Here is a 57671-nt window from a genome sequence, read left to right as displayed (position 1 = left end):
GGTGCTCGGCCAGATCGCCGCGACCACGCCGGAGGATACGGGCAACTGGCTGCGGCTCGCCAAGGTGATCTTCCAGATCTCGCCGAAAAGCTCGAGCGAGCAGACGTTTCTGCTGGAGCGGGCCTCGACCGCCGCCTACATCGCCTACCAGCGCGCCGGCAATCCGGGCGAGGAGGCGGATGCGCTCGCCGTGCTCGGCAAGTCGCTGGCCGAACGCAAGCTGTGGCGGCCGGCGCTCGATGCGCTGCGGCTGTCGCTCGACATGCGCGAGGTCGCCGACGTCCGCGGCCAATACGAGAAGATGCGCGACGAGCACGGCTTCCGGCTGCTCGACTATACCGTGGACTCGGATTCGGCGAGTCCGCGCGCCTGCTTCCAGTTCTCGGAAGAGCTGGCCAAGCGCACCGATTTCGCGCCTTATCTCGCGCTGGCGGGCCAGGACAAGCCGGCGCTGTCGGCCGAAGGCAAGCAGCTCTGCGTCGACGGGCTGAAGCACGGCGAGCGCTACAACATCAATCTGCGCGCCGGCCTGCCGTCCACCGTCAAGGAAGGCCTGCCGAAATCGGCCGAGTTCAACGTCTATGTCCGCGACCGCAAGCCGTTCGTGCGCTTCACCAGCCGTGCCTATGTGCTGCCGCGGACCGGCCAGCGCGGCATTCCCGTGGTCAGCGTCAACACGCCCGCGGTCAGCGTCAACGTCTTCCGGATCGGCGACCGCAACCTGATCAACACGGTGGTCGACAGCGATTTCCAGAAGACGCTGTCGAAATACCAGCTCGCCGATCTCGGCGGCGAGCGCGGCGTCAAGGTCTGGACCGGCGAGCTCGCGACCGCGATGACGCTGAACCAGGATGTCACGACCGCATTTCCGGTCGACCAGGCGCTCGGCGAGCTTCAGCCCGGCGTCTATGTGATGACCGCCGCGGCCAAGGGGCCGGGCTCGGAAGACGACTACCAGCTCGCCACCCAATGGTTCATCGTCTCAGACCTCGGGGTCACCGCCTATTCCGGCAATGACGGCATCCACGTCTTCATCAATTCGCTAGCTTCGACCGACCCGGTCGGCAAGGCCGAGGTGCGGCTGGTTGCCCGCAACAACGAGATTTTGGCGACCCGCAAGACGGACGACAGCGGCCATGTGCTGTTCGAGGCGGGGCTCGCGCGCGGCGAGGGCGGCCTGTCGCCGGCGATGCTTACGGTCACCGGCGAGAAGGCCGACTATGCTTTCCTGAGCCTGAAGACCTCGGCTTTCGACCTGTCCGACCGCGGCGTTTCGGGCCGGGCGGTGCCTGCGGGCGCCGACGCTTTCGTCTATGCCGAGCGCGGCGTCTATCGCTCCAGCGAGACCGTCTATCTCACCGCGCTCTTGCGCGACGGGCAGGGCAACGCCGTTGCCGGCGGGCCGCTGACGCTGGTGATCGAGCGCCCCGACGGCGTCGAATTCCGCCGCGCCGTGCTCGCCGACCAGGGCGCCGGCGGCCGTACGCTGTCCGTGCCGCTCAATTCGGCCGTCCCGACCGGGACCTGGCGGGTGCGCGCGTTCACCGATCCGAAGGGCTCATCGGTCGGCGAGACCACCTTCATGGTCGAGGACTACGTTCCGGACAGGATCGAATTCGACTTGTCCGCCAAGGACAAACTGATCAAAGCTAACGCTCCGGTGGAGCTCAAGGCGGACGGCCATTTCCTCTATGGCGCGCCGGCTTCGGGCCTCCAGCTCGAAGGCGACATGCTGGTCGCGCCCGCGAGCGAACGCCCGGGCTTTGCCGGCTACCAGTTCGGCGTCGCCGACGAGGAGACAACTTCGAACGAGCGCACACCGCTGGAGAACCTGCCGGAAGCCGACGCCAATGGCGTTGCCACCTTCCCGGTGACGCTGGACAAGCAGCCCGCCTCGACGCGCCCGCAGGAGGCGCAGATCTTCGTTCGCATGGTCGAGACCGGCGGCCGCGCCGTCGAGCGCAAGATCGTGCTGCCGGTCGCGCCCGCCAACGCCATGATCGGCATCAAGCCGCTGTTCGGTGACAAGAACGTCGCCGAGGGCGACAAGGCGGAGTTCGACGTCGTGTTCGTCTCGCCCGAGGGTGAGAGACTGCGCCGCGATGGCCTGCGCTACGAGCTCCTGAAGATGGAGTCGCGCTACCAGTGGTATCGCCAGAACAATTACTGGGAGTACGAGCCGGTCAAATCGACTTCGCGTGTTTCCGACGGCGACGTGACGGTCGCGGCCGACAAGCCGTCGCGGATCTCGCTCAGCCCGCAGCCCGGCCGCTACCGGCTCGATGTGAAGTCGAACGACGCCGACGGTCCGGTGACCTCGGTGCAGTTCGACGTCGGCTGGTATTCCGACGGCAGCGCCGATACGCCGGACCTGCTGGAGACCTCGATCGACAAGCCGCAATACGTCTCCGGCGACACCATGACGGTGTCCGTGAACGTCCGCAGCGCCGGCAAGCTCACCGTCAACGTGCTCGGCGACCGCCTGCTGACGACGCAGACCATCGACGTCAAGGAAGGTACGGCGCAGGTGAGGCTGCCGGTCGGGAAGGACTGGGGCACCGGCGCCTATGTGGTGGCGACGCTGCGCCGCCCGCTCGATGCGGCTGCGCAACGCATGCCGGGCCGGGCGATCGGCCTGAAATGGTTCGGCATCGACAAGCAGACCCGCACGCTCCAGGTGAAGCTGACGCCGCCGGCACTGGTCCGGCCGAATGCGATGTTGAAGATCCCGGTCAAGCTCGACGGGCTCAATCCGGGCGAGGACGCCAAGGTCGTCATATCAGCGGTCGATGTCGGCATCCTCAACCTGACCAATTACAAGCCGCCGGCGCCGGACGATTATTATCTCGGCCAGCGCCGCCTGAGCGCGGAGATCCGCGATCTCTATGGGCAACTGATCGACGGCATGTCGGGCACGCGCGGACAGATCAAGTCAGGTGGCGATGCCGGTGCCGGCGAATTGCAGGGCTCTCCGCCCGCGCAAAAGCCGCTCGCGCTCTACTCGGGCATCGTCACGGTCGCCGCCGACGGCACCGCCGAAGTGAGCTTCGATATCCCCGAGTTCGCCGGCACCGCGCGCGTGATGGCGGTGGCCTGGACTGCGACAAAGCTCGGCCGCGCCAACACGGATGTCGTGATCCGCGATCCCGTGGTGCTGACCACAACCTTGCCGCGCTTCCTGCTCAATGGCGACCACGGCACGGTCAACCTCGAGATCGACAATGTCGAGGGCCAGGCCGGCGACTACGTCATCAACGTGAAGACCGGCGGTCCGGTGAAGATGACCGGCAATCCCGCAACCACGGTCAAGCTCGCCGCCAAGCAGCGCAACGCGTTTACGCTCGCAATCGACGCGACGGCGGCGGGGCAGGCGACGCTCGACGTCGACATCAAGGGACCGAACGGCCTTGCGCTGGCGCGTCACTATGCGCTCGACGTCAAGGCGGCGACGCAGGTGCTGGCGCGGCGTTCGATCCGGACGCTGGCGAAGGGTGAAAGCCTGACGCTAACCTCGGATATGTTCTCCGATCTCGTCCCGGGCACCGGCAGCGTCTCGGTTTCGGCCAGCCTGTCGACGGCGCTCGACGCCGCAACGATCCTAAAGGCGCTCGACCGCTACCCTTATGGCTGCTCCGAACAGATCACGAGCCGTGCCTTGCCGTTGCTCTATGTCAACGAGCTCGCTGCCGGCGCGCATCTGGCCATGGACACCGAGGTCGACCAGCGCATCCGCGATGCGATCGAGCGGCTGCTGGCGCGCCAGGGCTCCAACGGCTCCTTCGGCCTGTGGTCGGCCGGAGGCGACGACGCCTGGCTCGACGCCTACGTGACGGACTTCCTCACCCGCGCCCGCGAAAAGGGCTTTGCGGTGCCGGACGTGCTGTTCAAGAACGCGCTCGACCGCATCCGCAATTCGGTCGTGAACGGCAACGAGCCCGACAAGGACGGCGGGCGCGATCTCGCCTACGGCCTCTACGTGCTCGCACGCAATGGCGTGGCGCCGATCGGCGATCTCCGCTATCTCGCCGACACCAAGCTCTCCAACCTCGCGACGCCGATCGCGAAGTCGCAGCTTGCGGCGGCACTGGCGTTGGTCGGCGACCGCAACCGCGCGGAGCGGGTCTACGGTGCCGCGCTCGACGGCCTCGCGCCGAAGCCGGTGCTGGAGTTCGGCCGCACCGACTACGGCTCGCAGCTGCGCGATGCCGCAGCGCTGGTCTCGCTCGCCAGCGAAGGCAACGCGCCGAAGGCGACGCTGACGCAGGCGGTGTCGCGGGTCGAAGTCGCGCGAGGGCTGACGCCCTACACCTCGACGCAGGAGAATGCGTGGCTGGTACTGGCGGCGCGCGCGCTCGCCAAGGAGAACCTGTCGATGGACGTCGACGGCCAGCCGGTCAAGACCGCGCTGTACCGCAGCTACAAGGCCGTGACGCTGGAGGGCAAGCCACTGAAGATCACCAACACCGGCGATGCGCCGGTGCAGGCGGTGGTCTCGGTGTCGGGCTCGCCGGTCACGCCGGAGCCGGCTGCATCGAACGGCTTCAAGATCGAGCGCAATTATTTCACGCTCGACGGCAAGCCCGCCGACATCAGCAAGGTCAAGCAGAACCAGCGTTTCGCCGTGGTGCTGAAGATCACCGAGGCGAAGCCCGAGTACGGCCACATCATGGTGTCCGACTATCTGCCCGCGGGCCTCGAGATCGACAATCCGAAGCTGGTGTCGTCGGGCGACAGCGGCACGCTGGACTGGATCGAGGACGGCGAGGAGCCCGAAAATACCGAGTTCCGTGACGACCGCTTCACGGCGGCGGTCGATCGTGCCTCGGACTCCAAGTCGGTCTTCACCGTCGCCTACGTCGTGCGCGCGGTCTCGCCCGGCAAATACGTGCTGCCGCAGGCCTATGTCGAGGACATGTACAATCCCTCGCGCTACGGCCGGACCGGGACGGGTAACGTCGAGGTGCGGGCGGCAAAGTGAGTGTTTGGAATGACTGACGCTCCGTACGGGCCACAAATTCCGTCGTCATGCCCGGGCAAAAGCGCGAAGCGCGTCTTCGCGCAGATGTCCCGGGCATCCACGGACCTTGTTGCCTCGACGAAGAACGTGGATGGCCGGGACAACCCCGGCCATGACGGAGCCAGGGGCAGGGGCTTTCGCGTCCTCTCCGCCTTCGCACTCACGCTCATCCTCGCCACCTGTGGCTTCGTCGCCTGGGTCTACTCGCTCGGCCCGCTGCCGCTCGACGAGGCGCGCCAGGTCTCCACCACGGTCGTCGATCGCAACGGAAAACTGCTGCGCGCTTATGCCATGGCCGACGGCCGCTGGCGGCTGCCGGTCGATGCCAAGGCCAACGTCGATCCGACCTATCTCAAGCTGCTGCTCGCCTATGAGGACCAGCGCTTCTACGCGCATAACGGTCTCGACCCGCTCGCTCTCGGGCGCGCCGCACTACAGCTCACCACGCGCGGCCACATCGTCTCGGGCGGTTCGACCATCAGCATGCAGCTTGCGCGCCTGATGGAGCCGCGGCGACAACGCTCGCTCTATGCCAAGCTGCGCCAGATCGTACGCGCGATCGAGATCGAGCGCAGCATGAGCAAGGACGAGATCCTGGACCTCTATCTCGCCCTGGCCCCCTACGGCGGCAATCTCGAAGGCATCCGCTCAGCCTCGATCGCCTATCTCGGCAAGGAGCCGAAGCGGCTCTCGCTGGCCGAGGCCGCGCTGCTGGTGGCGCTGCCGCAATCGCCGGAGACGCGCCGGCTCGATCGTTATCCCGAGGCCGCACGCAAGGCGCGCGACCGCGTGCTGGACCGCATGGTCGAGGAGCATGTGGTCAGCCTTGAGGACGCGAAGCAGGCCAAGGCCGTGCCCGTGCCAAAACTGCGCAAGCCGATGCCGATCCTCGCGCCGCATGCCTCCGACACGGCGCTGTCGACGGTCAAGGATACGCCGGTCATCAAGCTGACGCTCGATGCCAATCTGCAGAAGGTGCTGGAGCCGCTGGCGCGCGACCGCGCCATTGCGCTCGGGCCCAACATCTCGGTCGGCATCATCGTGGTCGACAATGAGAGCGGCGACGTGCTCGCCCGCGTCGGTTCGGCCGATTATTTCGACGAGAGCCGGGCGGGGCAAGTCGACATGACCCGCGCCGTCCGCTCGCCGGGCTCGACGCTAAAACCCTTCATCTACGGGCTCGCCTTCGAGGACGGCTTCGTCCACCCCGACAGCTTGATCGACGACCGGCCCGTCCGCTTCGGCTCCTACGCGCCGGAAAATTTCGACATGACGTTCCAGGGCACGGTGCCGGTGAAGAAGGCGCTGCAATTGTCGCTGAACGTGCCGGCGATCGTGCTGCTCGACCGCGTCGGCGCGAGCCGGCTGTCGTCGCGGCTGCGGCAGGCCGGCGTGAATCTGGTCCTGCCCAAGGACGAGGCACCGGGGCTCGCGATGGGACTCGGCGGCGTCGGTGTGACACTGCAGGACCTCACCCAGCTCTATACGGGTTTCGCCCGGCTCGGCACCACCATGCCGTTGCGCGACCTCATGACCGGCCGAGATGATCGAGAACCGCTGCGGCTGCTGGATCAGGTCGCGGCCTGGCAGGTCGGCAACGTGCTTCTGGGAACGCCGCCGCCCGAAAACGCCGTCCACAACCGCATCGCGTTCAAGACCGGCACCTCCTACGGCTATCGCGACGCCTGGTCGGTCGGTTTCGACGGCCGCATGACCATCGGCATCTGGGTCGGCCGGCCCGACGGCGCGCCGGTTCCCGGCCTGATCGGCCGCGTGGCCGCAGCCCCAATCCTGTTCGACGCCTTCGCCCGCACCGGCAAGACGCTGGTTCCGTTGCCGAAGCCGCCAAAGGGAACCCTGGTCGCCAGCAACGCCAAGTTGCCATTGCCGCTGAAGCGGTTCCGCCCGGTCGGGGACCTGATGCGGACCGGCAGCGAGCAGGCGCTGCACATCCAGTTCCCGCTGAACGGCTCGCGGATCGATGTCGACCGCTCCGGCGGCGAGGGGAGTGCGGCCATGCCGGTGAAAGTCGCCGGCGGCGTCCTTCCCATGACCGTCATGGTTAACGGAGCGTCACTCGGCGAGATCGACGGGCGCCGCCAGCGCCTGATCGATCCGCCCGGTCCGGGCTTTGCGCGGCTGACCGTGATCGACGCCACTGGCGCCGCGGACACAGTTGTCGTTCGAATTCAATGACCCCGCCTTAACCGGTTGTCGGAATGACGGTTTCAGCGTAAGCGGAACCAATGGCCGAGACCTATCCCAGCCCCCGTTTTGGAGCCCCCCGCGAGCCGAAAGCGCCCGTAAATCCGGGCAGCCGGCTCGTGTCCATGCTCGACGTCGCCACGGCCAGCCACGCCCGCGCGGTCGGCTTCCTGCTGCTCTGCGCGCTGCTGCTATTCCTCCCGGGCTTCTTCACCATCCCGCCTGTTGACCGCGACGAGGCGCGGTTTGCGCAAGCGACCAAGCAGATGGTCGAGAGCGGCGATTATGTCGACATCCGATTCCAGGAAGACGTCCGCTACAAGAAGCCGGTCGGCATCTACTGGTTGCAATCGGCCGCGGTTGAAGCCGCGTCCGCGCTCAAGCTGCCGAAGGCCGAATTGCGGATCTGGGTGTACAGGCTGCCGTCGCTGATCGGCGCCATCGGCGCCGTGCTGATGACCTATTGGGCCGCGCTCGGCTTCGTCACGCGGCGCGCGGCGGTGCTTGCCGCGCTCCTGATGTGTGCCTCCGTGCTGCTCGGCGTCGAGGCACGGCTGGCGAAAACCGATGCGGTGCTGCTGTTCTGCGTGACCGCCGCGATGGGCGCGATGTCGCGCGCCTATCTGTCGTGGCAGCGCGCAGAGGATGAGACCCATCCGCCCTGGAGCTGGCCCGCGATCTTCTGGACCGCGCTCGCGGTCGGTATCCTGATCAAGGGTCCGCTGATCCTGATGCTCGCAGGCCTGACCATCGTCGCGCTCGCGATCCAGGACCGTGATGCCTCGTGGCTATGGAAGCTGCGTCCGCTCTGGGGCCTGATGTGGATGCTGGTGCTGGTGCTGCCCTGGTTCGTCGCGATCTTCTGGCGCGCCGGCGATGCCTTCTTCGCCGATTCCGTCGGCGGCGACATGCTGAGCAAAATCGGCGCCCAGGAATCCCATGGCGCGCCGCCTGGACTGTATCTGGCGCTGTTCTGGATCACATTCTGGCCGGGCGCGCCGCTTGCGGCGATGGCGGCGCCGGCGGTGTGGCGGGCCCGGCGCGAGCCCGGCGCGCAGTTCCTGCTGGCCTGGCTGATTCCATCCTGGATCGTGTTCGAGGCGGTGCTGACCAAGCTGCCGCATTACGTGCTGCCGCTGTATCCGGCGATCGCGATCCTCACCGTCGGTGCGCTGGAGCGCAACGTCCTGTCGCGCTCGTGGCTCGCGCGCGGCTCGGCCTGGTGGTTCGCGATTCCCGCTGCCGCCTCGATCATCGCCGTGGTCGGCGCGGTCATGCTGACGCGGCAACCGGCCTTCGTGGCCTGGCCGTTCATCGCGGCCTCGCTCATCTTCGGCCTGTTCGCGTGGTGGCTGTTCGACACCAATCGCGCCGAGCGCTCGCTGCTCAACGCACTGGTCGCAGCGCTGATGCTGGCGGTCGTGGTCTACGGCATCGTGCTGCCGTCGCTGACCCCGCTGTTTCCGAGCATCGAGATCGCGCGCGCGCTTCGCAACGTCACCTGCGTCGGGCCGAAGGCGGCCGCTGCCGGCTATCACGAGCCGAGCCTCGTGTTCCTGACGGGCACGCAGACGCTGCTGACCGACGGCTCGGGCGCGGCGGATTTCCTGCGGCAGGGGAGCTGTCGCTTCGCTCTGATCGAGCAGCGCTCGGAGCGCAGCTTCGTGCAGCGCGCCGAGGCGATCGGGCTGCGCTACAAGGTAGGTGCGCGCATCGACGGCTATAATTTCTCGCAAGGGCGCGCGATCTCGATCTCGATCTTCCGCTCGGAAGGCACTGAGTAGGATGCCGGCACCAGCCGACATCGCGCCGCGCCCGGGCTATCCCGCGCAATTGCTCGCGGTTTCGGGCCGTGCCCTGGCGCAGCTCGTTCGTACGCCTTCGCATTCGCGCCGCGCCGAAGCCGCGCGAAATCTGGCGCGGCATTCGCTGTGGCTCAGCGCCGCCGGTGCGGCCTTGATCATCGTGCTGATGCTCGCGTTCGATCAGACCGAGATCCAGCTGATGCCGGCGCGCGGCACGCCGAGCCTGTGGCCGATCCGCATCCTCACCGATTTCGGCAAGGACGAGTATGTGCTCTCCGTGCTCGGGGGGACGCTGGTGGTCCTGGCGCTCGTTGCAGCGGGATTGCACGACACCCGTCGCGGATTGCTGCTCGGCCTTGGCACGCGGCTGCAGTTCTTGTTTCTGTCTGTCGCCCTGTCCGTGTTCGTTGCCGAGATCCTCAAATATCTCATCGGTCGCGGACGTCCGTTCGTGGGCGGCAAGGCCGATCCGTTCAACTTCATCCCGTTCGAGGGAACAGGGGCTTATGCCAGCCTGCCGTCGGGTCATGCGGTGACGGCGTTCGCGCTGGCGTTTGCGGTCTCGGCGCTGTGGCCGCGCCTGCGCGTGTTCATGTTCACTTACGCAATCGTGATCCTGCTGACCCGGCTGGTGCTGCTCGCGCATCATCCGAGCGACGTCGTCGCCGGCGCTCTGGTCGGCATGGTCGGCGCCATGGCGGTGCGCTACTGGTTCGCGGCCCGGAGGCTCGGCTTTGCCATCCGCGCCGACGGCACCATTGTGCCTCTTGCAGGGGCGGTCTCGGGCCGCCTCAAAAGGGTTGCCCACGGGGCATCCGCCCCATAAAAGCGACTGCCTGCCGGGGTCGCCGGTTCCTCAGGTCGCAGGCCAATTCCAACCACGAGCTTTCGATTTGTCGTCGTCCCAGCCTTCGGTTTCCATCGTCGTTCCCGTGCGCAACGAAGCCGACAACATCGCGCCGCTGATCGAGGAGATCGGCGCGGCGCTGGACGGCCGCTGGGCCTATGAAATCATCTACGTCAATGACGGCTCGACGGACGCGACCGGCGAACGGCTCGGCGCGATGATGCAACAGCGGGACAATCTCCGGCAGCTTCGCCATGCCAGATCAGGCGGCCAGTCGGCAGCAGTGCGCAGTGGCGTGCGCGCAGCACGTGGCGCGATCGTGGCGACGCTCGACGGCGACGGGCAGAACAATCCCGGCTTCCTGCCGGATCTGATCACGGCGGTCGAGAAGGGGGCGGGGCGCGTCGGTCTCGCGGCCGGTCAGCGTGTCGGACGCAAGGACACCGGCTTCAAGAAATTCCAGTCGCGGGTGGCGAACGGCGTCCGCAATGCGATCCTGAAGGATGGAACGCGCGATACCGGTTGCGGCCTGAAGGCGTTCCGGCGCGACGTGTTCCTGATGATGCCCTATTTTGATGGTCTGCATCGCTTCCTGCCGGCGCTGGTGCGCCGCGAGGGCTACGACATCGCCTATGTCGACGTGATCGACCGGCCGCGCCATTCCGGCGTGTCAAACTATGGTTTCTTCGACCGGCTGTGGATCGGCATCATGGATCTCGTCGGCGTATGGTGGCTGATCCGCCGCAAGAAGCCGACACCAGACGTGACTGAGGTGAAGGCATGATCATCCAATACGGTCAGGCGTTGAATAACTATCTCTACGACGTCTTCGTCGCCAAGTTCGATTTCTGGCTGGCGTTCGGCCTCGTCGCGCAGCTGTTCTTCACCGCGCGCTTCCTGGTGCAGTGGATCGCGAGCGAGCGGGCCGGCAACAGCGTGGTGCCGATGGCGTTCTGGTTCTGCTCGATGGGCGGCGGCCTGATGACGCTGGTCTACGGCGTCGTGAAGCGCGAGCCCGTCATCATCCTCGGACAGGCGCTCGCGACCATCATCTACATCCGCAACATCATGTTGATCATCAAGAACCGCAGCCGCGCCTCGAAGACGCTGGATCGCTGAGACGCGCCGCTAGCGCGGCAACGCCGACGCCGCGCCGGAGGCGGGCAGGGCGGTATCCGCCTCGCTCCTGCGATAAGGCTCACCGGCGGCATCGAGCACCGGATAGGCGACCGAGCAGATATGCGAGTGGATGCGGCGCAGGTCGCGCAGCACATCGAGATGCAGCGAGGTGGTCTCGATGGTCTCGGGGCGGCCCTCGCGCAGGCGGTCGAGATGACGCTCGACGGCGGCGAGCTCGGTGTTCTTTAGCGTTGTCTTCTCCACCAGCAGCTTGCGCGCTTCGTTGGCATCGCCCGACATGAAGACGCCGAAGGCGATCCGCAGCGAGTCCATCGTGCGCTTGTGGAAGGCGGCGAGCTCCTCGGCGCCCTCGGCCGAGAACTGGAAGCGCCGCTTGATCTTCTTGGTCGCGAGCTCGCTCAGGCTCTTGTCGATGATGTCGCCGATATGCTCGAGGTTGATGGCGAAGGAGATGATCTCCATCGCGCGCCGCCCCTCGCTCTCGTCGAGGCTGCCCCGCATCAGCTTCGTCACGTAGAGCTTGACGGCTTCGTCAAGGCTGTCGACGACATTGTCCATCTTCGTGACCTGGTCGACCAGCGCGCGGTCGCCGGTCATCATCGCCGCCATCACCTTGCGCAGCATGACCTCGACCAGATCGCCCATGCGCAAGGTCTCGCGCGCGGCGTCGGCGAGCGCCAGCGACGGCGTCTCCAGCGCGCTCTCGTCGAGATAGCGCGGCCGGGCCGGATCGTCTTCCCGGACGCGATCGGGCAGCAGCCGGGTCAGGAGCCGGGACATGATGTCGAGCAGGCCGATGAAGATGACGGCGGTGCCCACGTTGAAGGCGATGTGGAAGGCCGCCGTCATCCTGGCGAGATCGGGCTGCCAGGCGTGCATGTGCTCGGCGATCCCATTCAGGAACGGCAGCACCAACGCGATCCCGATCACGCGGTTGGCGAGATTGCCGAGCGGCAGGCGGTAGCTCGCGGGATCGTCGCGCCGGGCGCCCTCGAACACGGGATTGATGGCGCTGCCGAGATTGGCCCCCAACACCAGCGCGAGGGCCGCATAAGGCGTGATGAACTGCGAATAGGCCAGCGACATGATCAGCAGCACGCTGGCGACGCTCGAATGCACCGCCCAGGTGACGAGCGCGGCGATGACGATGCAGAGCACGGGATCGCCCGTGATCGCGGACATCATGACACGAACACCCGGCGCGTTCTCGGCCGGAGCCAGCGTGTCGAGCAGGATGTGCAGCGACAGCAGCATCAAGCCGAGGCCTATGAAGACGCGCCCGATATCCTTGATCCGCGACCGTGGGCCGGAGCGGAAGGCGACGAGCCCGAGCACGAACAGGACAGGCGCAACGGCTGCGATGTTGAACGACAGCACCTGCACGATCAGCGTCGTGCCGACGTTGGCTCCCAGCATGATGGCGAGCGCGGCAGTGAGGCTGACGAGGCCCTCTGCCGCGAATGAGCTGGTGATCAGCGCCGTCGCCGTGCTGCTCTGGAGCAGCGCGGTGAGGCCGAGCCCGGCGGCGAACGCGTTGAATCGGTTGCCGAGCGCCTTGCCGAGCAGCCGCCGCAGGTCCGGGCCGAAGGCGCGCAGAATCCCGCTGTGGACCATGTGCAGGCCCCACAGCAACAGCGCCACGCCGCCCATCAGATCGAGCAGAACCAACGTTCCCATGCTCCGCGTCCGGATTGGAGTCGATTGGTGAGGCTAGCGCCAAACGTCAGCGGTTCAACCCCTTTGTTCGCACATCCGCGCTAACGTTTGCGGCGGCTGCGCGTTCCCGCGGCGCGCGTTTTGCGCGTCCGCCGGCGCGATTGCCGCGTCCCGAGGCGCGATGCCTTGTGAGCAGGCTCACATTGCCGCCTTGAGGGCAGCGAAGCCGCGATCGAGATCGGACTTGAGATCGTCGACGCTTTCGAGGCCGATGTGAAGACGCAGGGTCGGGCCGCCCGGCGACCACTTGGTCGCGGTGCGATAGGCGTCGCAATCGAAGGGAATCACGAGGCTCTCGAAGCCGCCCCAGGAGAAGCCCATGCCGAACAGCTTGAGCGTGTCGAGCATGGTGTCGACGGCCTTCTGCGGCGCCGGCTTCAACACGATGCTGAACAGGCCCGACGCGCCGGTGAAATCGCGCTTCCAGATCGCATGGCCGGGATCGGTTTCGAGCGCCGGATGCAGCACGCGCGCGACCTCGGGTCGGGCCGCGAGCCAGCGCGCCACGTCGAGCCCCGAGCGATGATGCTGCGCCAATCGTACCGACAGCGTGCGCAGGCCGCGCAGCGCGAGGAAGACGTCATCGGGGCCGGCGCAGACGCCGAGCAGGCGGATGCCTTCGGCGATCTGCGGCCACGCCTTGGCGTTGGCCGAGATGGTGCCGAACATGATGTCGGAATGGCCGCCGATATATTTGGTGGCGGCCTGCATGCTGATGTCGACGCCCTGGTCGAGCGAGCGATGATAGAGCGGCGTCGCCCAGGTGTTGTCGTCGATGACGAGCGCATCGCGCGCATGCGCGACCTCGGCGATGGCGCGGACATCAGGCATCTCGAACGACTGCGAGCCCGGCGCCTCCACCAGCACCGCGCGGGTGTTCGGCTTGAACAGCTTGTCGATGCCCGCGCCGATCAGCGGATCGAAGTAGGTGGTCTCGATGCCAAGGCGCGCGAGCATGCCGTTGCAGAAATTGCGCGAGGGCCGATAGACGTTGTCGCAGACGAGCAGATGGTCGCCGGTCTTCAGCACCGAGAGCAGGGTGGTGGAGATCGCCGACAGGCCTGACGGCACGATGCCGACGCCGGCGCATTGCGGCCCCTCCAGTGCCATCAGCGTCTCCTGGAACGCCCTGGTGGTGGGGGTGCCGTGGCGGCCGTACTGGAACTCGCCGCGATGGGCGTGCAGGTCCTCGGCGGTCGGATAGAGCACGGTCGAACCGTGAAACACCGGCGGATTGACGAACCCCTTCTGCGCCTTGGTGTCGCGGCCGGAGGTCACCAGCCGGGTCTCGGCGTGCTGTTGGGAGGGGTGCGAGGAATCCATGCGTCTGCTTTCAAAACCGCGTTTCCACCGGGCGCGCCGCGCCCGCGGGCCGGCCGAAGGCCGCTGCCGTTAATAACAGAACACAGAAGAGTCCCGTCAACCCCTTGACCCGGCTCGCCAGTCGTTCTGAGATGCGTGGGTGCTATTCAGTCGCCGCATGTTGAGGGGCTGCCGCGACCTTCGATCCATCGTCTGACCGGACCTTGCGTCACAGCCATAATGGCGGGCGCCTGCGGCGGGGATTAAGGTATGGCCTCCCGGGATGGGCGAGTGTTCGGCAAGGTTTTCCAGCATGACTCTTGCAAGGCTAGTCCTGATGCGGCTAGCCCTCGCGGAGACGATCCCAAAGACGACATTCCTGACCTTGAGACGACTTTGAAAGGCCTTCAGCCCATGAAACGCGTAACCCTGGCTCTCACTCTCGCTCTCGCCGCCGGCCTCTCCGCCCAGGCCGCCGATGCGCAAACGCTCAAGACCGTCAAGGACCGGGGCATGCTGTCCTGCGGCGTCAGCCAGGGTCTGCCCGGCTTCTCCTCGCCCGACGACAAGGGCAACTGGACCGGGCTTGACGTCGACCTCTGCCGCGCGATCGCCGGGGCGATCTTCAACGATGCGACCAAGGTCAAGTACGTGCCGTTGTCCGCCAAGGACCGTTTCACGGCGCTGCAATCCGGCGAAATCGACGTGCTCTCGCGCAACACCACCTGGACCATCTCGCGCGACACCTCGCTCGGCGCCAACTTCACCGGCGTCACCTATTATGACGGGCAGGGCTTCATGGTGAAGAAGTCGCTCAAGGTGAATTCGGCGCTCGAGCTTAACAGCGCCTCGGTCTGCGTCCAGACCGGCACCACCACCGAGCAGAACCTCGCCGACTACTTCAAGGCCAACAACATGAAGTACGAGGTGATCGCGTTCGGCACCAACGATGAAACCGTCAAGGCCTATGAAGCCGGGCGCTGCGACGTCTTCACCACCGACCAGTCGGGCCTGTACGCCAACCGCCTCAAGCTTGCCAATCCCAACGACCATATGGTGCTCCCCGAAATCATCTCGAAGGAGCCGCTCGGGCCGATGGTGCGCCACGGCGACGACCAGTGGTTCGACATCGTGAAATGGACGCTGTTCGCCCTGGTTACCACCGAAGAGCTCGGCGTGACCTCGAAGAACGTCGACGAGAAGGCGAAACTGGAAAATCCGGAGCTGAAGCGCGTGCTCGGCAGCGACGGCAATTTCGGCGAACAGCTCGGCCTGACCAAGGACTGGGTGGTGCGGATCGTGAAGGCCGTCGGCAATTACGGCGAGGTGTTCGACCGCAACGTCGGCGCCGGTTCGCCGCTCGCCATCAACCGAGGCCTCAACAATCTCTGGAACAAGGGCGGTCTCCAGTACGCGCCGCCGATCCGCTGATCCCGCCTGATCCGCGGCGATGAGCACCGAGGCTCGAAAACCGCCGGCCCAGATCGCGCTGAAGATCAGGCGCGTTCTGGGCGGCAAGGCGGGCTGGAACGGCGTCGCCGTCCAGTTTGCCTTCGCGGCGATCCTGGGCTGGATTGGCTATGAGATCGTCTCCAACGCCCGGGCCAACCTCGAAAACCAGCACATTGCCGCCGGCTTCGGCTTCCTCCGGAACAATGCCGGCTTCGACGTCAACCAGACCCTGATCTCCTACACCGGCTCGGACACATTCCTGCGCGTGTTCGTGGTCGGGCTTTTGAACACGCTCGTGGTCTCGGTGGTGGGCATCTTCTTCGCCACCGTGATCGGCTTCATCGTCGCGCTGTGCCGGCTGTCGCCCAACTGGCTGTTGTCGCGCGTCGGCGAGATCTATGTCGAGATCATCCGCAATTTGCCGCTGCTGTTCCAGATCCTGTTCTGGTACCTGGCGGTGCTCGCGGCCTTGCCAAATCCGCGGCAGAGCATCTCGCTGCTCGGCTTGGCCTTCATCAGCAATCGCGGCCTCGTCATTCCGCGCCCGATCGGCGAGAGCGGCTTCGAGGCGTTCCTCGCGGTGCTGGCGTTCGGCATCGTGGCGTCGCTGGCCTTGCGCATCTACGCACGGCGAGCGTTGTTTCAGCGGGGGCAGATGATCCGGATCTGGCCCTATGTGCTGGGCCTGCTGTTCGGCCTGCCGCTTGCCACCATGCTGGTATCCGGTGTGCCCTTCACCTTCGAGGTGCCGCAGCTCAAGGGCTTCAATTTCGCCGGCGGCTCGCGGATCATCCCGGAATTCGTGGCGCTGACGCTGGCGCTGTCGACCTACACCGCCGCCTTCATCGCCGAGATCGTGCGCGCCGGCATCCTGTCCGTGCACAGGGGGCAGATGGAGGCGGGATCCTCCCTCGGCCTTAGCCGCGGCACCACGCTCCGCCTGATCGTCGTGCCGCAGGCGATGCGCGTCATCGTGCCGCCGCTGACCAACCAGTACCTCAATCTCACCAAGAATTCCTCGCTCGCGGTCGCGATCGGCTATCCTGACCTGGTGTCGGTGTTCGCCGGCACGTCGCTGAGCCAGACCGGGCAGGCGATCGAGATCATTGCCATGACGATGGGCGTCTACCTCCTGATCTCGCTGCTCACGAGCGCCATCATGAGCGTGTACGGTTGGCGCGTCAGCCGGAGCCTCGGCGCATGAGCGACATCACCTCGTCCGCCTACGTCCGCCGGGACCTGCTCACCGAGCGTCCCGCGCCGGTGAAGACCACGGGCTTCATTGGCCTCGTGCGCACCCGCCTGTTCAATTCGCCGACCAACATCCTGCTCACGATCGTCGGCGCCTTGCTGCTCTGGTTCACCATCGTTCCCTCCGTCAGGTTCCTGATGGTTGATGCGGTCTGGACCGGCAAGGATCGCACGGCGTGCCTGACCGAGAATGCCGGCTTTACGGTCGGCGCCTGCTGGCCCTACATCCAGGCCAAGCTGCCGCAACTGATCTACGGCTTCTATCCCGAGGCCGAGCGTTGGCGGGTCAATCTCTCGCTGATCCTGGCGGCGGCTCTGCTGCTGCCGCTGCTGATTCCGCGCCTGCCGGCGAAAGGACTGAACGCAAGTCTCTTCTTCTTCGCTTTTCCCGTGGTGGCGTTCTTTCTGCTGCACGGCGGCGGCATCACCGGGTTCGGCCTGAGCTGGACGGCCGGCCTGTTGCAATTGTTCGATGACAGCATCATCGGCGCCGGGCAGGCTCTGCTCAGTCTCGGCAAGACCTCGGCCATCGCACCGCTCTTCTGGGTTGCCGGCAATCTCATCGTGCTGGTCGGCAGCGCGATCTACTGGCTGATCTTTCCGCTGACCTGGCTGCGTGACCAGTTCCAGGGAACGGGCCAGTCGGTCTGGGCCGATTTCGCCATCACGGCGGCGATCGTCTCCCTGATCGCCTTCGTTCTCGGTGGCGGCGTTCGCACCGGCGGCCGGGCTCTGACATCCAGCATCGCCACCTTCATGGCCATCGCGGTCGTGATCAAGCTGATGGGGCTCGATCACGGCGGCCTGCCGGTCGTGACCACCAATTTGTGGGGCGGGCTTCTGGTAACGCTGGTGGTCTCCGTGACCGGCATCGTCACCTCGCTGCCGATCGGCATCGCGCTGGCGCTCGGCCGCCGCTCGACCATTCCGCTGATCCGGATCTTCTCGATCGCCTTCATCGAGTTCTGGCGCGGCGTGCCGCTGATCACCGTGCTGTTTTTCGCGACCTACATGCTGCCTTTGTTCCTGCCGGGCAATTTCACGGTCGACGGTCTGGTGCGCGCGCTGATCGGCATTTCGCTGTTCACCGGTGCCTATCAGGCCGAGAACGTCCGCGGCGGGTTGGCCGCGATCCCGCGCGGGCAGGGCGAAGCGGCAGCCGCTCTGGGCCTGTCCTGGTGGAAGACGACCTCGCTGATCGTGCTGCCGCAGGCGCTGCGCCACGTCATTCCGAACCTCGTCAACAGCTTCATCTCGCTGTTCAAGGACACGTCGCTGGTCTCGATCGTGGCGCTGTTCGACCTGCTGGGCTCGCTCCGGGCGTCGTTCTCGGATCCGAAATGGTCGACGCCGTCGACCGCGTTCACCGGCTTTGCCTTCGCCGGGATCATCTACTTCATCTTCTGCTTTGGAATGTCGCGCTACTCGCTCTTCGTCGAGCACCGCCTCAACGCCCACCGTCGCAACTGATCGAGGTCATCATGTCCGACCCCATCGTCAAGATTTCCGGCCTCAACAAATGGTACGGCGAGTTCCACGTACTGCGCGACATCGACCTCGCGGTCGAAAAGGGCGAGCGCATCGTGATCTGTGGCCCCTCGGGCTCGGGCAAGTCGACGTTGATCCGCTGCATCAACGCGCTCGAGGAATTCCAGGAGGGCGAGATCGTCGTCGACGGCATCGAGCTCGGGCCGAACCTCAAGCACGTCGATGCGGTCCGCCGCGAGGTCGGCATGGTGTTCCAGAGCTTCAACCTGTTCCCGCATCTGACCGTCCTGGAGAACTGCACGCTGGCGCCGATCTGGGTGCGCAACATCCCGAAGAGGGACGCCGAGGTCAACGCGATGAAATTCCTGGAGCGGGTCAAGATCCCGCACCAGGCCAACAAGTTTCCCGGACAGATGTCCGGCGGCCAGCAGCAGCGCGTCGCGATCGCACGCGCGCTGACGATGAACCCCAAGGTGATGCTGTTCGACGAGCCGACCTCGGCGCTCGACCCCGAAATGGTCAAGGAAGTGCTCGACACCATGGTCGACCTCGCCGAGGAGGGCATGACCATGCTGGTTGTCACCCACGAAATGGGCTTCGCCCGCGAGGTCGCCAACCGCGTCGTGTTCATGGATGCGGGCCAGATCATCGAGGCCAATACGCCGAACGAGTTCTTCGCCGCTCCCCAGCACGCGCGGACGAAGCTGTTTTTGAGCCAGATCTTGCGGTGAAGCGGGCTGCCGAGGGTGGGCAAAGGCGCGTCGCGCCGTGCCCACCATCCCTCGGCGATCGCGGCAGGCGTGGTGGGCACGCTTCGCTTTGCCCACCCTACGGCTGCGGCACTGCGGCTTGCTCAACTTGAGCCGGACTTCGTAATCCGGGCGGCCGCGACCCTCCCGGCCTAGACGAACGGCGGCTTGATGTTGCTGCGCTTCTCCAGCCATTCCGGCACCGGCAGGTTCTTGGCGCGCATGAAGTCGGCATTGAACAGCTTCGACTGATAGCGGCTGCCGGAATCGCAGAGCACGGTGACGATCGTCTTGCCGGGCCCGAGCTGTTTCGCAAGTCGTATTGCGCCGGCGATGTTGATGCCGGTGGAACCGCCGAGGCACAGGCCTTCGTGCTGGAGCAGCTCGTAAATCACCGTGACGGCTTCCGCATCGGGAACAAGATAGGCGTCATCCACCTTCGCGCTCTCGACGATTGCGGTCGCACGGTTGAGGCCGATACCTTCCGTGATCGAGCCGCCCGGCGTCGCTTTGGCGTCGCCGCTCCGGAAATACTCGAACATGCCGGCGCCATGCGGATCGGCGCAGGCGATCCGGACGTCCTTGTTCTTCTCTTTCAGATAGCGGCTGACGCCGGCGAGCGTGCCGCCGCTGCCGACCGAGCAGACGAAGCCGTCGACCTTGCCGCCGGTCTGCTCCCAGATCTCGGGACCCGTCGACTCGTAGTGCGCCTTCGCATTGTCGAGGTTATTCCACTGGTCGGCGAACAGCACGCCATTGGGCTCGGTCTTGCGCAGTTCGTCGGCGAGCCGGCGGCCGACATGCTGATAATTGTTGGGATTGGCATAGGGCAGGGCTGGCACCTCGATCAGCTCGGCGCCGCACAGCTTCAGAAAATCCTTCTTCTCCTGGCTCTGCGTCTCCGGGATCACGATCAGCGTGCGGTAGCCGCGCGCGCTCGCCACGACCGCGAGGCCGATTCCGGTGTTGCCGGCCGTCGCCTCCACCACGAGACCGCCCGGCTTGAGCTCGCCGCGCTTCTCGGCCTCCAGGATCATCCATTTGCCGGCGCGGTCCTTCACCGACTGGCCCGGATTCATGAACTCGGCCTTGCCCAGAATGGTGCATCCGGTCAGTTCGGAGGCGCGCTTGAGCTTGATGAGCGGGGTGTTGCCGATGGCTTCGACAACGTCATTTTTGATGGTCATGTCAGGCAATTACCGGCTGGTTCACAAGGTGGGCGCGACCCTAAAGTAGGGTGGCGGGGCTTACAAGCGACCCTTGCAAGCGACCTTGCAAGCGATCTTGCAAGCCGCCCCCGCAAACCCTTATTGCTGCTTTGCGAAGATGACTTGCCGGACGTCGATATTCCCGGACAGGAATCCGGCCTCGCAATAGGACAGGTAATACTCCCACAGCCGCCGGAACCGGTCGTCGAAGCCGAGCGGCACGAGGCCCGGCCAGGCCGTCTGGAAGTTATTCCGCCAGGTGGCCAGCGTCTTGGCATAATCTTGCCCGAAGATGCGCTCGCGGATGACGGGCAAGCCGAACCTGTCGCCGAGCGACTTGAGCACGGCGGGCGAGGGCAGCATGCCGCCGGGAAAGACGTAGTGCTGGATGAAGTCCACCTCGCGCCGGTAGCCCTGGAACAGCCTGTCCTGAATTGTGATCGCCTGGATGCCGGCAAGGCCGCCGGGCAGCAGCCGGTCCCGCAGCTGGGCGAAATATTTTGGCCAGAACTGCTCGCCGACGGCTTCGATCATCTCGATCGAGGCGATGCGGTCGTAGCGGTCGCGTTCGTCGCGATAATCCTGAAGACGGATCTCGACCTTCTCGGCAAGGCCCGCCTCGTGAATGCGCTTCTGCGCAAAATCGCGCTGCTCGGTCGAGATCGTGAGGCCCACCACGCGCGTGCCGAAGGTCTTTGCGGCGAACTCGGCGAAGCCGCCCCAGCCGCAGCCGATCTCGAGCAGCGTCTGGCCCGGCTTCAGGTCGAGCGCCTCGGCGAGCCGGCGGTATTTGTTGGTCTGGGCTGTCGTGAGATCGGAGGTGCTCTCCTCGAACAGCGCCGAGGAATAGGTCATGCCGGGATCGAGCCAGGCCGAATAGAACGCATTGCCGATGTCGTAATGGGCGTGGATGTTGCGCCGCGCCTGACGGCGGGTGTTGCGGTTGAACCAGTGCTGCAGCAGCTGGACGAACCGCATCAGCGGCTTGTCGTTCAGCATGGCCTGGATCAGATCGTGATTGACGCAGAACAGGTAGAGGAATTGCGTCAGGTCCGGCGTATCCCAGTCGCCGGCGAGATAGGCCTCCGCGATGCCGATGTCGCCGCCGTTAACGAGGCGCGAAGCGAAGCCGTAATTGTGCAGCCGCATCGCGGCATTCGGGCCCGGCTCCTGGCCGCCGAGGCGGATCACGCGTCCGTCGGGCAGGGTGACGTCGAGCGTTCCTCGCCGCAGCCGCGCGCCAAAACTGAGCGCGAGGCGAACGATGCGCGGCAGATCGGCGAGCACTGTGTCTATGGTGTCTGACGTCACCGAGATGGTATGCGACATCGGCGGATCCATCACCTGAACGGATACTGTCCGACCGCGAGCCAGGCGCCCCCATACGCCTCATATCGCTGGACCCGAGGGCGCCCCGCAAACGGTCAGCGTCGAATCATGCGCATGATATAGGTGCGCGTTGCGCCGGTCGCCAAGGTGCTGGCGGGGTACCTCCGGCAGTTCATCGCCGCCTGCATAGTGCAATTGCAGACCATCACCCGATCACAGCGCGCCGTGCGCTCACCCAAGGCCCGGGAAGCTGCGGTGCGCTGCGGCGCAGGTTTCGGTGGAGCGACTGCCGGGAGCGGGTGGCCCTGGCGTCGGCGTGGCGGCAATTGTCACATGAAATCTTGGTAAGCTTGAATGCGCCTCGGAGCGAGGTTGGAATACAAAAAAGCCCTGTGACACAGGCGCATTTTGTATTTGCGTGAGTTCGACATCGACGCATTCGGGGCCGTATTTCGCAGGTGCGGGACTGTCCCCCTGTTCCGCACCCCGCTAGTATCAACTTCAGGTTCCGCAGAAAGCATCACGGCTGTGAACGAGTTACACAAACGCCCCCGGCCGTCCCGCCACGAATCGGTTAATCCGGCTCTGCGGTGGCGGATCAATCTGCCCGGCGGGGGGTGGATGTGACACAGGATGGTCCTGCGGTCGCCATGGGGCGATCTCCCGGCCTTACGTTCCGGACGTCGCGTGCGGCGCGATGGGCTGCCGTGGTGTGCCTTGCCGCCAGTTCAGGCGCCTGCGTGCTGACGCAGGATTTGCCCGATCCCGCACTCGATGTTCCCGCGCAATACAAATACGCGGGCAAGCCGGATGCGCCGCCGTCGCTGGATTGGTGGCGCGGCTTTCGCTCCACGGAGCTGACGCAACTGATGGAGGAGGCGCAAACCGTCAATCTCGACATCGCCGCCGCCGTCGCGCGCATCGTCCAGGCCGACGCCCAGGCGCGGCAGGCAGGCGCTGCCCTGCTGCCGAGCCTGTCGGGCGGCGGATCGGAAACCTATTCACGCACCTCGGGTTCGAGCGCCTCGGGCCTGTCCATCGGCGGCCGCGAGGTCGTCAACTATTCGGCGTCGCTGAGCGCGAGCTACCAGCTCGACTTCTGGGGCCAGAACCGCGATGCGCTGCAAACGGCGGAAGAGACGGCGAATGCCAACCGTTTCGATCGTGACGTCGTCGCCCTGACGACGCTCGCCGGCGTCGCCAACGCCTATTTCCAGGTGCTGGCCTCGCAGGATCGCCTGCGTACCGCCCAGAGCAACATCGCCAGCGCGCAGCGCATCCTCGATGCGATCCGCGAGCGCCGCAAGGCCGGCACCGGCACCGACCTCGACGTCGCCCAGCAGGAGAGCGTGCTCGCCAACCAGAAGGCGCTGGTGCCGCCGCTGCGCCAGACGCTCGACCAGAACGTCAACGCACTCGCCGTGCTGGTATCGCGGCCGCCGGAGAGCGTCCGCGTGCTCGGCGGCTCGCTGAACAAGATCGCCATCCCGCGCGTCACGCCCGGCCTGCCGTCGGAGCTTTTGACGCAGCGGCCCGACATCCGCCGCCAGGAGGCACAGCTCGCCTCGGCGACCGCGAACATCGGCAATGCCCGCGCGCAGTTCTTTCCGACCATCCAGCTCACCGGCAATGGCGGCTATCAGAGCTCGGCGCTGGTCTCGCTGTTCCAGCCGCATGCGGCCTTCTTCCAGCTCGTCGGTAGCGCCACGCAGCCGATCTTCGACGGCGGCAAGATCCTCGGCAATTTCGAATTCGCCAAGGCGCGGCAGGACGAGTTGCTTCAGACCTACCGCAAGACCATCATCCAGTCGTTTGCGGACGTCGACAATGCGCTGTATTCGATCAAGCAGACCACGATCAAGCTGCAATTGCAGCGCGATGTCGTGACCTCGTCGAAGCGCGCCTTCGATCTGGCCGAGCAGCAATTGCGCGCCGGCACGGCCGACATCGTGACTGTGCTGAACGTCCAGCAGACACTATTTCAGGCCGAAGATGCGTTGTGGCAGGCCCAACTCGCACGGCTTCTCGCCATCGTCAGCCTGTATCAGGCGCTCGGCGGCGGCTGGGAGCCGCGAATGGAGAAACCGGTCAATGCTCTTTAAGCCGGATACGAAGGAAGGCGCGAAAGAAGGGACGGCGAAGAAATCGCGCGGCCGCGGCTTCGTCATGACCCTGATCACGCTCGCCATCCTTGGCGGGCTCGGCTATTTCGGCTGGACCGTCTGGCACCAGCAGCCGCAGCAGGCGAATGGCCGCAACCAGCGGCCCGATCTGCCGGTGCCGGTGCTGGCGGCGACGCCCCGCATCCAGGACGTCCCGGTCTATCTCGACGGCGTGGGCGCGATCCGCGCGCTCAACACGGTGACCGTGCGCTCGCAGGTCGACGGCAAGCTGATCGCCGTGAAATTCACCGAGGGCCAGGACGTCAAGAAGGGCGACGTGCTCGGCGAGATCGACCCCGCACTCTACCAGGCGACGTATGACCAGGCCGTCGCCAAGAAGGCGCAGGACGAGGCGCAGCTCGCCAACCAGCGCATCGACCTTACGCGCTACGAGCAGTTGGCTGCCTCCAACGCGGGCTCCAAACAACAGGCCGACACCCAGCGCGCCGCGGTCGCGCAGACCGAGGCGCTGGTCAAAGCCGACCAGGCTGCGATCGACAATGCGGCGGCGACGTTGAGCTACACCAAGATCGTGGCGCCGCTCTCCGGCCGCGCCGGCCTGCGCCAGGTCGACCAGGGCAACATCATCCACGCCGCCGACGCCACGGGCCTCCTGGTGATCACGCAATTGCAGCCGATCGCGGTGTGGTTCAGCCTGCCGCAGCAGCAGATCATGCGCGTCAACGCAGCGGCGTCGAAGGGCACGCTCGCGGTCGACGTGTTCGGCAATGACGGCATCACCGTGATCGACACCGGCAAGCTGACCGGCATCGACAACCAGGTCGACCAGACCACCGGCACGCTCAAGCTCAAGGCGGAATTCCCCAACGCCAATTACCAGCTCTGGCCGGGCCAGTTCGTCAATGTCCGCCTCAAGGTCGAGACCTTGATGCAGGCGCTGGTGGTGCCGACATCGGCGGTGCAGCGCGGACCGATCGGCACCTTCAGCTACGTCATCGGCGAGGACAATGTCGTCTCCGCCAAGCCGGTGACCGTGACCCAGCAGAACGAGCATGACGCCGTCATTGCCAGCGGCCTGTCGCCGACCGACAAGGTCGTCACGACGGGCTTTGCCAATCTGTCCGACGGGTCCAAGGTGGTCGTCGGCCGCGATGACCAGACACCGTCGGCCGATCTCGCCCCGCGCAAGCGCACGCGCGGCCCGGATGGCCAGAAGAAGGATGGGCAGGCCAAGGACGGGCAAAAGGACGGACTTGGCAAGGACGGACCTGGCAAGGACGGACCTGGCAAGGACGGCGAGCACCGCGCCAAGCGGAGCAGCAGCGAAGGCGACCAGAAGGGGCAGACCGGACCGGCGCCGGGGCCGGGGGCATCGGGACCTGGAGCCAAGCAGCCATGATCCCGACAACAGCCGCCTGAGCGGCAGGCAGATCCCATGGGCGTCTCCGAACCCTTCATCCGCCGCCCGATCGCGACCTCGCTGCTCGGTATTGCCCTGCTGATCGGGGGCGCGCTCGGCTATTTCTCCCTGCCGGTCTCGGCGCTGCCGCAGGTCGATTTCCCGACCGTGCAGGTGACGACGCAGCTTCCGGGCGCAAGTCCCGACGTGATCGCCTCGCTGATCACCGCGCCGCTGGAGCGCCAGCTCGGCCAGATCCCGTCGCTGTCGGCGATGAACTCGACGAGCTCGTTCGGCGTCAGCCAGATCTCGCTTCAGTTCGACCTCAACCGCGACATCGACGGCGCCACCCAGGACGTGCAGGCCGCGATCAACGCGGCGGCCGGCGTGCTGCCCAAGACGCTGCCCTATCCGCCGACCTACGCCAAGGTGAACCCGGCGGACGCGCCGGTGATGACACTGGCGCTTCGCTCCGACACGATCTCGCTGCGGGCGATGAGCGACATCGCCGACACGCTGCTGGCGCAGCGGCTGAGCCAGATTTCCGGCGTCGGGCGCGTTTCGGTGCTCGGCGGGCTGAAGCCGGCCGTGCGCATTCAGGCCGACCTTGCGCGGCTTGCGGCCTACGGCATCGCGATGGAGGATCTGCGCACTGCGATCGCCAACGCCAACGTTTCGGGGCCCAAAGGCTCGCTCGACGGCGCGCAGCAATCCTACATCATCGCCGCCAACGACCAGATCGCCGCCGCCGACGCCTACAAGCCTGTCATCATCGCCTACCGCAACGGCTCGCCGGTCACGATTGCCGATGTCGCGCAGATCGTGGATGGCCTCGAGAACGACCGCACCGGCGGCTGGTATCAGGGCACGCCGGCGGTCATCATCGACATCCAGCGCCAGCCCGGCGCCAACGTCATCGATGTCGTCAGCCAGATCCGGGCGGAAATCCCAAAGGTCCAGCGCGCCATTCCGGCCGGCGTGAACCTCACCATCGTCTCCGACCGTACCGTCACCATCCGCGCCTCGGTCCGCGACGTGCAGTTCACCCTGATCCTCAGCGTCGTCTTGGTGACGCTGGTGGTGCTGTTGTTCCTGCGCTCGCTCAGGGCCACGCTGATCGCCGGCGTGGCGCTGCCGCTGTCGCTGATCACCAGCTTCGGCATCATGTATTTCGCCGGCTTCAGCCTCGACAATCTGTCGCTGATGGCGCTCACGATCGGCACCGGTTTCGTCGTCGACGACGCCATCGTCATGATCGAGAACATCGTCCGCCACATGGAGAACGGCGATAGCGCGATGGAGGCCTCGCTGAAAGGGGCCAGCGAAATCGGCTTCACCGTGATCTCGCTGACGGTGTCGCTGATCGCGGTGTTCATCCCGCTTTTGTTCATGTCCGGCCTCGTCGGGCGCATGTTCCGCGAATTCGCGCTGACGCTGACGATCGCGGTCGTGACCTCGGCCGTTGTCTCGCTGACGCTGACGCCGATGATGTGCTCCCGGCTGCTCAAGCACGCCCATGAGGAACTGGCTGTGCCGGGATTGGCCGCGATCAGCCGCTTCATCGATGGCACCGTCGAGTTCTATCACCGGACGCTGCTCTGGGTGCTGGAACGCCAGCGCGCCACGCTACTCGTGACGTTCGCCACGCTGGTCGCGACCCTCGTCCTCTACGTCGTCGCGCCAAAGGGCTTTCTGCCGCTTCAGGACACCGCCTCGATCACGGCGGTGACGGAGGCGGGACCCGACGTGTCGTTCACCGAGATGCAGAAGCGGCAGGCCGAGGCGGCCGATGCCATCAAGGCCGATCCTGATGTGGTCGGCGTGGTCTCGGTGATCGGGGCGGGCTCGGTCAACCCGACCACCAATGTCGGGCGCCTGGTCATGACCTTGAAGCCGCGCGGCGAGCGGCGCGACGACGTCAGCGCGGTTGTGACCCGGCTGAAGGAACGGGTGTCGGCCATCCCCGGCATGACCGTCTATTTCCAGCCGGTGCAGGACGTGCAGATTTCGACCCAGTCGAGTCGTTCGCAGTACCAGTACACGCTGACCGGGACCGACGCGACGCTGGTGTCGGAGTGGGCGCGCAAGCTCGTTGCCGAGATGCGGCGCGATCCGCTGTTCCGCGACGTCTCCTCGGAGGCGCAGGAGGGCGGCCTGCGGGCGCAGCTCGACGTGGACCGGACCCGGGCCGGACAGCTCGGCGTGAGCCTGCAAGGCATCACCGACACGCTCAACGACGCGTTCGCGCAGCGGCAGATCTCGACCATCTACGGCCAGGCCAACCAGTACCGCGTGGTGTTGGAAGCGCTGCCGATGTACCAGCGCGATCCTTCGATCCTGTCGAAGCTGTATCTGCCGGGCGCGGCGAGCAGCATCGTGGGCGGGCCCAATGCCCAGGTGCCGCTCTCCGCCGTGGCGACGCTGAAGCGCACCACGGCGCCGCTCGCGATCTCGCACCAGGCGCAATTCCCGTCGATCTCACTCAGCTTCAACCTCGCCCCGGGCGCCGCGCTCGGTGATGCCGTCGAGGCGGTGAAGACGATCGAGACCCGGATCGAGATGCCCAACAGCATCGTCGGCGTCTATGCCGGCGATGCCGCCGAATTCGCCAAGGCGCTCGCCGGCCAGCCCTGGCTGCTGCTCGCCGCCGTGATCACGATCTACATCGTGCTGGGCGTGCTCTATGAGAGCTACATCCACCCGATCACCATCCTGTCGACGCTGCCTTCGGCCGGCGTCGGCGCGATCCTGGCGCTGATGCTGTGCGGGCAGGACCTCTCGGTGATCGGCCTGATCGGCATCATTCTCTTGATGGGCATCGTCAAGAAGAACGCGATCATGATGATCGACTTCGCGCTCGAGGCTGAGCGCGGGCAGGGGATGTCGCCGAACGAGGCGATCGTGCAGGCCTGTCTCTTGCGCTTCCGTCCGATCATGATGACGACGCTGGCGGCGCTGTTCGGCGCGCTGCCGCTCGCGATCGAGAGCGGCACCGGCGCCGAGCTGCGCTTTCCGCTCGGCATCTCCATCATCGGCGGCCTGCTGCTGAGCCAGCTGCTCACGCTCTACACCACGCCCGTGATCTATCTGGCGCTCGACCGCATCAACCGCCGCCTCGAGCAGGCGCTGCCGCCGGCTGAATCCGGCGGCCCGCCGGTCGCGGGCGCAACCGAGGGGATGCAGTGATGGCATCGATCTCGGAGCCCTTCATCCGCCGTCCGGTCGCGACCACGCTGCTGTCGATCGGATTGTTCCTGCTGGGTGTCGTTGCCTACGAGTTCCTTCCCGTCGCCTCGGTCCCGAACGTCGACTTCCCCGCCATCTTCGTGTCGGCCAGCCGGCCGGGCGCCGACCCGTCCGTCATGGCGGCGACGGTGGCCTCGCCATTGGAGCGTCGGCTCGGCGAGATCGCGGGCATCAACCAGATCACCTCGACGTCGTCGCTCGGCACGACCAGCATCCAGCTCCAGTTCGACATCGGCCGTAACATCGACAAGGCCGCGCGCGACGTGCAGGCGGCGATCAATGCCGCGCTGATCGACCTGCCGAGCGACCTGCCGACGTTGCCGCGCTTCCGCAAGGCGAATACGGCCGGCGCGCCCGTTTTCGTGCTGGCGCTGACCTCGAAGACGCTGTCGGCCAGCGCGATCTACGACGTCGCCGATACCGTGCTCGCGCAGCGGATCTCGCAGGTGCCGGGTGTCGGCGACGTGACGGTGAGCGGCGCCGACCAGCCGGCGGTGCGCGTGCAGCTCAACCCCGTCGCACTGTCCAACGCCGGCATCGCCACCGACGACGTCAGGACCGCGATCATCAACGCCAACCCGCTTGGTCCCGTCGGCATCTTCAACGGCGAGCGCCAGAGCGAGACGCTGTCGCTGAACAAGCAGATGCGGACGGCGAAAGAGTTCCGCGACATCATCATCAAGAGCTCGAACGGCAATTTCGTCAGGCTGTCCGACGTCGCCGACATCGAGGACTCCGTCCGCAACGCCCGCTCGATCGCCTGGTTCAACAAGCAGCCGGCGGTGCTGATCCAGATCACCAAGCAGGGCGACGCCAACGTCATCGACACCGTCGACCGGGTGAAGGCGCTGATCCCGGCGCTGAAGCAATGGATCCCGGCGGGTGTCGATATTTCCACGCTGGTCGACCGTACCAGCACGATCCGCGCCAGCGTGCTCGACATGCAGTGGACGCTGCTGGCAACCGCTGTCCTCGTGATGGTCGTGGTGTTCGTGTTCCTGCGGCGGCTGACGCCGACGATTGCGGCCGGCATCTCCGTGCCGCTGGCGCTGGCCGGGACCTGTGCAGGGATGTGGGTCGCGGGCTTCTCGATCGACAATCTGTCGCTGATGGCGCTGGCGATCTCGGTCGGCTTCGTGGTCGACGACGCCATCGTCATGATCGAAAACATGTACCGCAATCTCGAACATGGCATGCGGCCGCTCCAGGCGGCCCTGGTCGGGGCACGGCAGATCGGATTCACCGTGGTCTCGATCAGCCTGTCGCTGATCGCGGCTTTCACGCCGCTGATCTTCATGGACGGCATCGTCGGTCGGCTCCTGCGCGAGTTCTCGCTGACACTGACCTTTGCGATCCTGGTCTCGACGCTGGTGTCGCTGACGGTCACCCCGATGATCTGCGCTCACTACATCCGACAGACCACATCCGGCACCGCGACGCTGTTCGACCGGCTGATCGAAGGTTCGCTGTCGCGCGTGGTCACGTTTTACGCCCGCAGCTTGCGTACCGTGCTGCAATATCCGCTGCTGACGCTGCTGGTGTTCTTCGCCACCATCGGCCTCACCGTGACGCTCTACATCAAGGTTCCCAAGGGCTATTTCCCGACCGACGATTCCGGTTTCGTCATCGGCGCGACGCGCGCCTCGGCCGACATCTCGTTCCAGTCCATGCTCGGCCTGCAGCAGCGGCTCGCCGACATCGTGATGCAGGATCCGGCCGTCGCCGGGATCGGCTCGACCGTCGGCAGCGGAGGCGGGGGGCCGGGGGCTGCGACCTCGAACCGCGGCACCATGTTCATCAGCCTGAAGCCGCCGGAGGAGCGCGACCACGTCTCGACGCAGGTCGTGATCGACCGTCTCAGGCGCGCCCTGTACCCGGTGCCCGGCATCCGCCTGTTCATGTTCGCCGCCCAGGACGTCCGCGCCGGCGGACGGCAGAGCGATTCCGACTACCAGTACACGCTGACCAGCACCGATCTCAGCCTGCTCCAGAAGTGGGCGCCGATCGTGGCCAAGCGCATGGAGAGCATCGAGGGCATCACGGATATTTCCAGCGACCGCGATCCCGGCGGGCTTCAGCTCACGCTCTCGATCGACCGCCAGAAGGCCTCGGCGCTCGGCGTCAGGGTCCAGGATATCGACAACGCGCTCAACAACGCATTTTCGCAGCGGCAGATCGGGATCATCTACACCCAGCGCAACCAGTATATGACCGTGCTGGAGATCGACCCGAAATTCCAGGTCGACCCATCCAACCTCGATCGTATCTATGTCGCCGGTGCCAATGACGCGCAGGTGCCGCTATCGACGGTGGTGCATGCGACGCGCGGGCTCGCTGCGCTGGCGGTCTATCATTCGCAGGCGTTTCCCTCGACCACGGTGTCGTTCAACCTGTTGCCGGACGTGCCGCTTCAGACAGCCATCCAGAACGTGCAGCGCGCGGTCGAGGAGCTGCACATGCCCGATGGCATTCGCGGCAGTTTTGACGGCAATGCCGGTGATTTCGCCAGGACCAGCGGCCGCCAGCCGCTGCTGATCCTCGGCGCGCTGGTGGCGATGTATATCGTGCTCGGCGTGCTCTATGAGAGCCTCGCCCATCCGCTGACGATCATCTCGACGCTGCCGTCCGCGGGGCTCGGCGCGCTGCTCGCCTTGCAGCTGACCAACACGCCGCTGACGGTGATCGCCTTCGTCGGCATCATCCTGTTGATCGGCATCGTCAAGAAGAACGGCATCATGATGGTGGACTTCGCGCTCGATGCCGAGCGCCAGCGCGGCCTGTCCTCGGCGGAGGCGATCTTCGAGGCCTGCCAGGCCCGCTTCCGCCCCATCCTGATGACGACCATGGCGGCGCTGTTCGCCGGCATTCCGCTGGTCGTCGCGACCGGTCCGGGCACGGAGCTGCGCCGTCCGCTCGGCATCACCATCATCGGCGGCCTGTTCGTCTCGCAGATCCTGACGCTCTACACGACGCCCGTGATCTACCTGCTGATCGACCGCCTGCGCCGCCGTTCCGAGCCGCGTCCGCTCGCCGCGCCCGCGGAATAGGTTGTTGAACCGCCGCTTCAAGCGTATAGCGGCGGCCATGTCGACCCCCACAGCCGCCGCGCCGGCCGATCCGATCCCCGAATGCCCGCACTGCCAGAAGCCGATGCCGCTGTGCATCTGCGACAGTGTCACGCCGATCAAGACCCGGCTCTCGCTCCTGATCCTCCAGCATCCGCAGGAGCAGGACAGGGCGCTCGGCACCGCCCGGCTGCTTGCGAAGCACTTTACCGATGCCACGGTGCGGGTCGGCCTGTCCTGGCCGAGCCTGTCCAAGGCGCTGGCGCGGCCGGTCGAGAACGCCTCGCACTGGGCCGTGCTCTATCTCGGCTCGGCCCGCGCGGCCGATCTCGAAGCCGAGGGCGAGATCCTGGCGCTCAACCGCAAAGGCGAGGTCGCGGACAATCAGCGCGCGATCCTCGGCAAGCTCGAAGGCGTGGTGCTGCTCGACGGCACATGGAGCCAGGCCAAGGCGCTGTGGTGGCGCAATCCCTGGATGCTCAAATGCCAGCGCGTCATCCTCAACCCGGCGCATCCCTCGCGCTACGGCCGCCTGCGCAAGGAGCCGCGCAAGGACGGGCTGTCGACCATCGAGGCGGCCGCGACCATCCTGGCCAGCCTCGAGAAGCGTCCCGACATCGCGGAGACGCTGAACGCCAGTTTTGAACGGATGTTGACGCGCTACCGCGAGGTGCAGGCCGAAATGCCGGAACTGGCGCCAAAGCCGCCGGTCAAGGACCGCCGGCGCGGTGTCCGGCGCAGCAAGCGCGGCTGACTCGCGCTTAAATCCTCCGGTCGCGCTCGGCATGCTCTGCGCGCGCTTTGGTGATATCGGCACGGCGATCGTCAGCGGCCTGCAATTCATCTTCTTCCTGACGCCAATCATCTGGACCGAGGACGCCCTGCGCGGCACCGCGTTCTACTGGCTGATCCGCGCCAATCCGTTCGCGACGCTGCTCGACCTCGTGCGCAGGTCGCTGCTGTCGCAGCCGACCGATCCGGAGCAATGGCTGCTCGGGGCGATCTATGCGATCGTCGTCGCCGTCATCGCCTTCGGCTACTACGCAAAATTCCGCCACCGCGTGGCGTATTGGCTGTGAGGTGCGCATGAGCCTTGCCGCCCACATCGTGCTTCGCAACGTTTCGGTCAACTTTCCGGTGCTGTCATTCCGCGACCGTTCGCTGCGCAGCCGGTCAGCGTGGTGACGCTGCGCCGGACGTCGGCGGTGCCGCACATTGTCTCCGCGCTCAACGACGTCAGTCTCGACATCCGCGCCGGCGACCGCGTCGCCATCATCGACGCCGGCAAGACCACGCTGCTGCGGGTGCTCGCCGGCATCTGTCATCCGACCGCGGGCAGCCTGGACGTGCTCGGCCGCTGCCTGTCGCTGTTCGACCTGTCGGCCGGCTTCGACGAGGAAGCCACGGGTTACGAGAACATCGTGCGGCGCGGTCTCGTGATCGGCGCGCGGCGCTCCGAGATCGATGCGCGGCGGGCGGAGATCGCCGAGTTCACCGAGCTCGGTGACCGGCTCGACCTGCCGCTGCGGACCTATTCCAGCGGCATGATGCTGCGCCTGATCTTCGCGGTCGCAACCGCCGTGGAAGGCGAGATCGTGCTGCTCGACGAATGGATCGGCGTCGGCGACCAGCAATTCCGCCGGAAGGTGCGGCAACGGCTCGACGGGATCGTGGCCCGTGCCGGCATCCTGGTGCTGGCCTCGCACGACATCGAGCTGATCCAGAGCACCTGCAACCGCGCGATCCTGCTGGAGGAGGGGCGGATGACCGCGGTCGGCCCGACCGATGCGATTCTTGCGATATATCTCGCCGGCCCCGGCGGGACCAAAGCGTAAACGCCCGGTCGGGGTTGCCTAAGCCATTGATCCCCTATATTGCTCCGCCCTTACGGGGCCACGTGGCGGAGTGGTTACGCAACGGTCTGCAAAACCGTGTACACCAGTTCAATTCTGGTCGTGGCCTCCATAACAACCTCCTGATATTTCATCACAAATTTTGCTCACCGCGCGTTCCGCCGAGCGCGCAGCAAAGGCCTGCCAGGCCGTGCACACCGGGTTTGCCCGGGGCTTGGCGGACACCCGCGATTCAGGCCCGATGGCACAGACTTCGCATCTGCGAAGTGATGCGTGACGAACCCCTGGAGCTGGAGAGCACGTGAGCGACGTCGTCCGATTTGTCCCGAAATCCGAGCTGGAGCGGGCTCGCCTCATTCGCGAGGCCCGTGCGATCTATGACAGCATCTTTCCGCCGGCCGCACCCGACCGGGTGCCGCAGGAGGGCGAGGAGCGGGTCAAGACCTGATCGGCGCCGCGCCGTTCCGGCGCATGGCCGATAGCAAAACGCCCGCCGGAGCGGGCGCATCGGTTGACGTTGAAAGTGGCCTCAACCGGCCGCGTACCAGCCGTCCGGAAACGGCAGAAGGGGCCAGGCGCCCTCATTGTCATTGGCGGCTTTGGGCGTTGCGGCGTACGACCACGAGCGGGGCACGAATTCCTCCTCCGGCTCGGGCGCGACATCTTGATAGACCATGGCGTCCCGAACGGCATCCAGCAGCAAGTTGAATTCGGCTTCGCTCATCGCACCCTCGCAGAACGCGGATGGCGCAATGTCGCAAAGCCGGTTTGTCACCCGATTGAGCCGATCGTTCGCATTTTAACGATCCGGCGATCGGGCTCTGATTGGTTAGCGATTCCTTAAAATCCCCGCGGAACCGTACGTTCCTCCCGTCCGGCCTCAGTGTGAAAGAGATCACATCCCCCGCGATTTATTTCTCCTACCCCCTTGGCACGACACCGGCCCGGGGGCGGGCGAGGCAGACGGGAGACTTGGTCATGAAGGCAAGGTTCTTGCGGTTTGCGGGTGCGAAAAGCAGGGCGCGCCGCGCCTCGACGGTCGGGCTGTTCCTGGCGCTGTTCGCCACCGCTGCTCAGGCGCAGCAGGGAACGCCGGAGCAGCGCCGGGCCTGCACCCCCGACGTCTACCGGCTCTGCGCCGGCGAGATCCCCAACGTCCGCGCCATCACGGCCTGCTTGCGCCGTAACCGGTCAAGCTTGAGCGAGGCTTGCCGCACCGTTTTCGACCAGGCCGGCGGCTGACATAGCTGCCCTGTGGGTTTGTGCGCAGCAAGTGGCCCGTGCGGTCTCGCGAATCCGGCATAGTCGGCCTGTGGATATGCTGCGGACAGGCTGTGGACGGACGGTGATCTATCGCAGACGCGGAAAGCAGATACGTCATTCAGGCGTCATATCTCCGTCGCGTGATCTCACCGGATGATTCTCTAACCGCGCGAATTCCGCCTGGCCTCGATATCATTTGGTTCTCCCGAATTCGTAAATTACGCATCGCGCCATCCCATGTCGGCGACCACGGGGCGACGCGTGGCCGAATGGAGCGCAGCGCAATGAGGGTATCCGCAGCAGCGTGAGAACGCTGCAGGGCCGGGCGGACGCGAGAGCTTCGGCTTTGATGAAAATTGCAACCGGTACGTGCAAGAAGTCTTGATCGGTGGTGATCTAGAGGTGATAGCCCGCCTTGAACGCGGATCCGAGCCGCCGCGACAAATCCATAGAGTGCCCAAGGATCAGTGGAACGTGATCGCATCTCCTCTTCCTAAAGCACCAAAATGGTGCTTTAGTGCTTTCCATGAGCCCGTCGTCCAAAAACGCGCCATCCGCGCTGCGTTACAGGCTTGCCCCTGACCCGGCCGCCAAGGCCGCCATGGAGGCGACGTTTAGGGCCTATGACCGAATGATGGAGATCCTGGATGAGGTGGCGCGGAGCCATAACGTCGGCTCCAATGTCGTCCTGCTCCATGCCCATGCCTATGAGCCGATCCGGAAAGAAACCGCACTGCCGTCGCGGCTGGTGACGCTGGGCCTGCGCGACCGCGCCGACTATCGCGCCGCGCAGGGCCGCCGCCTGCCGCTCGACGACAAGCTCGCCAAGATCAAGGGCCCCGCCACCATTTCGATTGCGACGGTGGAAGGACGCTTCAGCGTGTCCTTCGACTATGCCGGCTATGCCGAGGGCTGGGGGCAGAGCGCGCCCGCACACCTGATCCGCACCGATGACGGCTTTGAAGTTCACTACGGCGTCACGCCGAACAGTCTGCCAGAGGAGGAGAACGCCATGGATACCATCGCTGCCGCCCCCGACAACTTCCTGTCCCGGGTCGGGCGCCTGATCGCCGGGATCGCCTATGACGCGATCGAGCAGGCGGAAGGCAAGAACAAGCTCAAAGTGGTTGGCCAGGCCATCCGCGAGATCGAGCGCGCGGAGAGCGAAGCCCGCGATGCGCTCGCGGCCGCGCGCGCGGAGGAATACCGTCTCAACGCGCGCCGCACCGAGATCGAGCGCGAGATGACCGATCTCACGCCCAAGATCGAGGGCGCGATCGCGGATAGCCGCGACGATCTCGCCCGCGCCGGCATTGCGCGGCAGATGGACCTGGAGGCGCAGTTCGAGGTGCTTTCCCGGGCCATCGACGAGAATAACGAGAAGATCGAGCAGTGCGTGACGTCGCTGCGCGCCGTGCTGTCAGCATTGCAGGATGCCGAGCAGCGCCGCGCCGATCTCGAACAGAGCGAGGCTCACGCAAGCCATCAGGCCTCGACGTCGCCCCGGAAGTCCGGTGGTGCCTCTGCGGCAGCGAAGGCCTTGCGCGCGGGCAGGGCGGTGGCGCGCGCCACCGGCGTTCCGGCAGCCATCCCGTATTCAAGCGACATCGACGAGCTCAGCACGTTGCATCGCGACAAGGAGATTGCAGCGAGGCTGGCGCGGTTGAAGTCGCGCTCCTGAGTAATGTGTCATGAGCGCTCTGCTCGAACACGTGATGTCGCCGGAGGTCAGGCCGTTCGCGATCGCGGCGGCCATGATCCTCATCGTCGGCTCGATCGAGGTGGTCTCGATGCTGGTCGGGGCCTCGCTCAGCGAGATGCTCGGCACCAACATCGATTTCGGTCACCCCAGCGACAATGGGGTGATCAACGCCATCTCCTGGATCAATGTCGGCGGCGTGCCCCTCTTGATCTTCCTGCTGCTGCTGCTTGGCGCCTTCTCCATCACCGGCTTCCTGATCCAGGACATTGCGCGGATGGTGGCCGGTCCCTTGCCGGCAACGCTCGCCTCGGTCGGAGCGGTCGCCGTCTCGATTCCGCTAGTCCGCGCCGCAAGCAGGGGCATCGCGCGGGTCATCCCCAAGGATGAAAGCTATGCCGTCGGCCTCGGCGATCTCGTCGGCCGCGTCGGCGAGGTCGTGATCGGCCCGCTCGATCAGGGGCCGCCCGGCCGCGTCAGCGTCGCCGACATCCACGGCAACCGCCATTTCGTGTGGGCAGTCGCCGCACCGTCATCATCGCCCCTGTCGCAGGGAACCATGGTCCTGCTGGTCGATCGCGCCGGCACCCGCTTCGTGGCCGTGAAGGCCGACGATGAACTCAAACCGTCCAAACCGCCTCTAAGCAGCTAGCAAATCATTTATCGGAGAAAGTCATGTTCGACATCGCAGTCCCGGCCATGATCGGCGTCGCGCTGATCGTCGTCCTCGGGATCGTCTTTACTATTCTCTACAAGCGCGCCACCCGCGACGAGGCCTTCGTGCGCACCGGCCTCGGCGGCAAGAAGGTCGTGCTCGACGGCGGCGCCATGATCCTGCCGATCTTCCACTCCTACGCCAGCGTCAATCTGAAGACGCTGCGGCTCACCGTCGAGCGCAAGGAGCGGGAGTCCCTGATCACCAAGGACCGCCTGCGCGTCGACATCGTCGCCGAGTTCTACGTGCGCGTCCGTCCTGACGACGAGAGCATCGCGCTCGCGAGCCAGACGCTGGGTGCGCTGACCAATGACGCCGAAGCCCTGCGTAACCAGGTCGAGGCAAAATTCGTCGACGGCCTGCGTTCGGTGGCGGCCACCATGTCCATCCTGGAGTTGCAGGAGAAGCGCAGCGACTTCGTCAAGCATGTGCAGGCGACCGTGGAATCGGACGTCAAATCCAACGGTCTCGAGCTTGAATCGGTGTCGCTGACCAAGCTCGACCAGACCGACGTCAAATTCTTCAACCCGGAGAACTTCTTTGACGCCGAAGGTTTGACCCAGCTCAAGACCGTCACCGAGACGCGCCGGCGCGACCGCAACTCGATCGTGCGCGACAACGAGGTGGCGATTGCGCAAAAGGATCTCGAGGCGCGGCAGCAGACCCTGACCATCGAGCGCACCAAGAAGGAGGCCGAGCTCTCCCAGGAGCGCGACATCGCCAACAAGACCGCGAGCACCCGCGCCGAGGTCGCGACCGCAACCCAGACCGCGCGTCTGACCGAGGAGAACGCCCGCATCGATACCGACCGCGCCGTTGCCGAGAAGGAGGCCGGCGCCAAGCAGGTCAAGGAAACCGCGGTCATCGAGTCGGATCTCGCCATCAACAAACGCAAGACCGACGCGCAGCGCGAAATCCAGATCGCCACGCAGGAGAACGAGATCCAGATCGCGGCCAAGAGCAAACAGACCTCGGAAGCCGTTGCCGACGCCAAGACCGCCGAGGCGCTCGCCGTCTCCGCGGAGGAAAAGGTCGTGACCGCCCGCGCGGTCGAGGTCGCCGACCGTGCCCGTCTCACCCAGGTGCTCGCCGCGCGCACCGAGGCCGAGCGCAAATCGACCGAGCTGATCGTCGCGGCCGAAGCCGAAAAGAAGGCCTCGCTCGATCGCGCCGAGGCCGTCAAGACGCTGGCCACCGCGGAAGCCGAGTCCAACAAGATCAAGGCTGTCGGCGTCAGGAATATCGGTGAGGCCGAAGCCGCGATCATCACGCTCAAGAACGAGGCGCAGAACAAGCTCGGCGCCAATGTCATCGACTTCGAGCTCGCCAAGAAGCGGATCGAGACCATGCCCTCGGCGCTGGCCGAGATGGTCAGGCCGATCGGAAATCTCAAGGACGTCCGCATCCTGCACACTGGCGGCGCGTTCGGCGGCAATGGCACCGGCGGCGGCAATGTCGGCTTCGGCGAAGGGCTTGCGGGCGAGCTCCTCAAGGTGCACGCGCTGCGTCCGATGATCGACGAGATCCTGCGCCAGAGCGGGTTTGCGCCGGGTGAGGATCCCGTGAAAGCGCTGGTCGGCGCCGTGACGGGAAAGAGCAACGGCGCCGCAGTGCCGGCGCCCGCGCCGGAGAAAACAAACACCGCCGATCTATGAACGCCGGTTCATTGCTGCGGAGAATTCGAAGCGATAAGAACTGGCTCGTTGCGCGTCTCGCGTCGCGCAACGAGCCGGAGTGCGCATCGATCGCGTGTTGAGCCGTTCGATCGCGCTCCGGACGAATCTCTTGAGGTAACGCCATTTGTTGCCGCGGCGCCTGCGCGGATCGACGTCAGGCACCGGAGCCTGTTTCGATCGGGGGAATTTCACATGAAGTATTTTCTGTCCGGACTGATCGCGATCGGTCTTGCGATCGCCGCTACGCCGTCGTTCGCGGCTGACGCCCGCAACGTCACCGTCGTCAACGAGACCGGCTATGCCATCAAATTCCTGGGCTTCAACGCACCGGACGACGGCCTGGACGAATGGGAGAACGAGCTCGACAAGGTTTTGCAGAACCAGGCGAGCACCTATGTCGAGTTCGAGGAGGACGACGAGGGATGTGTCTGGAACATCCGCGTCGACTGGCAGAACTATGACGAGTCCGTCCTGTGGAAGAACGTCAACCTCTGCAAGTTCACCGCGCTTCGGCTGCGCTACGACTCCGGAACCAAGACCACGTCCTTCGTCGCCGAATAGTTTGACCTGACGTGAGCCCGGGGAGGGGCGGCGGCCCTTCCTCGGCGCATTGTGCAAGATCGCGAATTCGTCCTTTGCAAGCGCAAGCGGCTTTGTTATACGCAGCCGCGCGCGAACGACTGGTTCGCCCTTTCCTCGGTAGCTCAGCGGTAGAGCATCCGACTGTTAATCGGATGGTCGCTGGTTCGAATCCAGCCCGGGGAGCCAAAATCCAGCAAATTCAAAGCCTTACCTGCGTTGCAATTACGCAACACGGCCCGCGGCCGCCGGTGCACGGCTGTGCAGTCGGCCGGTGGAGAGGGAATCGGTCGGACCATAGCCGTCCCCCAGCACAACCGAACCAGGCGCCTATAATTCATGCTCAGAGGGTTGAACCCTCAGGCGAGGGACAGTTCGTCCTCCCAGGGTCTGCGACGGACGTTCCCCGAACATCGCATGGTAATACTGCGAGAACCGCCCGAGCTCGTAGAAGCCCTGCTGCATGGCGACAGCGGCCACGGTCGTCGAGCCCGGAACGCTCTCATGCAGAATGGAATGAACCGCACACAGCCGCTTGTGCCTGAGGAAGCTGACCGGGCCCAAGCCGAACACCTCCTGGAACGCGCGATGGAGGGTGCGGCGCGACACCCCGAGAGCGGCGCAGATCTCCGAGACATGCACCGGGCGCGTGCCGGCCTCGTCGAGATACTCCTCGACCCGGCGGATCAGCCGCCTTGCCGAAGGCAGCCAGCCGGTGTCGTCGGGCGGTAGCGACGACATCACGTTGGCCGCCATGCATTCGACGATCGATCGCTTCCAGAAATCGGCGGTCGAGGGCGTCAGGCCGCTCCGGTAGGTGCGCAGATGTGACATGATCCGGACCAGACGATGTGCGGCGATCGCTCCGCTATCGGGGGCCGCCCGGAAATGGTCGCGCCTGCGCCAGGTGTCGGGATTGCTCAGCCTCGCTTCGTCGCCGAACAGCGATGCGACCTCGTTGATGTCGAAGCGCATGGCGGCGTAAGCGGATGCACCGTGAAAGATTCCGTCATGCTCGAGCAGCGGCGGAATCACGAGCACGTCGTTGAGGCGCATGTCGAAAGACCAGTGGGTGACACGCTCTTCGGCCGCGAGCAGCATCCCGATGATCAGCTTGTCGTCGCTGGAGACACGCTGCGTACGCATGCCGACGCTGAAGGTGCCGATGCTGAGCGAGAAATCGCCGATGCCGACATGGGACAGCGATCCGCGCAATCGCCCGCGCCCCAGCTGCATGACATCGACGTGCGAGCCGTGAACGGCCTGGTGAAGACCTTCGAAGCCGTCGAGCTTACGCGAATCAACCAGAAGGAATTGGCCCATGGCTCCACCCTGTTACGCAAGCGCGACAATTCTGCGGCAGGTGGCAGCGAAACACCACTACAACGCGAAGTGGGTACGACAGTCCGAGTTCGCGCTTTGAGGTAAATTATCGCAGAATTTGACGCGAGCTGTGCGCCACATGACGCTGTGGATTGAGGAATTTGCGACATGTGTCGTTAAGCCTCACCGATCGGCAGGACGTACTGGCACAAACTGCACATCACGGGCATCCAATCTTCGGATACCATTTTCAACCTAGGCGATATCGGTGACAACAGCTCTGCGAACCTGCGGGGTGGGTCAGGCGGTATGTTATTGCCGCTCGCTCGAACGGTGTACGCAAAAGAGGGAGAGATGCTGACGCAAGTCTACGACACCCATCTCGCACCCTCGGCGCCAAGAAGAGGGGACCAGACAATGCGTCCAGAATGCCGGGCAATGTGCTCTCGTCGACGCCTGCTGAAATCCGCGCCATAGTATCGGGTGGAATACTCGTATCGGAGTTTCCACGATGCTGCGGGCGGATACGGATCACTGCGAGTGGTTGCCGGACGACGTGAAGACCGGCGAGATGGTCTTCATTCCCGGCGGGACCTTCCGTATGGGATCCGACCATCATTATCCCGAGGAGGCGCCGAGCCACCGCGTCTCCGTCGACGGTTTCTGGATCGACCGCACCTCCGTCACCAACCGGCAGTTCAAGCAATTCGTCAACGCGACCGGCCACGTCACCGAGGCGCAGATCGTTCCCGACCCCAAGGACTATCCTGGCGCGCTGAAGGAGATGCTCTACGCAGGCTCGCTGGTGTTCTCGCCGCTGCCGCGCATCACCGACCTCACCGACTGGAGCCAATGGTGGTCCTTCATGCGCGGCGCCAACTGGCGTCATCCTTACGGCCCCGGCAGCAACATCAAGGGCCTCGACGACCATCCGGTCGTGCACGTCTCCTATAGCGATGCCGCAGCCTATGCCCGCTGGGCCGGCAAGGAGCTGCCGACGGAAGCGGAATGGGAGTTCGCCGCGCGCGGCGGCCTCGACGGCGAGGAGTTCGCCTGGGGCGATGCGCTGATGCCCGGCGGCAAGCACATGGCCAACATCTGGCAGGGCAATTTCCCCGTCCAGAATCTCGGCGAGGATGGGTTCGAGCGTACTTCGCCGGTGATGGCCTTCCCGCCGAACGGCTACGGCCTCCACGACATGATCGGCAATGTCTGGGAGTGGACCTCGGACTGGTGGTCGGCGCGGCACGCCGCCGAGGCTGCGAAGCCTTGCTGCATTCCCAGAAATCCGCGCGGCGGCCGCGAGGAGGCGAGCTTTGATCCATGTCAACCCGACATCCGCATCCCGCGCAAAGTCTTGAAGGGTGGCTCGCATCTCTGTGCGCCGAACTACTGCCGCCGCTACCGCCCAGCCGCGCGCCACGCCGAGCCGATCGACACCTCGACCAGCCATGTCGGATTCAGGTGCGTGGTGCGGTCACCCGAGTCTCCACTATCGTAAAGGGCCTTCGGCCACGTAGGGAATGTCACATGAGCCACGACGTCAAAGACAAGGCCGACGCCAAAGCAAATCCGATCGACAGCGGTCGGAGACCGCTGCTTCGTGGTCTGTTCGCAGCGGCCCTGATCGCGACGAGCCTGTCCCCCCTTGTCAGATCGCCCGCAGTTGCTCAGCAGCCCAGTACGGCAAAGCCCAACATCCTCGTCATCTTTGGTGACGACATCGGCCAGTCCAACATCAGCGCCTATACGCGCGGGGTCGTGGGTTACAAGACGCCGAACATTGATCGTATCGCTAATGAAGGGATGATGTTCACCGACTACTATGCGGAGAACAGTTGCACGGCCGGCCGCTCCACGTTCATCACCGGACAGGTCTGCTTGCGCACTGGCTTATGCAAGGTCGGTATCCCCGGCGCGCCAGTTGGCTTGCAAGATCGCGACGTGACCATCGCGCAGGCGCTCAAGCCGCTCGGCTACGCGACCGGTCAATTCGGCAAGAACCATCTCGGCGATCGGGACGAGTATCTCCCCACCAAGCACGGCTTTGACGAGTTCTTCGGCAACCTCTACCACCTCAATGCCGAGGAGGAGCCGGAGCGCCCGTATTATCCCAAGAACGATACCACGTTCACCAAGAGCAACAGCCCGCGCGGCGTGCTCAAGGCATCCGCCGACGGGAAGATCGAGGACACCGGTCCGCTCAATAGAAAGCGGATGGAGACGGTCGACGACGAGACGACGGCGGCCGCGATTGACTTCATGCAGCGGCAGGCGAGGGCGAATAAGCCGTTCTTCACCTGGATGAACACGACCCGCATGCACGCCTTCACCCATGTGCGTGCGTCCATGCAGGGACAGAGCGGCATGCCTGGCAACGATTATGCGGACGGCATGATCGAGCATGACGGGGATGTCGGCAAGCTCTTGAAGACGCTCGACGAGCTCGGCATCGCCAACAATACGATTGTCGTCTACACCACCGACAACGGCCCGAACCAATGGTCTTGGCCGGATGCCGCAACGACACCGTTCCGCAGCGAAAAGGACACCAACTGGGAAGGCGCATTCCGTGTGCCGGCCATGGTTCGTTGGCCCGGCCGCATCAAGGCCGGCGACGTCTCCAACGAGATGATGTCGGGTCTTGATTGGTTCCCGACCCTGCTGGCTGCAGCCGGCGATACCGACATCAAGGACCGGCTGCTGAAGGGAACGAGCCTCAATGGCAAGTCCGCCAAGGTGCATCTCGATGGATACAACCAATTGCCGCTACTGACGGGGCAGGGCAAGTCGGCTCGCAACGATTTCTACTATCTCAATGATGATGGCGAAGTCGTTGCCTATCGCTACGGCGACTTCAAGATCGTGTTCTGCGAGCAGCGCAAGCCCGGCGGATTCGAAGTCTGGGCCAATCCGTTCACCTGTCTGCGGGCGCCGAAGGTCTTCAACCTGCGGATGGACCCGTTCGAGCGGGCCGACGTGGTCTCCGACCAGTACTACGACTGGCTCGCCAAGAATGCTTATCTGATCCAGTACGGTACCTGGCGGGTGGCGCCGTTTCTCCAGACCTTCAAGGACTATCCGCCGAGCCAGCGCTCCGCGAGCTTCAGCATCGACCAGATGGTCGAGGGGCTGATGAAAACGCTCGACAAGACGGCACCGAAATAGCGCGACAAGCACATGAGCCCCGCTGAGTCAGGCGGCAGGGCTCCTTCTTATCGACAGCAACGCCGATCTTCGCATGAACCAGTTGAAAGCTGTGACAGAGCCAAAATCCTCCAAGAGCTCGCCCGCCCGCGACGCCGTGTTGGAACTGAAGTCACGGATCGGAAAGTCCGTACTGGGGCAGGATCATCTGGTCGAGAGCATGCTGATTGGCCTCCTGGCCAACGGTAATCTGCTCATTGAGAGTCTCCCGGGGCTGGCCAAGACCCGCGCGGTCAAGACGCTGGCGAAGAACCTCGCCGCCGATCTGTCGCGCGTGCAGTTCACGCCCGACCTACTGCCGTCGGACGTGACTGGCGCCGAGATCTACGTCCAGACCGACAAGGGCGGCCAGTTTCAGTTCCAGAAGGGACCGATCTTCGCCAACCTTGTGCTGGCTGACGAGATCAACCGCGCTCCGGCGAAGGTGCAGTCCGCGCTGCTAGAGGCCATGGAGGAGCGCCAGGTCACGGTTGCCGGCAAGACCTACAAGATGCCGGACCTGTTCATGGTGCTCGCGACCGAGAACCCGATCGAGCAGGAAGGCACCTATTCGCTTCCCGAAGCGCAGCTCGACCGTTTCCTGATGCATGTCGTCATCACCTATCCCGACGAGGCATCCGAAGGCGAGATCATCCGGCTCAATCGCGCCGAGAACGCGCAAGCACCGAACGACCACAACTCGGTGCCGCCGCCGATCCCGCAACAGGCGATCCTGGACGCACGTGGTGAGATCGACGGCATCTTCGTCTCGGACCTCGTTCAGAAGTACATTGTCGACGCGATCTACGCGACGCGCTTTCCCGGGCGCTATGGCGAACCGCTGAGCAAATGGATCCAGGTCGGCGCCAGCCCGCGCGGCAGCCTGGCGCTCGATCGTTGCGCGCGAACTCGCGCCTGGCTCGATGAATACGATTTCGTGACGCCCGACCACGTGCGCGCGGTGATCCACGACTGCCTGCGCCACCGGATCATCCTCAGCTACGAGGCAGTTTCGCAGGGCGTTACGCCCGATCAGGTGATCGACAAGATGACCGAGCTGGTTGCAGCAGCCTGAGGCCGTCATGACCGAGACATCAGCCAATATGCCAGGTGTCTATGTCGGTCTTCACGAATTGATCGCGCTCGAACATCGCGGACGCAAGGTCTCCTTCCTTCCGCGCCAACCCGTGCATAGCCTTTTGTCCGGCCGCTTTGCGTCCCGCATGCGGGGCCGGGGCCTGAACTTCGAGGAGATCAGGGACTATCGTCCCGGCGACGACGTCCGCTCGATCGACTGGAAGGTGACGGCGCGCCTGCGCAAGCCCCATATCCGGGTGTTCAACGAGGAGCGCGACAGGCAGACGATCCTGGTGGTGGACCAGCGCCTGTCGATGTTCTTCGGCAGCCGGCATGCGATGAAATCGGTGACGGCGGCCGAGGCCGCAGCGATCGGGGCGTGGCGGGTGCTAGGCGTCGGCGATCGCGTCGGCGCCGTCGTGTTCAACGATCGAGACTTCATCGAGGTGAGGGCGCGTCGTAGCAGGGCGACCGTGCTCCAGATCCTCGCGGCCGTCGTCACGCAGAACCAAGCGCTCGGCGTCGGGCGCGGTCTAGTGTCCGCGCCGACGATGCTCAACACAGCGCTCGATCATGCAAGGCGTCGGGCACCGCACGATGCCGCCGTGATCATCATCAGCGATTTCGACGGCGCGGACGCTGCAACGCGCGATATGGTCGCCGCGCTGGCGCGGCACAATGATGTCGTCGCTGCGATGGTCCATGATCCCCTACAAAGCGATCTGCCACCGTCAGCCAGTATGACCGTGACCGATGGCGAGTTGCAGATCAGGCTCGATGTCGGCCGCGACAGTGTCCGCAAGAGCGTATCGCAGCTCACTCGGGACCGCCTGAAGGGCATCTTCGACTGGACGCGCGAGCTCGGCATTCCCGTGCTGCCGCTGAGCGCGGCGGAGGACACCGCTGCGCAGCTTCGGCGTCTTCTTGGTGGTTTGCCAGCCGGTCGTGGCCGCGCGGCCCCGCATAACCAGACGGAGGCGGCCCTTGGCTGAGGCTACATCCGTGACTTCCGACCCGGTGGCCGGCCTGATCGACTTCCCGCTGCCGCGCGAGGTCAGCCTCTGGCCACAGACCTGGGAGGCGAGGCTTGCGATCGCCCTGCTGCTCGCGGCCATCTGCGCTACCGTGTGGCGCGTGGCGCATCTGCGCCGTGTCAACCGCTATCGCCGCGAAGCACTCGCGGAGCTTGATAGCATCGAGCATGCGCGAAATTCGGTGCCGTCGGAGCTGTTGTCGAAGCTGACCTTGCTGGTGCGGCGCACGGCGCTCGCGGCCTTTCCGCGCGAGCGAGTGGCGCCACTGGTCGGGCCGGCATGGCTGGCCTTCCTCGATCGCAGCTATGGAGGCGAGGAGTTTTCTCACGGCGTGGGCCAGCTGCTCGCGAGTGGTCCTTATCGGCAGATTCCGCCCGATGGCGCCGAGCTGCAATCGCTGGTCCGTCTCGTGCGCCGCTGGATCAGGGGGCATCATGCTTGAATTCGCCTGGCCATGGTTGCTTCTGCTGTTGCCGCTGCCAGTCCTGGCGTGGTGGCTGCTGCCGCCATACCGGGCGCGACAGGCGTCGATCCAGGTGCCGTTCTTCGACAGGCTGGCGGTGGCAACCGGACAGACGCCACAGCGGGGCGCAGTCGTTGTCGAACGCCGCGCTGTCCAGATGGTCGCGGCAGTCGCCATCTGGACGCTGCTGGTCGTGGCGCTTGCCCGGCCGCAATGGGTCGGCGATGCCGTGACGCGTGAGGTCTCCGCGCGCGATCTGATCCTCGCGATTGACATCTCGGGATCGATGGACCAGCGCGACTTCAAGGCGCCGGACGGCACGACGCTCTCCCGTCTCGACGGCGTCAAGCGCGTGGTCAAAGACTTCATCGCCCGCCGCAAGGGCGACCGTGTCGCCCTGATCCTGTTCGGCACGAAGGCCTACGTGCAGGTGCCCTTCACGCAAGATATCTCGACAGCGCAGCAATTGCTCGATCAGGCAGGGGTCGGCATGGCCGGGCAGCAGACGGCGATTGGCGACACTATCGGGCTCGCCATCAAGACGTTTGCGGCCAGCGCGACGAAGCAGAAACTCATGATCCTGCTGACCGACGGCAACGATACGGCGAGCCGGGTACCGCCCGCGCACGCCGCCGATATTGCCCATCAGAACGATGTCACGGTCTACACGATCGGCGTCGGCGATCCCACTGCCTCGGGTGAGAACCGCGTCGACCTTGGCGTCTTGCAGCATGTCGCAGACACCACCGGAGGGCATTTCTTCCGCGCCGAGAATGGTGCGCAGTTGCAGGCGATCTATGCCGATATCGACCGCCTCGCGCCGGCCAAGCTTCAGACCTTGTCCTGGCGACCGAAGCTGCTGCTGTTTCAATGGCCACTTGGCGGGGCTGTCGCAATTGGTCTGCTTTTGTGGCTCGCGCTCTTGCTCAGCAGCGGATGGCACCGGATGCGGGGCGTCGGCAATGCGTGATGCAGCCGCGATGTCCTTCCATCTTCTGCGCCCGCTCTGGCTGCTCGCGCTGATCCCGTTCGCTGTCGTGTTTGCGGTACTGCTTCGCCGGCAGGATGTGCGCGCTCAATGGGGCGGCGTGATCGCTCCGCATCTGCTGACGCATCTCATCGTGCGACCGGAACGAGGGCGCCAAATCAACCCGCTCTATCTAGTGGCGGCCGGCATGATGCTTGGCATCATCGGTCTATCCGGACCGACATGGCGCCGTGAGCTTCCGCCCTTTGTCGAGGACAAGGCGCCGTTGATGATTGCGCTCGCAGTCGGATCGTCGATGAACGAGACCGATGTGGCACCCTCGCGCCTCGAACGTGCAAAACAGAAGATCAGGGATCTACTCGTGGCACGCGCTGGCGCCAGGACCGGGCTTGTGGCCTTTGCGGGTACCGCGCATCTGGTGATGCCGCCGACCGACGACCGCTCCGTGATCGAGCCTTTTCTGGCGGCGCTTGAACCGGGGTTGATGCCGGCAGATGGCAAGAACGTCGCGGTTGCCGTCGCGTTGGCGGCGGACGCCCTGGCGGCCGAACCGGTCCCCGGAACGGTCCTGCTGGTCGCGGACGATCTCGGGACCGCGGATGCGGCCACGGTCCGGCAGGCGGCCGGCCGCAATGGTCTCGTCATATTCGCGGTCAGCCCAGACACATCGGCGCTGCCGGCCGGCGCGGACGTCATCCGGGTCAGTATCGACGGCTCGGACATCGTACGACTGGAGCGCCGGATCGAGACGCGTTTCCAGGCCGCCCAGGGCGATACGTTCGGCACGCAATGGCGGGATGAAGGCTATTGGCTGCTGCCGCCGCTGGCGCTGTTAAGTCTGCTCTGGTTCCGGCGCGGTACGACAGTGGCGTGGGTCCTGGCTCTCTTCATCGTGACGCACGCCAGCGCCTCGAGAGCCGAGGAGTCGTCGCGCTTCGCCAATCTGTGGCTGACGCCGGATCAGCAGGGACGGCTTGCATTTGACCGCGGCGACTATGCCGCTGCGAAAACAATATTCACCGATCCGATGTGGCGCGGCATCTCGGCCTACCGCGCGTACGATTTTCTCGTCGCTGCGGAGGAATTCTCGCGCGTTGAGACTCTGGAGGGACAATTCGCGCTGGGCAACGCGCAAGCGCAGAACCACGCTTATGAGAAAGCACTCAAGACCTATGACGAGGTTCTCAAAGCGCAGCCGGGCAACGTCGCGGTGAAGACAAACCGCGCCATAGTTCAGGCGGCTCTGGATGCGCGCGAAGCCAAACGCCGCAAGCAGGAGCAGGATGACCCTGCGCCGCCGGATGAGAATGCCGACGAAATGCGCGTCGATCCCAATCAGAAAGGCGGCAAGAAGATCACGGTTACACCGCAGGATGTCACCACCGCCGGCGCCGCCGAAGCCTGGATGCGCCAGGTCCAGACCTCGCCCGAGGATTTCCTCAAACTCAAATTTGCGATCCAGGCAGCCACTCCGGTTCAGGGGAGGGCGTCGCAATGAGAATTTGGATCGGCTTCATCGCGTTGCTGCTCGGCGGCATGCCGCCGCCACAGGCCGCGTATGCTCAGCAATCGGTGGCACTCGCGCCGATTGTGCAGGTGACGATCGCTCCCCAGCGAGTGGTGGTCGGACAGAAGATCACGCTGAGTGTCCTGGTCCTCGCGCCAAACTACATGACGTCGCCGCCCGAACTGCCGGATTTTCAGGTACGCAACGCGGTGACGCGGCAATTGCAGAGCGTCAATACCAGCGAGCAGCGGGATGGCCTGCCTTATGCCGGCGTGCGCTTCGAATATGCGATCTCGCCGCAGGAGCCGGGCTCCTACGCCGTCGCCGGCCAGAGCGTCAGGATCATATATGCGGCCGAGCCACCAGCCGCGCGTGAGGTGGCTCTCGCGCTGCCACATGTATCGTTCGAAGCATTCATTCCGGGCGCGGCGAGCGCGCTTCGCCCGTTCGTATCGGCCAACAGCCTGACCGCCGAGCAGGACGTCAAGCGTTCGTCCGACCCGCTCAAGGCCGGTGACGCCGTGACGCGAACCATCACGATCCGGGCGGAAGGCACGCCGGCGATGCTGCTGCCGCCTCAGCAATTCCCGTCTGTCGATGGCTTGAAGCTTTATCCGGCGCAGCCGACACTCGAGGACAAGGTCGACGGGCGCTCCGACGTCATGACGTCGACCCGCGTCGATTCCGCAACGTATATGGTGGAGCGGGCAGGTGACTATTCGCTGCCGTCCGTCGATATCGGTTGGTGGAATGTCGGTAGCGGCAAGGTCGAGCAGGCTCGCCTCGAGGCCGTGCCTCTCAAGGGAATCTTGACCTCGGCGGCGACAGATTCGGCTTCCTTGAGCCGATCGGGCCAGGGGTGGATGTGGGATAGCGTCGTCGACTTTATCGTCGACAACTGGATGACAGTGCTGCTCCTGGCGGCCATTGCCGCGGGGGTCGCTTGGTTTGCGCCTCGTGTCGCACGCCGCGTCGCAGCCGGTCTTCATCGTCGGCACCAGGCTTATCTTCAGTCGGAGGCGTTTGCTTTCAGCCGGCTGCGCCGCGCGATCCGCCATCGCGACGCAAAGGTGTCTTATTACGCACTCCTTGAATGGCTGTCGCATCTCAACGCGACGCAGCCTCCAATCACGGCCGGAGCTTTCAAGGCCATCGCACGCGATCCGGAGCTCGACCGCCAGCTTGATGCGATCGAGAGCGAGTTGTTCGGAAATCGGCACAATCTGGCTCATTGGTCGCCACGCCGGCTGCTGCACCAATTGGTCGCCGCCCGCCGTAGGCTTCGCCCGCGCGTCAGAAGCCGGGCCACGACAGGCCTGCCCCCGCGTTTAAACCCGCTCGGGACCCCGAAGGTCGCCGCGTATCGAAAGCCCGCGAGGTAAGCAAAACACAGGAGGTCACTCAGACGGAACGGACGATCTAGATTCGCCCTCATCCACGACAACCAAGATCGAATAAATCAGGGAGCGTCGAATGACCAACGAGACGAAGAAGCAGGATAATGCCGTTGCCGATTCCGCCCGTGGCGACCATGCGGCGATTCATCGCCGCGCCGTGCTGCTTGGCACATCGTCGATCGTCGCAACAGCAGCGCTGACATCGCAGGCGCTGGCACAGGCTCAGAAGGCAGCCCCTTCGGCGGCGCCGGCTGCGGGCCGCAAGCCCAACATTCTCGTCATTTTCGGCGACGACATCGGCATTCCCCAGATCAGCGCCTATACCATGGGAATGATGGGCTATCGCACGCCCAACATCGACCGCATCGCGCGCGAAGGAGCCATCTTCACCGACTCCTACGGTCAGCAAAGCTGCACCGCCGGCCGCGCCTCGTTCATCCTGGGCCAGGAGCCGTTCCGGACCGGCCTCCTCACCATCGGCATGCCCGGCGATCCCCATGGCATTCAGGATTGGATGCCGACGATCGCCGACGTGATGAAGACGCAGGGCTACGCCACTGGCCAGTTTGGCAAGAACCATCTCGGCGACCGCGACGAGCATCTACCAACCAAGCACGGCTTCGACGAATTCTTCGGCAATCTCTATCACCTCAATGCGGAGGAGGAGCCGGAAGGCTACTTCTATCCGAAGGATCCCAACTTCCGGAAGCAGTTCGGGCCGCGGGGCGTGATCAAATCAACCGCGGACGGAAAGATCGAGGACACGGGACCTCTGAACACCGCGCGAATGCCGACGGTTGACGAGGAGTTCCTGGGCGCCGCCAAGGACTTCATTGGCCGGCAGGCAAGGGCGGACAAACCGTTCTTCGTCTGGTTCAATTCGACCCGAATGCACGTCTTCACGCATCTCAAGAAGGAGTCGCTCGGCAAGACCGGCAAGGGCATCCATGCCGACGGCATGGTGGAACATGATGGCATGGTAGGCGAGCTGCTTAAGCAACTCGACGACCTCGGCATCGCCGACAACACCATCGTCCTCTACACCACCGACAACGGCGCCGAGCTTGCTCTGTGGCCCGACGGCGCGCAAACGCCTTTCCATGGAGAAAAGGGCACCACCTGGGAAGGTGGCATGCGCATTCCGATGATGGTGCGGTGGCCGGGCGTCGTGCAACCCGGCACCCAGTACAACGAGATCATCTCGCTGATCGATTGGTTCCCCACGCTCTGTGCCGCAGCCGGAATCCCAGACATCAAGGAGAAGATGAAGGCGGGATTCACCGCCAGCGGGAAAAGCTTCAAGGTTCATCTCGACGGCTATAACTTCCTGCCCTTTTTCAAGGGTGAGACAACGACGCCGCCGCGGGATTCGCTCTACTACTTCGATCAGGGCGGCAATCTCAACGCCATCAGGTGGAACGATTGGAAGCTGAGCTTTGCAATAGCTTCCAAGGGAAACATCGCAACTGCGACCCGCGAAGTGCCCTCATGGGCTCTGATCGCAAACTTGCGCATGGATCCTTACGAGCGAGGCATGGAGGAAGGCGGAGGAGCCATCCAGTTCCTGGCTCAGAATATGTGGCTGATTGTGCCCGTTCAAGGGAAGATCAAGGAGTTTTTCGCCGACTTCAACGACTTCCCCTTCCAGGAGGGCAGCTCGCTGAATGCGAGCGGCATCAATTACGGCTTGCTCCGACAGCAGGCGGCTTTGAAGCGGCTTGGTGAGATCGAACGCCTGAAGCCACAGTAACGGGAGCGTCACGAACGACAGCGCGGCGAAGACAGCAAGCACCGACTTCGTCGCGCATGTCACAACGTGGTGCGGGATCGCGTTCGACCGCGGGAGGACGGGGCATCGCAACGACGAAGAAGATCGCGACGAGAAACTTGATCAACAAAGAAGAATATCAGGAGGTATCGAGATGTTTGGGCATATGCGCACTGTCCGGTTGACGAGCTGCTTGCTGACACTGGCAACCGGCGTTTCTCTACCGGCTGGAGTAGTGTCGGCGGCGCCGCTTCAACCCGCGGCAATCCATCTGGACGCAATTGGATCACCCGATCTCATCGAAGTCCGCGCCGCCGGCCGTCGTGGTGGTGCAGCGGTTGGCCCGCGCGGCGGCGCCGTTGTTCACCGCGGCGGAGCCGCGGTCGGGCCGCGTGGCGGCGCCTATCGCGGCACCACGGCCGTTAGGGGACCACGAGGCAACGTTGCGGTTCGCCACACCACCGCGGTCGCGGGCCGCGGCGGGTGGGCGCGGCCCGGCTGGTATGGCTGGCCGAGAGGCGGCGCGATCGCGGCCGGTGCGGCGATCGGTTTCGTGACTGCAGCTACGGCTGCCGCCTGGGCGGGTGCGGCGCCCGCGCCGGGGATGTGCTGGTACTACACCGATCCGTCCCGCACGCAGGGCTTCTGGGACTACTGCCAGTGAAGGCGCGTCACTGACGCGATAAGGCGGTCGCCATGAGTGGTTACGACATCTTCGCCTGGATCGTGCTGGTGATCCTGCTCGCCAGCGCGATCGGCGTGGTCTGCATTGCCGGCTGGCTGCCCGGGCATATCGCGAAGTCGCGCAATCATCCTCACGCGCAGGCGGTGACTGTGGCCGGCTGGATCACGCTGTTCTTCGGCTTCGCATTGTGGCCGATCGCCGTCATCTGGGCCTATCTCGACGTGCCAGCACGTAAGTCAGGAGATGCGTGATGGCCGTCGCGATCCTCAATACCTACCTGGTGCTTCTGTTCCTGCTGGTGCACTTTGGCGTCGTTCGCTTCAACCTGTTCTGGAAGGCGTCGCCTTTCATCGTCATGGCGATCGTCCTGATCTGCCTCTTCATTCCGATGGGATGGGGCGCGCCGCAAGGAAGCGCGCTGGTCGTCCGCAACGCCGTCTCGATCGTGCCCGATGTCGCCGGCGAAGTGACGGACGTCCCCGTCGTCGCCAACGTCCCACTCAAATCCGGCGATGTCCTCTTCAAGATCGATCCGACGCCCTACGCCGCGCAGGTCAAGGCGATCGATGCCCAATTCAAGCTCGCCAGGACACGCCTCGGCCAGATGACGCAGCTGTTCGAGCGGGACGCCGGCCGCGGCTTCGACGTCGAGCAGCGGCAATCGGAGGCCGACCAGCTTTCCGGCCAGCTCGAGGCCGCACAATGGAATCTCGACAAGACCGTCGTGCGCGCACCTAGCGACGGCTACGTCACCAACCTCGCGCTGCGCAAGGGCGCGCGCGTCGCCAACCTGCCGCTGTCGCCGGTGATGGCGTTCATCGATACGTCCAACACCATCATCGGCGTCGAGATCAACCAGATCGACGCGCGCTACGTTGCGCAGGGGCAGGAGGTCGAGGCCACCTTCAAATTCGCGCCAGGGCGGATTTTTGCCGGCAAGGTCGAGAGCGTGCTCCAGGCGATCGCGCCAGGGCAGACGCAGACATCGGGAACCGCCGTCGCGCCACGCGCGATCGAGGCGGCCCCCTTCGTCGTACGCGTGAGGCTTGAGGATGCCGAGTTCGTCAAGCGGTTGCCGGCCGGCAGCGCCGGGACGGCTGCGATCTACACCGACCACGCCAAGCCAACCCACGTCGTGCGCCGCGTCATCCTGCGGCAGGTCGCGATCCTGAATTACGTCAATCCGTTCTAGGCGAGGGGACACATGAAGAGAGCAGTGCTGACGGTTTCGATACTCTTACTCACGTCCACCGCATATGCGCAGTCGCCGATGCCGGTGACGGTCGACAATTTTGCTCGCGCGGAGTCCGATCTTTATCTCGGCAACGCCGTCAAGGATGCCGGCGGCACCGGTAAGCTGTTTCACCATCGCGAGCCGATGCAGATCGATAAGCAGGGTGTGATCCGGTCAAATCGCGACACGCTGTACTCGTCGGTCGTATTCGATCTTGATGCCGGACCGGCAATGATCACGTTGCCGGATGCCGGCAAGCGGTTCCGCTCGATGCAGGTGATCAACGAGGATCACTATGTCGTCGGCAAGGTCGAGTACGGCGCGGGCCGCTATGCGTTCGACAAAGACAAGGTTGGAACACGCTATGTGTTGGTGGCGCTGCGGACCCTGGTCGATCCGAGCGATCCGAAGGACGTCGAGAAAGTCCACGCGCTCCAGGACGCCGTCACGATCAGCCAGAAGACCTCAGGCAAGTTCGAGATCCCGAGCTGGGACGCAACCAGCCAGAAGAAAGTGCGGGATGCCCTTCTCGTGTTGTCTTCGACCACGACCGGTTTCAAGAATGCTTTTGGTGCCAAGGGACAGGTCGATCCGGTCAGACATCTGATCGGGACCGCCGCAGGGTGGGGCGGTAATCCCGACAAGGACGCCACGTATCTCAGCGTCACCCCCGAGAAGAACGACGGCAACACGGTCTACAGGCTGGCCGTTTCCGGCAATGTGCCGGTCGACGGTTTCTGGTCGATCAGTCTCTACAACGCCGAGGGCTACTTCGAGAAAAACCCCTACAACGCTTACTCGCTCAACAATCTGACGGCGGCGAAATCAGCCGATGGTTCCACGGTGGTCCAGTTCGGCGGCTGCGACGGCAAGATCCCGAACTGCCTGCCGATCATGAAGGGCTGGAATTACACGGTCCGACTCTACCGGCCGCGCCCCGAAATCCTGAACGGCAAGTGGAAATTCCCAGAGCCGAAGCCGGTGAGCTGAACGGCGAACAGATGGAGGTTGTCATGAGGCATTTATTCGCCGGGGTCGTGGCCATGACATTGATGGCTGCAAATGCGCACGCGCAGAGCCTGTCGCCGGATGAACTCGCCGCGCGCGCTATCCAGCGTCGCGCAGTCGAGGCGATGATCTGGGGCATGCCGGCGGTGAATGCCGATCTCATGCTCCAGACCATGCTTGGGACGACCAAGGCAAAGCCGAACGAGATCATTTACTGGTCGAAGCCGGTGAACTGGAAGAACCAGACGCTGACGCCCAATCCGGACTCGATCTATCTGATGTCGTTCTGGAACGTGAAGGACGGCCCGGTCGTAATCGACATTCCGCCCGCGCAAGGCGGCTCGATCGCGGGCAACATCGTCACGGCGTGGCAGATGCCGCTGGAGGACGCAGGCCCCGAAGGCGCCGACAAGGGGCAGGGCGGCAAATATTTGATCCTGCCACCCGGTTACAAGGGCGACGCGCCCGCGGGCTACATCTCGCTTCAGTCGGACACGTTCAGCGGCTTCGCACTGCTGCGCTCCAATCTCGCAAGCCACGGCGATGTCGACGTGGCGAAGTCGGTCTCCTACGGCAAGCAGGTCAAGGTCTACCCACTCGCGCAGGCGAAGGACCCGCCGCAGACCAATTTCACTGACGCCTACGACGTACTGTTCGACTCCACGATTCCCTTCGATGCGAGCTTCTATCGCAGCCTAGACCGCGTGGTGCAGAGCGAGCCGTGGCTCGATCGCGATCGGGCCATGATCGACCAGCTCGCGAGCGTCGGCATCGAGAAGGGCAAGGCTTTCAATCCGGATCAGAAGACCGTCGCACTGCTCGATCAGGCGGCCCGCGAAGCCCACGCGATACTCGAACAGCGCTACGACGCCGGCTTCGCCGTGATCAATCCAGGCATCCGCTGGTTCCCGGCTGCGGTGGCGGAGATGGTCAAGGCGGCGAGCACGGGATACGCCGATCCGAACACTTATCCGGTCGATATGCGCGGCGTCTCCTACACGCTCGGCTTCACCGGCATCAAGCGTCTCGGAACTGCGCAATTCTACCTGATGGCCAACAAGGACAGGGATGGCCAACCGTTCGACGGCGCCACCACTTATCGCCTGACCGTGCCGCCTGACGCGCCCGTCAAGCAATACTGGTCGGCAACGGTCTACGACCGCGAGACGCATGCGCTGGTGCGCAACATGCCGAGCGCCAGCCGCGCCTCAATCAGCCCGGGCATCGAGAAGAACGCCGACGGTTCGGTCGATGTCTATTTCGGCCCGAAGGCTCCGGAAGGCAAGGAGGCCAATTGGGTGCCGACCGATCCTGCGCGGAAGTTCGAACTGCTGTTCCGCCTCTACGGGCCCGAGAAGCCGCTTTTCGATCACAGCTGGAAGCTGCCTGATGTCGAGCGCGTCGCCACGACGATCGGAGGAGCCAAGAAGTAGCGCAATCATTGGACGGGCGTGATGCGTTAGGGTGGATGACGTGACGAGAATGGGAGACACGACTTGACGGGACACATGCGAAAAGCCGGACTTGTGACGACATTGGCAGTGGCGAGCTTCACTGCCCAGCCTGCGCTGGCCGACTCCGCCGGCGTCAGCTTCTGGCTTCCCGGCATCTTCGGCAGCCTTGCCGCCGTACCGGTGACGCCGGGCTGGGCCTATTCGACGATCTACATTCACCTCAACGAAAAGGCCGGAGGAGGGCAGAACTTCGTCACCAGCGGCGGCATACCCGGCTCGGTGACCGCCGGCCTCAACGCACATGCCGACGCGTTCGTCATGGGCATCACCTACACCTCGCCGATGCCGGTGCTGGGCGGCCAAGCCGGCTTCACCGTGCTCACCGCGCCCGGCAACATTGGCGCCGGCATCGATGCGACGCTGACCGGGCCGCGCGGCAACACCATCTCGGGCAGCGCCACCGACAATCGCACCACGCTGACCGACGTCTTCTACCAGGGCACGCTGAAATGGAATCAAGGCGTGCACAACGAGCTGGTCTACATCACCGGCAACATCCCGAGCGGCACCTATGATTCCAGCCGGCTCGCCAATTTGAGCTTTGGCTTCCCCGCGGTCGATGTCGGCGCCGGCTACACCTATCTCGATCCGAAGACCGGCCACGAATTCTCGATCGTCGGCGGGCTCACCTATAACTTCATGAACGCAGCTCTTCAGTACCAGAACGGCATCGACTTCCACGTCGACTGGGCCGCGTCCCAGTTCGTCAGCAAGAACGTCCACATCGGTGTCGCAGGCTATTTCTTCCAGCAGCTCACCGACGACAGCGGTCCCGGCGCCAAGCTCGGTGGCTTCCGCGGCCAGGCGGTCGGCATCGGCCCGCAGATCGGGTTCATGATCCCGATGTCCGACGGCTACCAGGGCTATCTCAATGTCCGAGGCTACAAGGATCTTGAGACCGAGAACCGGCCGAACAGCTGGTCGACCTGGGTTACTTTCTCGGTCTCGCCGGCGGCGCCCGCGCCGGCCGCGACCAAACCCATCGTGCGAAAATTCTGAGGGGAGGCATCAACGCAGCTCCGATGACCGGAGAGAAAACCAGCAAACGCACATTACGGATCGGCTTTCAGACATCGATCATCGCGGTGTTCGTGGGGGTGGTGCTGCTTGTGGGCCTAACGCTGGTCTATCTCAGCTTCGAACGCGTCACCGCCATCACCAGAACGGCCGCCTCCGGCTTCATCGAGAAGGTGGCGCAGCTTGGCGCCGATCACATCGACGAGCAGTTCAAGAATGTCCGCGACAATCTCGACATCCTGTCCGGCCTGCCGCCGATCCAGGAGGCCGACATCGCGGACAATACGCGGCTCTACAACCTGATGGCGGCGATGCTGCGCAACAACCCGCAGCTCTTCAATCT

44 protein-coding genes, 2 tRNA genes and 1 pseudogene (2 of these 47 cut by a window edge) are annotated in these 57671 nt (G+C 64.8%); 41 read left to right on the top strand and 6 right to left on the bottom strand.

Annotated elements, in window-relative coordinates; translation table 11 throughout:
* From OWC48_RS06905 to OWC48_RS06880, 6 genes are all read left to right on the top strand, one after another.
* Positions 1-4978, top strand: the 3' portion of a protein-coding gene (locus tag OWC48_RS06905) for an alpha-2-macroglobulin (RefSeq protein ID WP_282519291.1). 227 nt of this gene lie to the left of the window's left edge; only the last 4978 of its 5205 coding nucleotides appear in the window; its start codon lies off the left edge, out of view; it ends in the stop codon at positions 4976-4978.
* An 84-nt stretch (positions 4979-5062) separates the two neighbouring features.
* On the top strand, positions 5063-7213 hold the full coding sequence (gene pbpC / locus OWC48_RS06900; RefSeq protein WP_282519586.1) for a penicillin-binding protein 1C: 2151 nt from the start codon (positions 5063-5065) through the stop codon (positions 7211-7213).
* Positions 7214-7263: 50 nt separating this feature from the next.
* On the top strand, positions 7264-9006 hold the full coding sequence (locus tag OWC48_RS06895; RefSeq protein WP_282519290.1) for a glycosyltransferase family 39 protein: 1743 nt from the start codon (positions 7264-7266) through the stop codon (positions 9004-9006).
* A gap of 1 nt (position 9007) precedes the next feature.
* Positions 9008-9853, top strand: a complete 846-nt coding sequence (locus OWC48_RS06890; protein WP_282519289.1) for a phosphatase PAP2 family protein — start codon at positions 9008-9010, stop codon at positions 9851-9853.
* A 67-nt stretch (positions 9854-9920) separates the two neighbouring features.
* Entirely contained in the window at positions 9921-10658 is a 738-nt protein-coding gene (locus OWC48_RS06885; protein ID WP_282519288.1) for a glycosyltransferase family 2 protein, read from the top strand.
* Positions 10655-10993: a lipid-A-disaccharide synthase N-terminal domain-containing protein gene (locus OWC48_RS06880; RefSeq protein WP_282519287.1), complete on the top strand. Its 339-nt coding sequence runs from the start codon at positions 10655-10657 to the stop codon at positions 10991-10993. Before OWC48_RS06885 ends, OWC48_RS06880 begins: the two co-directional genes overlap by 4 nt.
* A 9-nt stretch (positions 10994-11002) precedes the next feature.
* On the opposite strand, the gene OWC48_RS06875 is transcribed toward OWC48_RS06880, so the two are convergent.
* Both OWC48_RS06875 and metC read right to left on the bottom strand, forming a co-directional pair.
* Positions 11003-12691 (bottom strand): Na/Pi cotransporter family protein, encoded by a 1689-nt coding sequence (locus OWC48_RS06875; protein ID WP_282519286.1) that lies wholly within the window; start codon positions 12689-12691, stop codon positions 11003-11005.
* Positions 12692-12868: 177 nt separating this feature from the next.
* Complete coding sequence (gene metC, locus OWC48_RS06870; RefSeq protein ID WP_282519285.1) at positions 12869-14053, bottom strand: cystathionine beta-lyase; 1185 nt, start codon at positions 14051-14053, stop codon at positions 12869-12871.
* A gap of 393 nt (positions 14054-14446) precedes the next feature.
* On the opposite strand from metC, the gene OWC48_RS06865 reads away from it, so the two are divergent.
* Genes OWC48_RS06865 through OWC48_RS06850 form a run of 4 tightly spaced genes read left to right on the top strand, consistent with a single transcriptional unit; the run spans position 14447 to position 18954 of the window.
* Positions 14447-15463, top strand: coding sequence for an amino acid ABC transporter substrate-binding protein (locus OWC48_RS06865; RefSeq protein ID WP_282519284.1), 1017 nt, complete (start codon positions 14447-14449; stop codon positions 15461-15463).
* A 19-nt stretch (positions 15464-15482) separates the two neighbouring features.
* The gene (locus OWC48_RS06860) at positions 15483-16688 is read left to right on the top strand and encodes an amino acid ABC transporter permease (protein ID WP_282519283.1); all 1206 of its coding nucleotides are present in this window, start codon (positions 15483-15485) and stop codon (positions 16686-16688) included.
* Positions 16685-18205: an amino acid ABC transporter permease gene (locus OWC48_RS06855; RefSeq protein ID WP_282519282.1), complete on the top strand. Its 1521-nt coding sequence runs from the start codon at positions 16685-16687 to the stop codon at positions 18203-18205. Before OWC48_RS06860 ends, OWC48_RS06855 begins: the two co-directional genes overlap by 4 nt.
* A gap of 11 nt (positions 18206-18216) precedes the next feature.
* Positions 18217-18954, top strand: a complete 738-nt coding sequence (locus tag OWC48_RS06850; protein WP_282519281.1) for an amino acid ABC transporter ATP-binding protein — start codon at positions 18217-18219, stop codon at positions 18952-18954.
* Positions 18955-19124: 170 nt separating this feature from the next.
* Here OWC48_RS06850 and OWC48_RS06845 read toward each other — a convergent pair whose 3' ends face one another.
* The gene (locus tag OWC48_RS06845; RefSeq protein WP_028161359.1) at positions 19125-20159 is read right to left on the bottom strand and encodes a cysteine synthase A; all 1035 of its coding nucleotides are present in this window, start codon (positions 20157-20159) and stop codon (positions 19125-19127) included.
* 120 nt (positions 20160-20279) lie between these two features.
* Complete coding sequence (locus tag OWC48_RS06840; RefSeq protein WP_282519280.1) at positions 20280-21509, bottom strand: cyclopropane-fatty-acyl-phospholipid synthase family protein; 1230 nt, start codon at positions 21507-21509, stop codon at positions 20280-20282.
* A gap of 617 nt (positions 21510-22126) precedes the next feature.
* On the opposite strand from OWC48_RS06840, the gene OWC48_RS06835 reads away from it, so the two are divergent.
* From OWC48_RS06835 to OWC48_RS06795, 9 genes and pseudogenes are all read left to right on the top strand, one after another.
* Positions 22127-23611, top strand: a complete 1485-nt coding sequence (locus OWC48_RS06835) for an efflux transporter outer membrane subunit (protein ID WP_404979709.1) — start codon at positions 22127-22129, stop codon at positions 23609-23611.
* The gene (locus OWC48_RS06830; protein WP_282519279.1) at positions 23601-25031 is read left to right on the top strand and encodes an efflux RND transporter periplasmic adaptor subunit; all 1431 of its coding nucleotides are present in this window, start codon (positions 23601-23603) and stop codon (positions 25029-25031) included. Before OWC48_RS06835 ends, OWC48_RS06830 begins: the two co-directional genes overlap by 11 nt.
* Positions 25032-25067: 36 nt before the next feature.
* Positions 25068-28217, top strand: coding sequence for an efflux RND transporter permease subunit (locus OWC48_RS06825; RefSeq protein WP_282519278.1), 3150 nt, complete (start codon positions 25068-25070; stop codon positions 28215-28217).
* Complete coding sequence (locus tag OWC48_RS06820; protein WP_282519277.1) at positions 28217-31324, top strand: efflux RND transporter permease subunit; 3108 nt, start codon at positions 28217-28219, stop codon at positions 31322-31324. The genes OWC48_RS06825 and OWC48_RS06820 overlap by 1 nt, the downstream gene beginning before the upstream one ends.
* A gap of 37 nt (positions 31325-31361) precedes the next feature.
* Complete coding sequence (locus OWC48_RS06815; protein ID WP_282519276.1) at positions 31362-32096, top strand: tRNA-uridine aminocarboxypropyltransferase; 735 nt, start codon at positions 31362-31364, stop codon at positions 32094-32096.
* Positions 32071-32421 (top strand): hypothetical protein, encoded by a 351-nt coding sequence (locus OWC48_RS06810; RefSeq protein WP_282519275.1) that lies wholly within the window; start codon positions 32071-32073, stop codon positions 32419-32421. The genes OWC48_RS06815 and OWC48_RS06810 overlap by 26 nt, the downstream gene beginning before the upstream one ends.
* A 7-nt stretch (positions 32422-32428) precedes the next feature.
* Positions 32429-33177, top strand: a pseudogene (locus OWC48_RS06805) (ABC transporter ATP-binding protein).
* 56 nt (positions 33178-33233) lie between these two features.
* Positions 33234-33307, top strand: a tRNA-Cys gene (locus tag OWC48_RS06800).
* Positions 33308-33496: 189 nt separating this feature from the next.
* Positions 33497-33643 (top strand): hypothetical protein, encoded by a 147-nt coding sequence (locus tag OWC48_RS06795; RefSeq protein ID WP_282519273.1) that lies wholly within the window; start codon positions 33497-33499, stop codon positions 33641-33643.
* Between the two features lie 81 nt (positions 33644-33724).
* Here OWC48_RS06795 and OWC48_RS06790 read toward each other — a convergent pair whose 3' ends face one another.
* Positions 33725-33919, bottom strand: a complete 195-nt coding sequence (locus OWC48_RS06790) for a hypothetical protein (protein ID WP_282519272.1) — start codon at positions 33917-33919, stop codon at positions 33725-33727.
* Between the two features lie 254 nt (positions 33920-34173).
* Between OWC48_RS06790 and OWC48_RS06785 the strand changes: the two genes are divergently transcribed.
* From OWC48_RS06785 to OWC48_RS06760, 6 genes are all read left to right on the top strand, one after another.
* Entirely contained in the window at positions 34174-34437 is a 264-nt protein-coding gene (locus tag OWC48_RS06785) for a hypothetical protein (protein ID WP_282519271.1), read from the top strand.
* Positions 34438-34975: 538 nt separating this feature from the next.
* A complete protein-coding gene (locus OWC48_RS06780) occupies positions 34976-36139 on the top strand; it encodes a PspA/IM30 family protein (RefSeq protein ID WP_282519270.1) in 1164 nt (387 codons plus the stop codon).
* A gap of 10 nt (positions 36140-36149) precedes the next feature.
* Positions 36150-36809 carry an OB-fold-containig protein gene (locus OWC48_RS06775; protein ID WP_282519269.1) on the top strand — a complete coding sequence of 220 codons (660 nt, stop codon included), beginning with the start codon at positions 36150-36152 and terminating at the stop codon, positions 36807-36809.
* A 23-nt stretch (positions 36810-36832) separates the two neighbouring features.
* Positions 36833-38527, top strand: coding sequence for a flotillin family protein (locus OWC48_RS06770; RefSeq protein WP_282519268.1), 1695 nt, complete (start codon positions 36833-36835; stop codon positions 38525-38527).
* Between the two features lie 213 nt (positions 38528-38740).
* Positions 38741-39109, top strand: a complete 369-nt coding sequence (locus OWC48_RS06765; protein WP_282519267.1) for a hypothetical protein — start codon at positions 38741-38743, stop codon at positions 39107-39109.
* Between the two features lie 132 nt (positions 39110-39241).
* Positions 39242-39316 (top strand) — tRNA-Asn (locus OWC48_RS06760).
* Positions 39317-39457: 141 nt separating this feature from the next.
* On the opposite strand, the gene OWC48_RS06755 is transcribed toward OWC48_RS06760, so the two are convergent.
* Positions 39458-40450 carry a helix-turn-helix domain-containing protein gene (locus OWC48_RS06755; protein ID WP_282519266.1) on the bottom strand — a complete coding sequence of 331 codons (993 nt, stop codon included), beginning with the start codon at positions 40448-40450 and terminating at the stop codon, positions 39458-39460.
* A 511-nt stretch (positions 40451-40961) separates the two neighbouring features.
* Here OWC48_RS06755 and OWC48_RS06750 point away from each other — a divergent pair.
* From OWC48_RS06750 to OWC48_RS06675, 16 genes are all read left to right on the top strand, one after another.
* Positions 40962-41951: a formylglycine-generating enzyme family protein gene (locus tag OWC48_RS06750; protein WP_282519265.1), complete on the top strand. Its 990-nt coding sequence runs from the start codon at positions 40962-40964 to the stop codon at positions 41949-41951.
* A gap of 29 nt (positions 41952-41980) precedes the next feature.
* Positions 41981-43618, top strand: coding sequence for an arylsulfatase (locus tag OWC48_RS06745; RefSeq protein WP_282519264.1), 1638 nt, complete (start codon positions 41981-41983; stop codon positions 43616-43618).
* A gap of 73 nt (positions 43619-43691) precedes the next feature.
* The gene (locus tag OWC48_RS06740; protein WP_282519263.1) at positions 43692-44711 is read left to right on the top strand and encodes a MoxR family ATPase; all 1020 of its coding nucleotides are present in this window, start codon (positions 43692-43694) and stop codon (positions 44709-44711) included.
* A gap of 7 nt (positions 44712-44718) precedes the next feature.
* The gene (locus tag OWC48_RS06735) at positions 44719-45705 is read left to right on the top strand and encodes a DUF58 domain-containing protein (RefSeq protein WP_282519262.1); all 987 of its coding nucleotides are present in this window, start codon (positions 44719-44721) and stop codon (positions 45703-45705) included.
* The gene (locus OWC48_RS06730; protein WP_282519261.1) at positions 45698-46189 is read left to right on the top strand and encodes a DUF4381 domain-containing protein; all 492 of its coding nucleotides are present in this window, start codon (positions 45698-45700) and stop codon (positions 46187-46189) included. The genes OWC48_RS06735 and OWC48_RS06730 overlap by 8 nt, the downstream gene beginning before the upstream one ends.
* Positions 46182-47180 (top strand): VWA domain-containing protein, encoded by a 999-nt coding sequence (locus OWC48_RS06725; RefSeq protein ID WP_282519260.1) that lies wholly within the window; start codon positions 46182-46184, stop codon positions 47178-47180. Before OWC48_RS06730 ends, OWC48_RS06725 begins: the two co-directional genes overlap by 8 nt.
* Positions 47089-48696 carry a VWA domain-containing protein gene (locus OWC48_RS06720; protein ID WP_282519259.1) on the top strand — a complete coding sequence of 536 codons (1608 nt, stop codon included), beginning with the start codon at positions 47089-47091 and terminating at the stop codon, positions 48694-48696. The genes OWC48_RS06725 and OWC48_RS06720 overlap by 92 nt, the downstream gene beginning before the upstream one ends.
* Complete coding sequence (locus OWC48_RS06715) at positions 48693-50087, top strand: BatD family protein (RefSeq protein WP_282519258.1); 1395 nt, start codon at positions 48693-48695, stop codon at positions 50085-50087. Before OWC48_RS06720 ends, OWC48_RS06715 begins: the two co-directional genes overlap by 4 nt.
* A gap of 91 nt (positions 50088-50178) precedes the next feature.
* On the top strand, positions 50179-51852 hold the full coding sequence (locus tag OWC48_RS06710; RefSeq protein ID WP_282519257.1) for an arylsulfatase: 1674 nt from the start codon (positions 50179-50181) through the stop codon (positions 51850-51852).
* Positions 51853-52024: 172 nt separating this feature from the next.
* Positions 52025-52534: a hypothetical protein gene (locus tag OWC48_RS06705; RefSeq protein ID WP_282519256.1), complete on the top strand. Its 510-nt coding sequence runs from the start codon at positions 52025-52027 to the stop codon at positions 52532-52534.
* Between the two features lie 32 nt (positions 52535-52566).
* Positions 52567-52806 carry a DUF3302 domain-containing protein gene (locus tag OWC48_RS06700; RefSeq protein WP_282519255.1) on the top strand — a complete coding sequence of 80 codons (240 nt, stop codon included), beginning with the start codon at positions 52567-52569 and terminating at the stop codon, positions 52804-52806.
* Positions 52806-53747: an HlyD family secretion protein gene (locus tag OWC48_RS06695; RefSeq protein WP_282519254.1), complete on the top strand. Its 942-nt coding sequence runs from the start codon at positions 52806-52808 to the stop codon at positions 53745-53747. The genes OWC48_RS06700 and OWC48_RS06695 overlap by 1 nt, the downstream gene beginning before the upstream one ends.
* A gap of 12 nt (positions 53748-53759) precedes the next feature.
* The gene (locus tag OWC48_RS06690; RefSeq protein ID WP_282519253.1) at positions 53760-54779 is read left to right on the top strand and encodes a DUF1254 domain-containing protein; all 1020 of its coding nucleotides are present in this window, start codon (positions 53760-53762) and stop codon (positions 54777-54779) included.
* A 23-nt stretch (positions 54780-54802) separates the two neighbouring features.
* On the top strand, positions 54803-56230 hold the full coding sequence (locus OWC48_RS06685; RefSeq protein ID WP_282519252.1) for a DUF1254 domain-containing protein: 1428 nt from the start codon (positions 54803-54805) through the stop codon (positions 56228-56230).
* Between the two features lie 63 nt (positions 56231-56293).
* Positions 56294-57310 carry a transporter gene (locus tag OWC48_RS06680; RefSeq protein WP_282519251.1) on the top strand — a complete coding sequence of 339 codons (1017 nt, stop codon included), beginning with the start codon at positions 56294-56296 and terminating at the stop codon, positions 57308-57310.
* A gap of 23 nt (positions 57311-57333) precedes the next feature.
* A protein-coding gene (locus tag OWC48_RS06675) for an adenylate/guanylate cyclase domain-containing protein (protein WP_282519250.1) crosses the window boundary here: on the top strand, positions 57334-57671 show its 5' end (the start). Its footprint extends 1768 nt past the window's final position; 338 of the gene's 2106 nt are visible here — the first part of the coding sequence; the start codon lies at positions 57334-57336; its stop codon lies off the right edge, out of view.

The sequence above is a fragment of the Bradyrhizobium sp. Arg816 genome, assembly GCF_029989365.1.
GTDB lineage: Bacteria > Pseudomonadota > Alphaproteobacteria > Rhizobiales > Xanthobacteraceae > Bradyrhizobium.
The sequence above is the reverse complement of the archived record's forward strand: the minus strand, read 5'-3'. Positions and strand labels throughout refer to the sequence as shown.

What these genes read in the sequence shown, in the direction of transcription:
- pbpC (WP_282519586.1), top strand. Translation starts at nt 5,063, where the DNA reads ATGTCCCGGGCATCCACGGACCTTGTTGCCTCGACGAAGAACGTGGAT.
- OWC48_RS06895 (WP_282519290.1), top strand. Translation starts at nt 7,264, where the DNA reads ATGGCCGAGACCTATCCCAGCCCCCGTTTTGGAGCCCCCCGCGAGCCG.
- OWC48_RS06890 (WP_282519289.1), top strand. Translation starts at nt 9,008, where the DNA reads ATGCCGGCACCAGCCGACATCGCGCCGCGCCCGGGCTATCCCGCGCAA.
- OWC48_RS06880 (WP_282519287.1), top strand. Translation starts at nt 10,655, where the DNA reads ATGATCATCCAATACGGTCAGGCGTTGAATAACTATCTCTACGACGTC.
- OWC48_RS06875 (WP_282519286.1), bottom strand. Translation starts at nt 12,691, where the DNA reads ATGGGAACGTTGGTTCTGCTCGATCTGATGGGCGGCGTGGCGCTGTTG.
- metC (WP_282519285.1), bottom strand. Translation starts at nt 14,053, where the DNA reads ATGGATTCCTCGCACCCCTCCCAACAGCACGCCGAGACCCGGCTGGTG.
- OWC48_RS06865 (WP_282519284.1), top strand. Translation starts at nt 14,447, where the DNA reads ATGAAACGCGTAACCCTGGCTCTCACTCTCGCTCTCGCCGCCGGCCTC.
- OWC48_RS06860 (WP_282519283.1), top strand. Translation starts at nt 15,483, where the DNA reads ATGAGCACCGAGGCTCGAAAACCGCCGGCCCAGATCGCGCTGAAGATC.
- OWC48_RS06855 (WP_282519282.1), top strand. Translation starts at nt 16,685, where the DNA reads ATGAGCGACATCACCTCGTCCGCCTACGTCCGCCGGGACCTGCTCACC.
- OWC48_RS06850 (WP_282519281.1), top strand. Translation starts at nt 18,217, where the DNA reads ATGTCCGACCCCATCGTCAAGATTTCCGGCCTCAACAAATGGTACGGC.
- OWC48_RS06845 (WP_028161359.1), bottom strand. Translation starts at nt 20,159, where the DNA reads ATGACCATCAAAAATGACGTTGTCGAAGCCATCGGCAACACCCCGCTC.
- OWC48_RS06840 (WP_282519280.1), bottom strand. Translation starts at nt 21,509, where the DNA reads ATGTCGCATACCATCTCGGTGACGTCAGACACCATAGACACAGTGCTC.
- OWC48_RS06830 (WP_282519279.1), top strand. Translation starts at nt 23,601, where the DNA reads ATGCTCTTTAAGCCGGATACGAAGGAAGGCGCGAAAGAAGGGACGGCG.
- OWC48_RS06825 (WP_282519278.1), top strand. Translation starts at nt 25,068, where the DNA reads ATGGGCGTCTCCGAACCCTTCATCCGCCGCCCGATCGCGACCTCGCTG.
- OWC48_RS06820 (WP_282519277.1), top strand. Translation starts at nt 28,217, where the DNA reads ATGGCATCGATCTCGGAGCCCTTCATCCGCCGTCCGGTCGCGACCACG.
- OWC48_RS06815 (WP_282519276.1), top strand. Translation starts at nt 31,362, where the DNA reads ATGTCGACCCCCACAGCCGCCGCGCCGGCCGATCCGATCCCCGAATGC.
- OWC48_RS06790 (WP_282519272.1), bottom strand. Translation starts at nt 33,919, where the DNA reads ATGAGCGAAGCCGAATTCAACTTGCTGCTGGATGCCGTTCGGGACGCC.
- OWC48_RS06785 (WP_282519271.1), top strand. Translation starts at nt 34,174, where the DNA reads ATGAAGGCAAGGTTCTTGCGGTTTGCGGGTGCGAAAAGCAGGGCGCGC.
- OWC48_RS06775 (WP_282519269.1), top strand. Translation starts at nt 36,150, where the DNA reads ATGAGCGCTCTGCTCGAACACGTGATGTCGCCGGAGGTCAGGCCGTTC.
- OWC48_RS06770 (WP_282519268.1), top strand. Translation starts at nt 36,833, where the DNA reads ATGTTCGACATCGCAGTCCCGGCCATGATCGGCGTCGCGCTGATCGTC.
- OWC48_RS06765 (WP_282519267.1), top strand. Translation starts at nt 38,741, where the DNA reads ATGAAGTATTTTCTGTCCGGACTGATCGCGATCGGTCTTGCGATCGCC.
- OWC48_RS06755 (WP_282519266.1), bottom strand. Translation starts at nt 40,450, where the DNA reads ATGGGCCAATTCCTTCTGGTTGATTCGCGTAAGCTCGACGGCTTCGAA.
- OWC48_RS06750 (WP_282519265.1), top strand. Translation starts at nt 40,962, where the DNA reads ATGCTGCGGGCGGATACGGATCACTGCGAGTGGTTGCCGGACGACGTG.
- OWC48_RS06745 (WP_282519264.1), top strand. Translation starts at nt 41,981, where the DNA reads ATGAGCCACGACGTCAAAGACAAGGCCGACGCCAAAGCAAATCCGATC.
- OWC48_RS06740 (WP_282519263.1), top strand. Translation starts at nt 43,692, where the DNA reads ATGAACCAGTTGAAAGCTGTGACAGAGCCAAAATCCTCCAAGAGCTCG.
- OWC48_RS06735 (WP_282519262.1), top strand. Translation starts at nt 44,719, where the DNA reads ATGACCGAGACATCAGCCAATATGCCAGGTGTCTATGTCGGTCTTCAC.
- OWC48_RS06725 (WP_282519260.1), top strand. Translation starts at nt 46,182, where the DNA reads ATGCTTGAATTCGCCTGGCCATGGTTGCTTCTGCTGTTGCCGCTGCCA.
- OWC48_RS06715 (WP_282519258.1), top strand. Translation starts at nt 48,693, where the DNA reads ATGAGAATTTGGATCGGCTTCATCGCGTTGCTGCTCGGCGGCATGCCG.
- OWC48_RS06710 (WP_282519257.1), top strand. Translation starts at nt 50,179, where the DNA reads ATGACCAACGAGACGAAGAAGCAGGATAATGCCGTTGCCGATTCCGCC.
- OWC48_RS06705 (WP_282519256.1), top strand. Translation starts at nt 52,025, where the DNA reads ATGTTTGGGCATATGCGCACTGTCCGGTTGACGAGCTGCTTGCTGACA.
- OWC48_RS06700 (WP_282519255.1), top strand. Translation starts at nt 52,567, where the DNA reads ATGAGTGGTTACGACATCTTCGCCTGGATCGTGCTGGTGATCCTGCTC.
- OWC48_RS06695 (WP_282519254.1), top strand. Translation starts at nt 52,806, where the DNA reads ATGGCCGTCGCGATCCTCAATACCTACCTGGTGCTTCTGTTCCTGCTG.
- OWC48_RS06690 (WP_282519253.1), top strand. Translation starts at nt 53,760, where the DNA reads ATGAAGAGAGCAGTGCTGACGGTTTCGATACTCTTACTCACGTCCACC.
- OWC48_RS06685 (WP_282519252.1), top strand. Translation starts at nt 54,803, where the DNA reads ATGAGGCATTTATTCGCCGGGGTCGTGGCCATGACATTGATGGCTGCA.